Origin of the sequence: Gordonia alkanivorans NBRC 16433 (assembly GCF_000225505.1) — a bacterium.
GTDB classification, from domain to species: Bacteria; Actinomycetota; Actinomycetes; order Mycobacteriales; family Mycobacteriaceae; genus Gordonia; species Gordonia alkanivorans.
The window spans coordinates 115,344-171,642 of the sequence record NZ_BACI01000056.1 but is presented as its reverse complement, the minus strand read 5'-3'; the positions used below and the strand labels follow the sequence as shown (position 1 = coordinate 171,642).

The window sequence follows — 56,299 nt, the reverse complement described above, 5'->3', positions numbered from 1 at the left end:
CATCGGTCTCCAGATCACCATGCTGGTGATCCCCGAGGAGATCCGGACCGAGACCATCAGCGAATGGACCGTCCAGAACTGGGGTTTCGCCCTGTTCATGCTGATCGCGAGCGGATACCTCGCCTATGGTTTCCTGGCCTGCGTCAACAGTGTCCGGAAGTTCTATGCGACGGCCGACGGATACCTACGAGTGTCGCTGGGTCTGCTCATGGCCGGACTCGGGTTCCTGGCGCTCGGTGCGATCGCGCAGATCGTGTTCGTCGCGGTCAGTGCGATGAATGTCGCGAGGTCCCCGTGGCTCGTGACCACCAACCGGGTCCTGGCGACCGTCGGCGTCGTGTCCTTCCTGCTGGGCATCAGCTATCCGATGGTCTACTCCAGGGTGCAGTCCCTCGTGGCCAACCGGCGCCGCCGCCGACTCGACACCGAACTCCTGCCGTTGTGGCGGTTGGTGACCGGTGCGGTACCGGAGGTCGTGCTGCCCGACACGGGTCAGTTGTCGCCGACGACGCGGCTCCACCGGCGCGTGGTCGAGACGCGGGACGCGTTGACCCAGCTCAGTCCGTATCTACCGCCGGTCTTCGAGTATGCCCAGGTCGACGTGCAGGTTCGATTGCTGCGCAGCGCGGTGTCGGAGTTGAGCGCGGTGGCCGACGGGGCCGGAGACAAGATCAGCGGCGCGGTCCGCGACCTCGCCCCCGCCGACGGCGAGGGTCTGGAAGCGGATGCCGCACCGCTGATCAGGTTGTCCGAGGAGCTGCTGCTGACCGAGGACGCCGAGGTGGCGCCCATCGGTCGCCCGGCCGAGGACCAGGAATCGGGACTCTAGCGCGGAGCCATCCGGATCGCGCCGTCCATGCGGATGGTCTCGCCGTTGAGGTAGTTGTGCTCGACGATGAACTCGGCCAGCTGTGCGTACTCGTCGGGCTCACCGAGACGCTGCGGGAACGGGATCGCCTCGGCCAGGGTCTTCTGGAACTCGGGGGTCACACCCGCCAGCATCGGGGTGCTGATGGTGCCGGGGGCGATGGTGCAGACGCGCACACCGATCCGGGCGAGGTCGCGGGCCGCAGAAATGGTCATCGCGTGGACGCCACCCTTCGACGCGGCGTACGCGATCTGACCGATCTGGCCCTCGAAGGCCGCGACCGAAGCGGTGTTGATGATGACGCCGCGCTGGCCGTCGCCGTCGATGGTGGACTCCTCCGACATGCGGTTGGCGGCCAGCCGCATCACGTTGAAGGTGCCGACCAGGTTGATGTCGATGACCTTGCGGAAGAGGTCGAGCTCGTGGGGGCCGTTCTTGCCGAGGATGCGTGCGGCCCAGCCGACGCCGGCGCAGTTGACGGCGACACGCAGCGGTGCGCCCGACTCGGCGATGGTGTCGATGGCGCCCTGGACCTGCGCTTCGTCGGTGACGTCGGCGGCGATCAGGGTGACGCCGTCGGTGGGTGCCGCCTTGTCGATCGAGGCCTGCAGGTCGAGGCCGAAGACCTGCGCGCCTGCGGCGGCGAAGCGACGGGCGGTGGCTGCGCCGAGGCCCGATGCCCCGCCGGTGACCAGAACGGAAGCGCCTGAAACGTCCATGGGTGTAGTAGTCCTTTCGCGGTACCGATTGCCGCCGGACCCGTGTCCCGGTGAAGTGGACGACGTGCACCGGCGCGGGGTGCACGTTCACGATAGTCAGCTGCTGCGTGGCGCCCGCGTTCAGCCCTCGTGTCCACCGAGCGAACGCTCGGGAACGGCTGCTTCGGTATCGGAGTCGGCGCGGAGACGACGGTCGCGGTGGATGAGGAACGTCCCCACTCCGATGATGACGACGATCGCGGTGACCGTCGCGGCGATCATCGGGGTCGACGCCCCGGTCAGGCCGGTCACGGTGAGCCACACCGCGAAACCGAAGAACAGAACGGCCGCACCGATCGCGATGACACGCTCGGGAAGGTGCTTCCCGAGCAGGACACCCACGCCGATCGCCAGGGCGTCGGCGGCGACCATGCCCACGGTGGAACCGATCCACACGCCGAGCCAGTCGTGGTCGGTGGCAAGTGTGATGGTGGCCAGCATGGTCTTGTCGCCGAGCTCGGCGAGGAAGAAGGCCGACATCACGGCGAGGAACACCGAGGCGCCGACTCGCGTCGCGCGGTTCTGCTCCTCGTCGTCGAGGCGATCTCCGTAGATCGTCCACAGGCCGAAGACGAGCATGGCGAGGCCGGCCAGGACCGACATCAGATCGGTCGGCAGCGACATCCCGAGGAAATGACCGAAGAACACCGAGACGGCGTGTACCGCAGTGGTGGCGACGGTGATGGCGAGGAGGACGACCCACCAGCGGTACCGCAGGGCGTAGGTCATCGCCATCAGTTGTGACTTGTCGCCCAGTTCGGCGACGAAGATCACGCCGAAACTGAGGAGCAGGGCAGCAATCACAGACGCCAGGTTAGTGAGCCCTAACTGGCGAATGCAACTCGTCAGTAGCCCGTATCCATGCAGGTCGGGGGCACAAAAACTAAAGTTCGGCCACCCGGATTGCCGCGTGCGGGCAACCGCCTCTGGGCCTTCGCGAGGCCTCGGCGCCCTAAGCTGCGAGGAGCATGGCGAGCACGGCGGTGTCCGGGTCGGCATTGGGGTCGATGCCCACCTCGTTGCGGAGGTTCACCACGGTCCCGTCGGCCTCCGCCTCGGCCCACCCGGCCCGGTGCTCGAGTCCGAGTTCGGGGAGCCCGGGCAGCAGCACACAACCCGAGGCGACCTCGGAACACTCCGGCAACGACGGACGGGTCTGCGACGGCGGGTGCAGCATGACGAGCGCCGGGGGATTGTTCAGGAACCTGCCGGCCTCGACGAAGCTGTCGTCGACGACGTTCCCGATCGCGACCATCATCCCGACGGTGTCCTCACCGCCGTGCGGCGGACGCTGCTCGACGACGCCGAAGATCGTCGTCGTCGGGAGGAAGCCGGGCCGGCATGCGATCCGCACCGACCCGACGAGGGTCTGTGTCCACTCGAGTGTGGATTCCGGCCAGCGGCCCGAGATGAGGATTCCGTTCAGCGTGCCCTCATGCTGGAACGGGGTGAGTCCGATCGGAATCGACTGCATCGTGTCCTACCTCCAATCCGGGTGGGAGACCTGGTCATTGAGACCCAGGACCGCCGAAGATCACCCGTGTGAAAAGAATCCACCGCGGGGACGAAACGGACAACCCGAACCACCGTCTTGTGACGGTTCGTTTACATGCGATCGACCGACGGCTCCGGTGCCCAGGCACACTGGACCGGTGAAGAACTCGCACCCGCTGCGTCCGATGGAGTTCGCGTCCGTCGCGATCTTCGGTGGCCTGACCGTCGCCGCGGTGGTCATCGCCTCGGTCATCCCGCTGGCGCAGGCGGCCGGGCTGCTCGCACCGGTTCCTCTCGCCCTCATCGCAGCCCGCACTCGGCCGCGTGCACTGCTCACCGCCACCGTGGCGACGACAGCGGTCGCGTTCGCGATGGCGGGTACGGGCGCGATGGCCACCGTGCTCGGCTCGGCGCTGATCGGCGGAATCGTCGGCGACCTCAAGCGACGTCGCCGCGGGCTCGGGACGCTCGGACTGGCCACGCTGGTGGCCTCGCCGCTCCTCGGCGGGGTCTCGGTCCTGATCCTCCTTATTTTGGTGCCCTTGCGTGAGCTGACCATCGAGGCGATGACCAACTCCCTCCACGGTGTCGCCAAGTGGTTGCGCGGGTGGGGACCCACCGATGTCGTGGGCAACGCCCTCGACTCGATGAGCCGGAGCATCGCCAGTCACTGGTGGGCGTGGATCTGGATCTCCGGGACCGTCGGCACCGCGATCTCGCTGCTCGCCGCGTGGTGGATTCTCGGTGGCGTCATCGCGCGACTTCGCGACGTCCCCAGCGAGGACACGCTCACCTCCGACGGTCCGGCATCGACGGCAACCGACGTCGCGCCGCTGCCGATCGTCGCCGAACGTGTCGGCTTCGCCTACAGCCCGGACGCGAGACCGGTCCTCCACGACATCGACCTGCGCATCGACCCCGGCGAGTTCGTCGCCGTCGTCGGCGCCAACGGTTCGGGCAAGTCGACGCTCGCGAAGATCCTGGCCGGTCGCGCCCCGACCACCGGTGTCGTGCACCGCCCGGGTCTCGCCGGGCTGGGCGTCCACGGCGGGACCGCGCTCGTCCTGCAACGGCCGGAGATCCAGATGCTCGGTTCCCGCGTCGCCGACGACGTGGTCTGGGGTCTGCCGCCGGATGCCGACGTCGACGTGGAGGCTCTCCTTGCCGAGGTCGGGCTGACCGGTCTCGGCGACCGCGAGACCACCGACCTGTCCGGCGGGCAGCAGCAGCGCCTGGCGATCGCGGCGGCACTCGCCCGCGATCCGCAGCTGCTCATCGCCGACGAGGTCACCTCGATGGTCGACCCGGAGGGCCGCGGGCAGCTCCTGCACCTGCTGGCGTCGCTACCGGCCCGACGCGGGATCGCGGTTGCGCTGATCACCCACCGCGGCAGCGAGGCCGCGGCCGCCGATCGCGTCATCCATCTCGAGGCCGGTCGCGTGGTCCCTCATCCGCCGCACTGGATGCCGGACCCGCACGCCGACCTCGACCACGCTCCTCCGACCGGATCGTCGACGTCCCTCGCGGCGCCGGGCCCGCACATCGGCGGGCCGCTGCTGGTGCTCGACCATGTGGGATATGCGCATCTGCCCGGCTCGCCCTGGGAGGTCGTCGCGCTCACCGACGTCACCTTGACCGTGTACCGCGGGGAGGGGTTGCTCATCGTCGGCGGCAACGGGTCGGGCAAGACGACCCTCGCCTGGATCATGGCGGGCCTCCTGTCGCCGCGCACCGGAACGTGCCACCTGCTCGACACCTCCGTGAAGTCGACTCCGGCAGCCGGTTACGACGCCGGGGAGCCGGTCACCGAGCATGTCGGCGCGGTCGGGCTGGGCTTCCAGCACGCCCGCCTGCAATTGCAGAAGGTCACCGTCGCCGACGAGATCATGGCGGCCGGTGGCGAGAAGGTCGGGACCGCCGAGGTCGCCCGCGTCCTCGAACTCGTCGGCTTGCCCCGGCAGATGGCGGCCACCAAGGTCGATTCACTGTCGGGTGGGCAGATGCGTCGCGTCGTGCTCGCCGGGCTCATCGCCCGCAACCCCGACATGCTGGTGCTCGACGAGCCCCTCGCGGGTCTCGACCCCTTGGCTCGGGAGGAGATCGTCGCGCTCCTCGCGCGTCTGCGTGCCGAGGGCATGACCATCGTGATCATCTCGCACGACTTCGAATCGCTGGACTCGGTGTGTACCCGGCGGGTCCGGCTCGTCGACGGGCGGTTGCTGCCCGACACACATCAGAACGCCGATCAGCCGTCCGGCTGGGACGGAGGTGCCCCATGACCATGCGCACGGTTCCGTTGCGGCAGGTCCCCGGCGATTCCTTCGTCCACCGGTTGTGGGCGGGAACCAAGCTGGTGATCGTGCTGATCCTCGGCATCATGACCTGGGTGCTGCCGTCGTGGCCGGCACTGGGGATGGTGGCCGCGATCGTCATCCTCACCGCCCTGATCGCCGGGATCCCGTTGGGCGCCATCCCCCGTCCGCCGTGGTGGTTCTGGGGACTGATCGGTGTCGGCGTCGCCTTCAACGTCTCGTTCGCCGGCCTGCACGGTGGGCTGGTGTTTCTCCGGGCGGTGACCCTCGCACTCGTCCTCGTGGCGAGTTCGATCCTTGTCATCTGGACCACCCCGATGGCCGACGTCGCACCGGCGATCGCCCGGTTGATGCGACCGCTCCGGCGGCTGCGTCTACCCGTCGACGAGTGGGCCGTCGCAATCGCGTTGTGCCTGAGGGGTCTTCCGCTGCTGATCGAGGAGTTGCGCATGCTGCGCGCCGCGCACAAGCTGCGGCCGACGGCAAAGGGGCGCAGTGATCATCCGTCGGCGGAGATGGGGATCATGGATCTCATCACGGCCGCCATGTCGTCGGCGCTCCGCCGTAGCGCGGAGATGGCCGAGGCGATCACCGCCCGCGGCGGTACCGGTCGGCTCACGGCTCATCCGGCCCGCCCGGGCCGCGCAGATCTGTTGGCGCTCATCGTGATCGCTATCGCCTGCGGTGTGGCCGTCGCCGTGACGCTGATCCTCTGATCTCCCGCTCCCGCGGAACAGGAACGGCGCCGGCCACCCGAAGGTGACCGGCGCCGTTGGTATCTGGCGAAGGGAGGATCAGGCAGGCACGATGAGGCCGTTGCCCTGGGTCTTCGCGCGACCGTAACGCTCACCGGCGTCGGCCCAGTTGACCACGTTCCACCAAGCCTTGACGTAGTCCGGCTTGACGTTCTGGTAGTCGAGGTAGAAGGCGTGCTCCCACATGTCCAGCATGACGACCGGGATGATGGCGGCGGGGATGTTGCCGCTCTGGTCGGTCAGCTGCAGGATGACCAGCTTGCCACCGATGGTGTCGTAGCCCAGGATCGCCCAGCCCGAACCCTGCAGGGTGGTGGCGGCGGCGGTGAAGTGGGCCTTGAACTTGTCGAAGCCACCGAACTGCTCGGTGATCGCAGCCGCGAGGTCACCCTCGGGCTCGCCGCCGCCGTTGGGCGACAGGTTCTTCCAGAAGATCGAGTGGTTGGTGTGGCCGCCCAGGTGGAAGGACAGGGTGGCCGACAGTCCGTAGACCTTTCCGGCGATGCTCTCGTCCTCGCGGGCCGCGGCCAGCTTCTCCAGGGTGTCGTTGGCGCCCTTGACATAGGTCGCGTGGTGCTTGCTGTGGTGGAGCTCCATGATCCTGCCGGAGATGTGCGGCTCCAGTGCCGCGTAGTCGTAATCCAGATCCGGCAAGGTGTATTCAGCCACGATGTTCCTCTCTGAGGTGCTTTCGTATTCCCTGTTCACACGTGGGTCCGCCGATTGTGTCGGCGCCACGCGGATGGTTCCAGCCTTCCCCACACCATGGGTGATTGCAACAAACAGGCCCGAAGAAATATCAAGTGCGGTTGAAGATCACGGGCGGGCGTTCACGCCGGTCCACGCGGGCGAGATGCCGGGATCGGCTCAGATCAGTGCGAGCGCAACGATGACGGCCAGCAGTGCGACGATGCTCATCGCGATGGTGCGGCAGCTTCTCGCCACGTCGTAGTTGGCGCGCGGTGCGCCGCGCGGAGTCCGGAGGGAACCTCGATAGTCTCCGGTCGCGTGCGTCGCCATTGTCGCCTTTCATCAGCGGATCGGCTCGGCATTCCGGCGTCGGCGGCCCGAGGGCCTTCGGCTGTACGTGACAGGTGTCACATGCCGGGATGTGACCGCCATCATAAACAGACTGGGACGGCTGACTCAACTCGGGAAGCAGGACACGGCCGGCGGCGCGCGTAGACTTGGCGCATGTCTTGGCTAGACCAGCTCTTCGCCGCCAGTTCGCACAAGCAGGAACTCATCGCGGCCGACTCCGCACTACCCGGACGCGACACCGAGATCACGGTCCCCGGAGTCCATCTGGTCCTGGAGACCCCCATGCGTGGGCGGCCGGAGGCCGACGGCTCCTTCGGCAACGGCGGTATCGGCTCCTTCGACGACGGTCTGTCCGCGGTGATCCTGGCGGGTGGCTGCTTCTGGGGGATCGAGGAGATCTTCTGGCAGGTCCCGGGCGTGCACACGACCGCGGTCGGTTACGCGGGTGGTCACACGCCCAACCCGACCTACGAGGAGACCTGCACCGCGCGCACCGGCCACACCGAGTCGACGCTCGTCGTCTTCGACCCGACGGTCATCGACCTCGAGGGAATCCTCAAGATCTTCTGGGAGTCGCACGATCCGACCCAGGAGATGCGTCAGGGTAACGACATCGGGACCCAGTACCGGTCGGCGGTCTACACCCTCTCCGACGACGACGCCGCGATCGTCGTGGAGTCGGCGGCGAAGTTCCAGACCGCGCTCGATGCCGCCGGTCTCGGCCCCATCGCCACCGAGATCAAGCCTCTCGCCGCCGCGGGCGACGGACACTTCTATTACGCGGAGGATCACCACCAGCAGTACCTGGCGAAGAACCCGCACGGTTATCGCTGCCACGCGGCGACCGGAATCGGCTACCCCGCCTGAGGTGTCCGAGCCGATCACACTGCGGCAGTGGAACCGCACCCTGCTGTCCCGCCAGCACCTGCTGGAACGCGTCGACGAGGACGCGATCGAGGTGCTGGACCGATGCGTCGGCATGCAATCCCAGGACCCGCGTGCCGCGTTCTTCGGATTGTGGTCCCGCGTCGAGGGATTCGATCCGGCCGAACTCGACGAGTTGCTCACCGAGCGCGAGGTCGTGCGGATCGCGTTGCTGCGCTCCACGGTGTTCCTCATCGACGCCGAGGATGCCCGGTGGATACGGCCGCTCGCCGAGCCGATCCTCCGGCGCGAGATCGCCGAGGCGCACGTCCCGAGGCTGGTGGAGGCCGATCCGTCGCGGGTGATCGCCGATGCCGCCGAACTCCTGACCGGCCGTGAACTCTCCGGCACGGACCTGGGAACGCAACTGGCGCATCGGCATCCGGCGGAGAACCCGTCCACCCTCACCGGGATCGCCCGTTGTGGACTCCCACTCGTGCAGGTACCGCCGCGCGGACTCTGGCGGGGCCGCGGGGCGCCCACCTACCGGTTGTTCGACGAATGGGCCGGTCCGGGTGCACCGGCGGTCGAGGGCGAGGACGCGCGGGCGGACCTGATCCGCCTGTACCTCCGCGGTTTCGGGCCCGCCACCGTCAAGGCCATCCAGACGTGGGCGGGCATGACCGGCCTGAGGTCACTCGTGGAGAAGATGGAGGCCGACTGGGAACTCGTCCGGCTGACCGGTCCGCACGGCGAGACCCTCTACGATCTCGACGGACTCGGCTTCGCCGATCCTGACACTCCCGCCCCGGCCCGACTCGTGGCGCCGTTCGACCATGTCATCGGCGTCTCGGCCGACCGTGTCCGCGTCGCCGACCCGGAGTTGTTCCGGCGGACCGTGACACCCAACGGCCGCTCGCCGGGGTTCGTCTTCGCCGACGGATTCCTCGTCGGCACATGGCATCTCGACGGCGACGGCGGGATACGGATCGAGATGCTGCGGGAGGTCACGAAAACCGAGGAACGGGAGATCGACGCCGAGGTCGAGAGACTGCGCGCGTTCCTCTCTGCTCCCTGAGCTCAGTCGCCCGTCCGCGGATTGCGCGAGGTGATGCAGTACGGGCGTCCCATCGGGTCGACCATCGTCGTCCAGTGCGGGTGGTGCTCGATCGCGCGAGCGCCCCATCCCTCGTGGCGTGCCACCTCGTCGGGGACCGAGTTGGTCGCGAGGTCGAGGTGCCCGGTTGCCGTCGACGAGCCTTCGGGTCCAGGCGTGTCCGGATCGGATTGCCTGCGCTGCAACAGGATTCCGGTGGTGATCGCGGGGTCGCGGCGCAGTGCCACGAGTTCGGGTCGGGATTCGGGTGGCTTGGGCGGCCAGCCGGTCAGCGCCGTCCAGAACTCGACCTCGGCGTCGAAGTCGGCTGCGGGTATGTCGATGCACAACTGGTCGATGATGCTGATGGCGTCACCTGGCCACCGGATCGGCCGGGACCGTTTTGACTCTCCCGCCCACGGCACCAGGCAGAACACGAAACCGGCGGGCGAACGGAGGACGACGTGGGTGCCGGCGTCGTGGTTCAGCGTCGCCCCGAGTCCCACCGCTTCGTCGGCCGCGGCCAGAGGGTCGTCGGTGTGGATGTCGAGGTGGACCCCGCCCGGACCGTCGTCGACCCGTTGCACTCGGAGGTGAGGGTCGCCGTTGAACGGTTCGAGGGAGGCGAACTCGCGGTGTTCGCCGCGCGGCGGCGACACGGTGCTGCCCGCGATCGCACGCCAGAAGGTCACCTCGCTGCCGAACTCGTCGGCGGGGAAATCGAGGAATGCGCTGAGCCACCTGACCTGCACGCGGGAGAGTCTACGGCGCGAGTGCACCCGGTGCGCTGCAGAATGCGTGGGCAGCCCAGCCCGAAACCGGAACCGGTGAACCGCCACTAGACTCGGGCAGATGACTGCAGGACCGCTGGCGGCGGTGGGCAAGAAGTTCGCGAAGTCGCGTGCCGAGCACGTCGCGGTGGTTCGACTCGACGGTCCGATCGGCGCGGCCGGGATGGGCAAACACGGGCTGACCACCGACACGGTCGAGCCGGTACTCAAGCGGGCGTTCGCCACCGAACGGCTCAAGGCCGTCGTCGTCGTGATCAATTCGCCCGGCGGTTCGCCGGCGCAGTCGGAGTACATCGCCGAGCGCATCCGTCAGCTGTCCGCGGAGAAGGGCGTGCCGGTCCTGGCCTTCTGCGAGGACGTCGCGGCGTCCGGCGGCTACTGGGTCGCCTGCGCGGCGGACGAGATCTACGCCGCTCACACGTCGATCGTCGGCTCCATCGGAGTGGTGTCCTCGGGATTCGGCTTCTCGGCACTTCTCGACCGGTTCGGCGTGCAGCGTCGTCTCTACGCGACGGGGGAGAACAAGGCCCGGCTCGACACCTTCTCGCCGGAGGTGGCCGAGGACGTCGAATGGCTGAAGGGCCTCCAGGGGCAGCTGCACGAGGCGTTCATCGCATGGGTGCGGCAGCGTCGGGGCAAGAAGCTGACGGCGTCCGACGAGGAACTCTTCAACGGAGACGTCTGGGTCGGGCACCGGGCCGCCGAACTCGGTCTCGTCGACGGCATCGGCGTCATGCGTTCGGTGGTGGCCGAGCGGTACCCCGATGCGGAGATCACCGTCATCGAGGCACCCAAGCCGCTGCTGGCGCGTCTGGTGGGCAACCAGATGTCCGTCTCCGGGCTGGCCGAGAGCGTCACGACGGGCGTGATGGCTGCGATCGACCGCGCGCCCGCGGTGCGGACGGGGTTTTTACACCGTGACTGAGGGGTAATACCAGACCCGGTTCGGGGGGTTTCCCCAAGGGTTTGTCCCCACGTTATCCACAGGTGTGTGCACTGTAAGAAAATGCACCACCGGTCGACGCCTGCAGTTTCGTGAATTTCCTACGCGCACATTGGCCCAAACGAGTGATGCCAGTCACATAGGGAGGGCCTTTGGCCAGGGTTTTTCCACAGTTTCCACAGCCTCATCCCCAGGTTGACGGTGAGGTGCGGATTATGGACAGCTGTCCATTCGAGGCATGTGGATAAAACTATGATGGTCAGCATAGGCCGCTTCGGGCGGTCTGTACGACATCGAAGGTGATCTTCACCGCACTGCTGAGAACTGGCTCGGGAGATGACGTGACACGCGCTGCGCCTGGACTGTGCCACCATGGAAATCGTGACCATGGGCGACATCACGCAGGTGCCGGTGACCGATTTGCCGGACGACTTCACGCAGACGGCCGACGCGGTGATGCTCGACGTCCGTGAGGACGACGAATGGGCGAACGGACACATCCGCGGCGCTCTCCACATCCCGATGGCCGAGATACCGGGTCGGTTCGGCGAACTCGACCCCGACGCCGACCTCTATGTGGTGTGTCATTCGAGCGGTCGCTCGATGCGGGTGCTGCAATACCTCGCGCAGGTGGGATACGACGGCATCTGTGTGCGCGGCGGGATGCTCGCCTGGCAGGAGCACGGCAAGCCCGTCGAGTTCGGCGTCAGGGACGGCGGGGGCGACGCCCACTGATGATCGACCTCTGTCCGCGGTGCCGCATCCAGGCGCCGCACCGTCCCGGGCGCGAGCACTGTCCTCGCTGTGGTGGCCCGCTGAGCGTCGTCGACGACGTCTCTCGTGCGATGGCGGCACCCGCGCGCCCGGCGACCCACGCGCCGCCCCGTACGGCGCCGACCGGCCGGCTGTACCGGGGCCGTAACGTGCGGTGGGTCGCGCGGCGTCCTCCCGAGGCCATCCCCAGCCGCCGCGGACCGTCGGGCCCGCGCGGTCCGCGTCTCATCCCCCGCTACGTCTACATCCCGACCTGGGGTCTGCGCGACGAGCCGGTGACCGCTGACGCGACGCACGATCGGATCGACGCCTCGCGGGCACGCCTGCTGTTCGCGCTCGTCGTGGCCGGGACGGCACTCGCGGCGTCGGCGGTCATCCACCTGTTGCGCTATATCCTGTTGGCCGTCAACCGCACGCAGCCGCTCCCGAACCCGTTGATCGTGGTCTCCGACTGGATGATCGTGTTCGTGGGGGTCGCTGCTCTCCTGGCCTATGTGTGGGCGACCCTCGCGTTCATCCGCTGGGTGATGGACCTGCGGGCCGGTGCCTATGAGGAAGCCCGACTCCTCGACCCGAGGCGTCCGCTGTGGGTCGGGGTCCTGGTGGGGGTCCCACTGGTGAACCTGGTCGGTGCGCCGCTCGTGCTGGGCGAGGTCGTGGCCCTGCGCGTGGCCCACGATCCGTCCCTCGACGCCGAACGTGTCGGCCGCCGGGTCCGCCGGCTGTGGGTCGCGTGGGTGGTCGTCACCGTCACCGCCGTACTGGCGCTGGTCGCCCGAGTCGTCGCGTTGGGTTCGGACTCGGTGCAGACCGGGGCCAACGCGCTCGCCATGGTGATCATCAGCGCGGCCGTGTCGGCCGCCTTCGCCTTCTGGACGGCGCGCCGTGTGCCGGTGCTGTTCGACGCCGCCACGGCGGTCCCGGTCCCGAAGAGAAGGTGGGTGGCGGTCGGATGAACTCAGGTGTGAACGTGGGTGCGGCCGAGAAGGTGTCGCGTTCGGGTAAGCCCGCGGTGGTCGCGCACCGCGGCGCCTCCGGGGACCGTCCGGAACACACCCTGGCCGCATACGAGCTCGCACTCGCGCAGGGCGCGGACGGACTCGAGTGCGATGTTCGGCTCACCGCCGATCACGAGCTCGTCTGTGTGCACGACCGGACCGTCGACCGCACGTCGGACGGTTCCGGCATCGTCAGCGAGATGACGCTGGCCCAGCTCCGCGAACTCGATTTCGGGAGTTGGCATTCCGCGGGCGACCCCGCGTCGATCCTGACGCTTCGGGAGCTGCTCACGCTCACCCTGGACTGGCGCCGCCCGGTCCGGTTGTTCATCGAGACCAAACATCCCGTTCGGTTCGGCAGTCTCGTCGAGCAGAAGCTCCTCGAGATCCTCCACGAGTTCGGCGTGGCCACCCCGCCGTCGGCCGATCACAGTCGCGCCGTGGTCATCTCGTTCTCCTCCGCCGGCGTCTGGCGCATCCGTCGCCATGCCCCGATGCTCCCGACCATTTTGCTGGGCGACACCGCCCGAGTACTCGGTGGCAGTGCGGCGACCGCCGTCGGGGCCACGGGGATCGGTCCCTCGGTGATGACCCTGCGGCAGTACCCGGATCTCGTCGACCGCGCCGCCGCGGCCGGACGCGTGACATACTGCTGGACCGTCGACGAACTGGTGGACGTCCAGCTCTGCGCCGACCTCGGAGTGCGCTGGCTGGCCACCAACCACCCGGCCAGGGTCCGCGACTGGCTGGTCACCGTCGACTGAGCGGCCTTCTCCTGCCCGGGCTTCTCGGCGCGGTGAGCGGCTCGTGAGAGAGTGGACCGATGGGCAAGAAGAGCAAGCGGGGCAGTGGACCCCGCCCGGGAAGCAATCGCGCCGAGCGGGTCGCCGCTCGTAAGGCTCGGCAGGCGGCGTCGATGGCACCGCCGCCGCGCCCCTTCGCGGGGCTGGCCTCCGAGTGCGACTTCGTCGCACTGCGGACCTTCGTCGCATCGGCGACCGCACGTCTCGAGCTGACGGAGCCTGCCGACACGCGCAACGACGTCTCCATCGTGACGATCCTGCCGGGTGCCGGGCCTGCACTCGCACGTGAATCCGGTGGCGCGACAGAGGGTTTGGTCGGGTTGCAGACAGAGCCCGACCGAATGGCGCTCCCCGTCGAACTGGCGGCCGCGATCGCCTGGGCAGCCCACGCAGACGCCGGTAGCGAGTTCGATCTGGAAGCCGCCGACGAATCCCCCTCGCTCGACGAGGTGCTGAAGGCCGACGCGGTCCTGGACATCACCGTGCACCAGGACTTCTCGTGGTGGTTCCCGGAGGGCACCGAGGTTCCTGCCGAGATCGCCCCGATGTTCGAGCGCGCCAACGATTCCGTGCTGCCGACCGCGCGCCTCGTCGTCGACAGCGGTTCCGGCGCCCCGTGGTGGGTCGATGCCGGCGAGCGGGCACATCTGCGGTGGATTCGTCCCGAGCCCGAGGACGACCTCATGGCCGCGATGGCCCGCCTGCATGCGGCCGGGCGTCTGACGATGGGTGAGGGCTCGCGCTTCGCGGGGTCGTTCCGCACCCACGGGCTGCTGGTCCCGGTGTTCGACCTCGACAGCGAGATGCACCACGAGGAGTGGCAGGCGGGTCTCAATCAGCTCGACCAGTGGCTGGGCGAGGCGCTTGCCGACTCCTCGGAGCTGACCATCGCCGAGCGCAGTTCGCGCGACGGCATCCGCGGCCGCCAGGTCACTCTGCGTTAGACGAGGAAACCCTCGAAAACCGTTTCGGCGGCGCGACTTCGGTGAAGTCGCGCCGCCGAGATCGTCTGCTGGTCGGAGGCTAGATGTTGCCGCCGGCGACGGGAGGTGCGGTCGGGTCGTCGGTCTCGGGGCCGTTGAACTCGCGTTCGACGAAGTTCTCGAGGTCGAACAGGTTGCCCTTGCAGCGGTCGGCGATGGTCTGCAGCGTCGTCATGGTGGCGACCTCCTCGACCTGCTCCTTGAGGAACCACTGCACGAACTGCTCACCGAGGTAGTCGCCGGTGTCACGGGCCGACTTGGCCAGGTCGACGATCTGCTGGGTGACCGTCTTCTCCTGCTCGAGCGCCAACTCGATGGGCGCCTTGTAGTCCTCGAACTTGTTGTTCGGGGCGGAGACCCCGGGGATCTCGACCTCCATGTCGCGGTCGAGGAAGTACTGCACGATGATCATCGCGTGATTGCGCTCTTCGACGGCCTGCCGGTAGAAGAGCTTGGCCAACTGCGGCATGTCGTGGTTGTCGAAGTAGGTGGCGACCGCGATGTACTGCTGCGAGGCGTAGAACTCGTTGCCGATCTGGTCGTGCAGCAGCTGGTGGAACTTCGTGAATTCGGTCATTCGCTCATCGTAGGTGCCGAAAAGCGCCTTCTACCAGCAAGTTCAGGCTAAGTAAGGCAAGTCTGACCTGTCTTTGGGCAACCTGGCCACCCCGGTCACCCGGCGTCGACGAGCAGCTCGTCGGGGATGGGCTGACCTGCACGTAAGAGACCGAAGAACTGCTCGGTCGTCTCTGTGACCGGCAGTGCCAGGCCGTCATCGGTGTAGACGCTCTCACCCGTGGGTGTGGTGGTTGTCACTGGGTCCCGGAGGGCGAACATCAGCGAGGCCAGGTTCCAGATGTGGTCGCGTTCGTCGACGGTGAGGGAGTCGATCGCGCCGCCGATGAAGCCGAACAACCGGAACGGGTTGAGCAGGACGGCCGGGCTCGTCGCGCGGGAGACCAGGGCGGCGAGGAATTTCCGCTGGTTGATGACGCGTTCGAGGTCGGCGCGCGGGAAGGCTCGGGTACGGACGAGACCGAGTGCCTGGCGGCCGTTCAGGTGGTGGCAGCCCTTGGCCAGTTTGAGTCCGGCCTTGGGGTCGTTGAGCGGTTGATCGATGCACATGTCGACACCGCCGACGGCGTCGACGAGGGTGTCGAAACCGCCGAAGCCGATCTCGGCGTAGTGGTCGATGTGGATGCCGGTCAGGTTCTCGACGGTCTGCACCAGCAGTGCCGGACCGCCGATGTTGTACGACGCGTTGACTTTCAGGCTTCCGTGGCCGGGGATCTCGACGAAGAGATCGCGGGGGATGCTGACGACCGTCGCCTTCCCGCTCCCCGGCGGATTGTGGACCAGCATGATCGTGTCGGTGCGGGAGCCGTCGGCGTCACCGGTCGACAGGTTGGTGCGCTGTGCGTCGGACAGATCGGAGCGGGAGTCGGTGCCGACGATGAGCCAGTTGGTTCCGGGGGTGGCCGACGGCCGTCCGGCGTAGGCGGGTAGCGCGTCGATGCGGTCGAGTCGCGAGTCGTAGTAGAAGAGCAGTCCGGCGCTGCCGAGTACGAACACGAGCAGCAGGATCAGCAGGATCCTGCCGACCCGCAGGGTGCGCCGCCGACGACGCCGGGGGCGTGTCGGCTTCGCAGCGGGCGGGGTGCCGACCGGCGGAGCGGGCGGACGTGCCAACGATCGGGCGCGGTCACCTCGACGCTCACCGGCCGGGATCGGTTCGGGTTTCTGGGTGGGGGCGTACTGGCCCGGGGCGGCACCCCTCCCCGGAATCGGGCCGGCTGCCGGGGCAGGGCCGGGCGCCCGACGCGGCGGCGGACCCTGCGCGGGGATTCGAGGCATCGCCTGGGGGTGTGCGGCGGGAGCGGGACCCTGCGGATGGGGTCGGTGGGGTCCACCGGGAGGAGGCCCCTGGCGTGGCGGTATGCCTCCTGCCGGCCGCCCGGACGGTACCTGTGGCCCCGGACGACCGCGCCGAATGATCGGCGGGTCCTGCTCGTTCATCCCAACCAATGTACGCATCCACGGGTGCCCGGCACGGATTCGACGCAGATCACAGGACTCGATCGGCCCGCGACGGGGTATCCGGCTCGCCATGACCGACGACGTGGCCGCCCGGCCAGACACCGAGACCGGTGACGATCGCACTCCGCTCCGGCGCGCGATCTCCGGCAAGATGCTGTTCCTGTTCATCCTCGGCGACGTGCTGGGCGCCGGGATCTATGCGCTCGTGGGCGAGATCGCCGGCGAGGTGGGCGGTGCGATCTGGGTACCGCTCGTGGTGGCTCTCGTCATGGCGCTGTTGACCGCGGGGTCGTATGCCGAGCTGGTCACCAAGTATCCGCAGGCCGGTGGTGCCGCGGTCTTCGCGCGGCAGGCCTACCGGTCGTCGCTGGTCTCGTTCCTGGTCGGGTTCTGCATGCTGGCCGCTGGTGTCACGAGCGCCGCCGGCCTGGCGTTGGCGTTCGCGGGTGACTACTTCAAGACGTTCGTGAACGCGCCCACCACCGTCACCGCCCTCGTCTTTCTGGTCGCGATCGCGGCACTGAACGCACGTGGCATCAGCGAGTCGGTGCGGGCGAACGTCGTGATGACGGTCATCGAGGTGTCGGGTCTGGTGCTGGTCGTCGTCCTGGCGGGCATCGTCCTCGGTCGGGGAGACGGCGAACCGCATCGTGTGTTCGAGTTCGACAGTTCGACGACGCCCGCACTCGCGGTTCTGAGCGGCGCGTTGCTCGCCTACTACTCGTTTGTGGGATTCGAGACGTCGGCCAACGTGGCCGAGGAGGTCCGCGACGTGCGTCGGGTCTACCCGAAGGCGCTGTTCGGCTCGCTGATCACCGCCGGTGTCGTCTACGTACTCGTGGGCCTCGCGGTCTCGACCGTGGTGTCGCCGGATGAGCTCGCCGGCTCGTCGGGTCCGCTGCTCGAGGTGGTCACGATCGCCGACGTCGGTGCCCCGGACCAACTGTTCTCGCTGATCGCCCTCATCGCCGTCGCCAACGGCGCGCTGCTCACGATGATCATGGCCTCACGGTTGACCTTCGGAATGGCCCGCGATGGTCTGCTGCCCACCCCGCTGGCGAAGGTCCTACCCGGTCGACGTACGCCGTGGGCGTCGATCATCGCCACGACCGCCATCGCGATGGTGCTCTCGGCGACCGGCTCGGTGGCGGCGCTGGCCGAGACCGTGGTGCTGCTGTTGCTGTTCGTCTTCCTCAGCACCAACGTCGCGGTCCTGGTGCTGCGGCGCGAACGCGCCGACACCGACCACTTCCGGGCGTGGACGATCGTGCCGGTGCTGGCGATCGTGACGTGCATCGTCCTGCTGACCCAGCAGAACGCGGAGACCTGGCTGCGCGCCGGCCTCCTGATGCTCGTCGGGCTGGCACTCTTCGGGCTGGCCCGTGCCACCGGATCGGGCAAGCACGCCGAGGACCGCGGGTGACCGGTCCGGGTGTCAGCCGACCCAGGAGAGGTGATCGCGTAGCAGCGCGTAGCCGATGAAGGCGACGACGTCGATGACGCCGTGGGCGATGACGAGCGGCCAGGCCCGGCCGGTGACCTGGTAGAACCGGCCGTAGACGACGCCCATCACCACGTTGCCGAGACCGGCGCCGAAGCCTTGATACAGGTGGTAGCCACCGCGGAGCACGGCACTCGCGGCGAGCGACTTGACGTCCGAGACCCCGAGCTGGCGGAGCCGGGTGATGAAGTAGGCGACCACCACGATCTCCTCGGCGGCCGCGTTGCCGATCGCGATGAGGATCAGCACCGGCCATTCCCACCAGGTGTCCGCCTGGCTGGGGACGAGGCTCGCGTTGAGTCCGAAGACGCGGGCGACCGCGACCAGTGCGAGTCCGGGGAGGCCGATGACGGCCGCGAGGACGAGTCCCGCGGGCACGTCGCGTCGCGGGGTCCACCGGCCGAGGCCGACGCGCGACAGTCCGAGCCCGCTCCGCCACAGCAGGTACACGCCGAGCGCGGCGATGGCGAACAGCCTGAGGATGCTCATCATCTGGCGCGCGGCGTCGATGAGGGCGAGGTCGGAGCGGCTGGGGTTGAGGGCGACAGTGGTCCCGCCGATGCCGCCGGCGAGTTGGGCTTCGAGGAGTGCGAGCGCGGCCGAGGCCGCGGAGAACGCAAAGGTCAGTATTCCGACGATGACGAGCTCGGCGATCAGACCGCGACGCTCGACACGGTCGGTGACGACCGGGATGCCGTGGGGCGACGGCCGCAGGTACTCGCGCAGAGGCATGCCGGTCAGCCTAGAACCCCTCGCAGCCGGCGATGCGGGTCAGTCGCGCATCGAGTTCATGAACGGGCAACCGGCGAGGTTGCGCAGTGCCCGGGACAGCTCGAAGACGTCCGAGACCGGGCGGGGGAAGGGCAGCCGGACGTCGGAGTCGCCGTCGGCGCCCTCGATGCGGAAGCGTATGCCGAACCGGTCGAGGCCGAGGGGGCGTACACGGCCCTGGCGCAGGTCCGTGGGCAGCTTGCGGGCCAACTGGCCGACGAGGTCGGCGTGGTCGGCGTCGAGGTGCTCGAGCCAGCCGGCCTCGCACTCCCAGAACGGGTCGGGGGTGGCGTCGGCCAGTTCGGCGGCCGACACCGACGTCGCACCGGAACTGGATGCCAGCACCGCGGAGTCGACCTGGAGGCGGAGCATCGACGCGCCGTGGCCGATGTCGAGCAGGCCGTCGTCGGGGTGCTCGCCGGCGATCTCGATGGCCAGGTCGCGCTCGAGGTCACGGGGCACCTCGTGGAGCGTCCCGTTGAGCCAGATCACCGACCGGACCCGTTCGCGCAGGTCGATGGGCGCCCAGTCGGTGACCTCGAGCATCGCGGGTGTGCCCTCGGCGCCGTCGACGGCAGCCACGGCGTCGCCGTCGGTGGGTACGAGGACGAAGGCCTGGGATTCGAAGAGGTGGACGACGCCGATCGGCGTGGTGTCGGCGCCCTCGATGGCGAGGATGGCGGAGCCGACTCGACGGCAGGCCGTCTGGATCATCTCGGCATCCGTGGGTCGGTCGGTCGTCGTACGCGTCATGTTGTCTCTCCGGTCGGCGCGGGCGGCTGCGGTGCTCGGCGGCTGTTGAAAGGTAACCCTAACCTAAATACGGTTGGCGTGGTCGTCAACGGGTCCTCGGACCGTCGGCTCCCGGGGATTGCGGCCTGAACGGAGTGATCACCGGCGTCCACTAGGCTCGTGTGGTGCCTGTGATCGCCTACTTCGGCCCGCCCGGAACCTTCACCGAGATGGCACTCGACGCGGCCCTCGCCGCCCATGACCCCGCACTCGGGGGTCTCGACCTCTCGAGTGACGTCACCAAGGTCGACGCCTCGAGCCCGGCTGCCACCATCGCGATGGTCCGCAGCGGGGAGGCCGACTACGGCTGTGTGCCCATCGAGAGTTCGCTCGAGGGGTCGGTGCCGGCGACGATGGACGCCCTCGTACCACCGGCGCGGTCCGGTACCGACGGGCGCGTGCAGGTGTTCGCCGAGACCGTCCTCGACATCGCGTTCGCGATCGCCGCGACCGGCCCGCTCGCCCCGGAGGACGTCCGCACCATCGCGGCCTACCCGGTGGCGGCTGCGCAGGTCCGTCAATCCGTGGCCAAGCTCTTCCCGAACGCGGAGTTCGTCACGTCCGGATCGAATGCTGCTGCGGCGCTCGACGTCGCGTCCGGCAAGGCCGACGCCGCGGTGACGACCGGTCTCGCGGCGGGGTTGTCGGATCTGACCGTGATCGCCGACGGTGTCTGCGACGCGAAGGAGGCCACCACGCGGTTCCTCGTCCTCGGACGCCCCGCGGTCCCGACGCGACGGACCGGCACGGACCGCACGTCGGTCATCCTCGACCTGTCCAACGAGCCCGGTAGCCTGATGCACGCGATGAACGAATTCGCCTCGCGGGGAATCGATCTCACTCGCATCGAATCCCGGCCGCAGCGCGACGAGGCGGAGGGGCGGGCCATCGCCGGTCGCTACCGGTTCTTCCTCGACGCCGTCGGCCACATCGACGACGCAGCGGTCGCGGAAGCCCTTGCGGCACTGCATCGCCGGTGTGAACGAGTCGTCTACGTAGGTTCATGGCCCGCGGTACGGACCACGGGATCGGCACCTCCCGACCACGCCGAGTCGCTGGCCTGGATCGACTCGCTGCGACAGGGAGAGGTGTGATGGCGCGCCTGCATCTCGTCCGGCACGGCGAGACCACCGCGAACGTCATGCGCCGGCTCGACACCGCCCTCCCCGGCGCGGCACTCACCGATTTCGGTGCGCGACAAGGCGCCCGGTTCGGGCTGGAGAACCGACCCGAGCGCGAGGCGGTCTTGTTCAGCTCGGAGGCCCGGCGCGCCCGGCAGACCGCCGAACTGATCGGCTCGGTGTGGGACGTCCACACCGAGGCCGTCGACGGCGTGCACGAGGTCCAGGCCGGCGAGCTCGAGGACCGCAGCGACCGCGAGGCCCACCACGTCTTCCACGACGTCATGGAGAAGTGGCACGCCGGTGACCTCGATGTGCGCATCCCCGGCGGCGAGTCGCTCGCGATGGTCTACGACCGCTACATCCCGACCGTCGACGACCTCGCACGCTCGTATCTGACCGGAACCGAACCACGTGATGTGTTCCTGGTCAGCCACGGTGCGGCGATCCGACTCATCGCGGCGCGCCTGGCCGGCATCGACTCCCGCTTCGCCGCGGCGACGCACCTCGGCAACACCGGCTCGATCGAACTCGAGTACGCCGACGGCATCTGGGTCTGCCACCGCTGGGGCGCCGAGACCGCACCGTTCGATCGGGTCGACGAGCCGCTGGTCGACGACCCCATGGGCTAGTTCACTTGATGATCGCGTCGACCGTCTTCTTCAACGCCGACGGCTGCGACGGGCGACGCGGTGCCTTCTCCTTGAGCCGGAGCATCTCTTCGCCGATCTCCTGGAGATCCTTGCGGCCGAGGGCCTCCCGCACCTTCGGGAACCACTCGTCCTCTTCTTCCTGGATGTGGTGCTCGACGTTCTCGATCAGCACGGTCGTCTTGGCGTCGAACCGCTCGGAGTCCGGCTTCAACGCGGCGAGCTCGACGACGAGGACGTCGGCAACGTGGTGTTCCTCGTAGGACTCGAGGATGTCGTCCTCGAGATCGGGTACGCGCTTACGGATCTCGGGGTACATGCACTCGTTCTCGATGTAGGTGTGCACGGTGAGGGCCTCGATGATCTTGTCGACGATCTTGCCCTTGGTCTTGGTGGCGTTCGGGCCCTGGGACTTGAAGTCGCGGAAGAGTTTGCGGATCTCTTTGTGGTCGTCCTTCAGGATGACGATGGCGTCGGTGGACATGGCGGAACTCCTGGATGTGGGCTGGACATCGGAATCTCGGTATTCCGCAATACGCCCGCGCTGAAACATCTCACCTGAGCCGGGGTCCCGGCGGGGTTCCTAGCCCCAGCCGTTGGCGTGCAGCCAGGCGTCGTCGATCCCGAAGTGGTGGGCGATCTCGTGCATGACGGTGACCGCGACCTCGTGCACCACCTCGTCGCGCGAATTGCACATCGCCAGGATCGGGTCCCGGTAGATCGTGATCGTGTCCGGTAGGAATCCGCCGTAGTCGTGGTCGCGCAGGGTCAGCGCCACGCCCTGGTACAGCCCGAGGATGTCGGGCTCCTCGGGGTTGTACGGCTCGACGAGGATGACCACGTTGTTCATCGCGCCGGTGAGTTCCGACGGGATGGTGTCCAGTGCGTCGGAGACCAGCCCGTCGAACTCGTCGTCGGACATCGGGACGGCCATGGGGTCAGCCCGCCGGGGCGGGGGCCTGGTCGGGGTTCGGTGCGATTCCCGGCGGGAGCGGCACCGGCGTCGGGAGAGCGCGACCGGGCGGAGCAGCGGGCGGCGGGACGGGCGCCTTGCCGTTGATCAGCAGTGCCCCGTCCTTGGCGTCGCCGACGAGGGTGGCGAATCCGCCGCGCTTGTCGGGCAGCCCGAGGTAGCAGACCACCTTTCGGCTGCCGGCGAGCCAGCTCGGCTCGCTGAGAACCGACCACTGCACGTTCAGTGTCGTCTTGTCGAGAGCGGCCGCGCCGCCGGCGAATCGTTCGGCCTGCTTCGGGCAGATCGAGCCGAGGTAGTTGTTCTGGGCGCCGGTCGCGGGCCACGGCTTGTTCGACATCCGGTCGCCGAAGCGGACCGCGAGGTCGACGATGCCGGTGGTCTGGAAGGCGTGCGGCTCGGCGCAGTTGACCGGAAATCCGGTGGGGTTGCGGTTCTCGGGGTCGATGCCGATGCACGTTCCCTCGGGCCACACATACGACTGGTTCTGGTCGGCGACGCGGCCGGAGAACTGCACGGGCTGACCGTTGGCCCCGTCTTCCTGGACCCCGCAGCGCAGCTGCCGGGCGCCCTTGTCCCACTGGGCCTGCGACGGGTACATCATGCCGACCGAGAAGCGGCCCTGCGGATCGAGGCGACCGTCGAGGTACTGGTCGACGATCACCGGACACTGCTCGTCGCGGATGGCGGCGAAACGCTCGGGCCCGGGCCACAGCGCGTCCTCACCGAACTCGACGCCGGGGATGAGCGAGGTGTCGATGCCGCCGGCCACCTCGAAGCGGTGCTTCTGCGCGCATTCGACTGCGGTCGGCTGCCCGGGGTTCCCCTCGGGCCAGTCCAGGCAGTCGCCGGCGACGGACTGGGTGAAGGCGTTCTGGACGAGTCGTTCGCCCTCGCCGACCTTGCTGCCGCCGACGCTGCCGGCGTCGTCGAAGACGCCCATCGCCAAGGCGATACCGCCGGCGACGAGTGCGCCGACGACGATCGCGGCCAGGACGACGAAGACGGGATTGCGCGTGGCGTTTCGTGGGGGCCGGCCGACGGCATTGACCGGCTCGTCGTACGGTGCGACCGGGTCGACGGCGGTGAAATCGTCGTCGATGGCGTCGTGCGCGTCGTGGTCGGGCTTGTCGCGATCAGGGTCGGGCTCGTTCATCGGGATCCATCATGCCTGGTCGATCCGGCTGGGCACACCCGCATCAGTCGATGCGGGCACCAGCCACTGCGGCGAGAGCTGCCTACACTCGCGGGAATGCCCGCCGATTCCTCTCCCGTGCCCGGTCCGGACGCGATACCGGACGCCGAGGTGGTCGAACTGGCCACGCGCCTGTTCGAGATGGCCCGCTCCGGCGACGCCGCCACGCTGAGCGGCTACGTCGATGCCGGGGTGCCGGTGAACCTGCGCAACCAGTCCGGCGACTCGCTGCTGATGCTCGCCGCCTATCACGGCCGCGCGTCGGCGGTCTCGGTGCTGCTGTCCCGCGGCGCCGATCCCGACCTCGCCAACGACCGCGGACAGACCCCGCTGGCCGGCGCGGTGTTCAAGGGATTCGACGACGTGGTCCGGCTGCTCGTCGACGCCGGGGCCGATCCGCACGGAGGCACCCCGTCGGCCGCCGACGCCGCCGCGATGTTCGGCCGCGACGATCTCCGGGCGCTCTGGAGCTGACCTGCGGGCGGGCCCGGGTTTCACTTCGGTGGCGTGATCGGGTTCGCATCGCGCGCTCAAGTAGGGTTTGAAGGCGTGATCGACCTGAAGATTGTTCGTGACGACCCGGATCTGGTCCGTACTTCGCAGCGCACTCGCGGCGAGGACCCCGGCCTGGTGGATGCCCTGCTCGATGCCGATGCGGCCCGTCGTGCGGCCATCGTCGACGCCGACACGTTGCGCTCCGAGCAGAAGGCTCTCGGAAAACAGGTCGGCAAGGCGCAGGGCGACGAGAAGCAGGCGCTGCTCGCCAAGGGCAAGGAGCTCGCCGAGCAGGTCAAGGCTGCCGTCGCGCGTCAGTCCGAGGCCGATGAGGCCGCCGCGAAGGCCCACCGCGCGATCTCCAACATCGTCGCGCCGGAGGCCCCCGCGGGTGGCGAGGACGACTACATCGTCCTCGAGCACGTCGGAGAGCCCCGCGAGATCGAGAACCCGAAGGATCATCTCGAACTGGGCGAGTCGCTCGGTCTGCTCGACATGGAGCGCGGCGCCAAGGTGTCGGGTTCGCGGTTCTACTTCCTCACCGGGCAGGGCGCCTTCCTGCAGCTCGGCCTGCTCAACATGGCCGCGCAGAAGGCTGCCGCCAACGGCTTCACGCTGATGGTCCCGCCCGTCCTGGTGCGTCCGGAGGTCATGGAGGGCACCGGCTTCCTCGGCGCCCACGCCGACGAGGTTTACCACCTCGACAAGGACGACGACCTGTACCTGGTCGGCACCTCGGAGGTGCCGCTCGCCGGCTACCACATGGACGAGATCCTGGACCTGTCCGACGGCCCGAAGCGGTACGCCGGCTGGTCGACCTGCTTCCGCCGGGAGGCCGGCAGCTACGGCAAGGACACCCGCGGCATCATCCGCGTGCACCAGTTCGACAAGGTCGAGGGCTTCATCTACTGCAGGCCCGAGGACGCCGAGGCCGAGCACCAGCGTCTGCTGGGCTGGGAGAAGGACATGCTGGCCGCGATCGACGTGCCCTACCGTGTCATCGACGTCGCGGGTGGCGACCTCGGTTCGTCGGCGTCGCGCAAGTTCGACTGCGAGGCTTGGGTTCCCACCCAGAACGCCTACCGCGAGCTCACGTCGACGTCGAACTGCACGACGTTCCAGGCCCGCCGTCTCTCGATCCGCTACCGCGACGAGAACGGGAAGCCGCAGACCGCGGCGACGCTCAACGGCACACTCGCGACCACCCGCTGGCTGGTGGCCATCCTCGAGAACCACCAGCAGCCCGACGGTTCGGTGAAACTGCCGCCCGAGCTTGCGAAGTTCGTCGGCACCGACGTCCTCACGCCTCGTTGATCTGAGCCTGGGTCATGACCAGCGGGATCGTCATCGCGGTGATCGGTGCGCTGGCGTTTGCCGCCGCGGCCGTTCTCCAGGCGCTGGGCGCCGAGCAGGTCTCGCAGCGCGCCGCCATCCGTGAGGAGCGTCGACGATCCGCGGCGGCCCACCCGTCGTTGAAGTCCACCGCGCTGACGATGCTGACGGTGCCGTTCCTGGTCGGGTTCGTGTTCGACATCATCGGGTTCATCGCGACGATCGCGTCGGCCCGTCTGATCCCGCTGTTCCTGTCGCAGACCATCATCTCGGCCCGGTTGGTCGCCACGGCGCTCCTCGCCATGGTCGTGCTGAAAGTCGGCCTCACGATGCGTGATTGGATCGCCGGTGCGGTGGTCGTGGCGTCGCTGATCCTGCTGGCGGTGTCGGCCGGTCGCGAGGGCGGGGACCACACTGCGTGGATGCGGTGGGCCGTCCTGGTCGCCGGTCCCGCGCTGATCTTGCTCGGCCTGATCGTGATGCGGCGCTTGAAGACTCACATCGCCACTGTCACCGGTCTCATCGCCGGCGCCGTGTTCGGTGTGATGGCGGTGGCGTCCCGCATCCTCGACGGCCTGGACCCCCTCGACCTCACCGTGCTGTTCACCGACCCGGCTCTGTATGCGTTGCTGCTCAGCGGGATCGGCGGCTTCTACCTGTTCACCGTGGCACTCCAGACCGGATCGGTGAACGGTGCCGCGGCAGCACTCGTCGTCGGGCAGACGGTTCTCCCGGGCGCGGTGGGCATCGCCTTCCTCGGTGACGTCACGCGCGCGGGCTGGGGACCGGCCGCGATCGTCGCCTTCGTCGCCGCCGTCGGCGGGGGAGTGGTGCTCGCGTCGTCGGGTGCCGTCACCGCCGTCGAGACGGCCGACGCCACAAATGCGCCTCGCGGGTACGGGCATCCGCCGCGGGAGCTGGGCCGACCCCACTAGGCGATCTGGACAGTGGGCAGCACGTGGCTTCGGGCAGGACGGGAACAGGTCGGGGAATGGCAGCCACGAGCGATGCGCGAGCGGGGCTGGTCGGGCGGGACGCCGAACTCGCCGCGCTCCGAGCTTTTCTCGACAGCGCCCGGAACGATGGCGCCGCATTGCTGCTCACCGGCGATCCCGGGGTCGGCAAGACCGCGTTGCCGTCGTTTCGCTCATCTTCCCCGACGAGTTCTGTCCTCCGTGGCCGACGACGCTCAGGGCAATCCGCTGGCTCTGCTCGAGTTCGCGGGAACCACGGGCGCATCAGGTGACCGCGCCGGCTGGGTGGGCGGACCGGCCCGAGATGTCAGCGCGCTCTTCAGCGCTCGGATCGGTCGACTACCCGAGCGGACCCGCGACCTGCTCCTGTTGGCCGCCCTCGAGGGCTCCGGCGATGTCATGATCCTCCAATCAGCTGGTGCGCCAGCAGGATTCGACGATCTGGCCCCGGCCGAACGTGATCACCTGGTGGTCGTCGCGGAGGATGACCACATCATTCGGTTCCGGCATCCGCTGGTCAGGTCGGCGGTGGTCGACGGTTCCACCGCGGAGCAGCGGCGCGCGGCGCACCGACGGCTCGCGGACGTGCTGGTCAACCAGCCCGACCGTCGTGGTGTCCACTTGGCGAAGTCGACGACCACGCCTGACGAGTCAGTTGCCTCAGTGGTCGAGGTGGCGGCCCAGACCAGCTTGCGCCGAGGCGATCCCGGCGGGGCGGTCGCGATGTTGCGACGGGCGGCGGAGCTGAGCCCGGAGGCCGAAAAGGGGAGGCGGCGGTTGTCGCAGGCCGCCTATGTCGCCGCCTGGATCGCCGGTGAACTCGACACGTCTCATGAACTGTTGCACGCGCTCAAGGGGATTCCCGGAGGTCAACCGATCGGAGCCACTGCGGCGGCTGCGCTTCTCGTCCTCGTCACCGAGGGTGACGGAGACACCGCGTACACCATGTTGATGCCGGCTCTCGAGGCCGCGACGTCCGTCGACGGTCCGCGCACCGGCGACGTCGAAGACGCTCTCTTCACTCTCACCCTCGCAGCGGACTATCTCGGCGGCCGTGAGTACTGGCAGCCGTTGATGGACCTCGTCGCGCGGTTCCCCGACCCGTCGCCGGCGTCCGCAGCCACGCTGGCCCGGGTCCACCACGACCTCGGCTCGATGGACCGTGAGGAGTTGCGGCGCCTCGACGAGGCGATCGACCGTCTGCACGATCAGACCGACACCGACATCGTGATCCGCACCGCGCTGGTCGCCTCCTACGTCGATCGCCTACCCGAATGTCGGGAGTCCGTCACGCGGGTCGTCCGCGACGGCGGAGCGGTCGGTTCGAGCATGCCCGGCCTCATCTACCTGGCCCTCGACGATCTCTACGCTGCGCGGTTCTCGGCGGCGTCAGACGCCGCAGCGGAGCTCGTCGAACTGTCCGAGAAGACCGGGTACCCGCTGTGGGCCCAGGTGGGCCACTATGCCGCGGCGATGGCTGCCGCGGAGCGCGGCGACCTCGACGAGTCCATCGAACACTGCGAGCGGATCTGGGACTGGTCCGGTCCGCGCCGAGTGCAGCGGCTCGTGAAGTGCGCCCACTTCGCGAGGGCCAGAGGAGCGCTCGGAGTCGCCGACTTCGAGACGGCTTACCGCCACGCGGTCGAAGTGTGTGCGCCTGGCGAGGTCGCCCGGTTCAACCCCGAGGCAGTCTGGGCTGCACCGGATCTCATCGAGGCCGCAGTGCGCACCGGGCGGATCGACGAGGCCCGTGCCCACGCCGAAGCCTTCCGCTCGGCCGGCCTCGAACACATCTCGTCGCGGTTGGCTCTCATCTCCGGGTTGTGTATCGCGATGGCGTCAGAACCCGACGAGGTCGTACGGATACACGAGGAGACACTGACGATCCCGGGCCTCGAACAGTGGCCCTTCGAGGTCGGTCGAGTGCACCTCGCATACGGTGAAGTTCTTCGTCGTCAGGGTCGGGCGCGTGATGCTCGACGGCAGTTGGACGCTGCGCGAAAGTTGTTCGCCGACATCGGAGCGCGTACATGGGAGAACCGTGCGAACACCGAGCTGCGGGCCACGGGGATGAGTCGTGCGCAGTCGGGGTCGGAACTCACCCCGCAGGAACTCGAGGTCGCGAGACTTGCGGCGTCGGGTCTGTCGAACCCGCAGATCGCCGAGCGGTTGTTTCTGTCGCCACGCACCGTCTCGTCGCATCTGTATCGGGTGTTCCCAAACTCGGAGTCACCTCGCGGGCAGCGCTTCGTGATGCGCTCGACGCCTGGCAGGTACCGACTGAGGTCGATGGAACCGACTGGCGCACAACGTGTTGGTTACCGGGACCTTGTGGAGGAGGATCCGCGTTTGTCGGTGGGTTGATCTAGATTGGTTGGTAACAGATTCAGCCATCCAGGTTGGGCTGTAGACGTTGTGGGGGCAGCGTGAGCAAGTGGATCGATCTTCCGGGCGGGTTCCTCGCCGGGGTCGATCCTGCCCACCCCGAATTGTCTGACACCGCAACCCATATGGAACGGTTCGGTTCGATCCGCCATGGTGAGGCTTATCTGGCATGGTGCCGGTATGAGTCGATCGTCACCGTCTACGACCAGCTCGTGGTCAACACTCAGGGCGGGTTCTTCATCGACCGCTACACCGAGATGGTGACCCGGGTCTGCCGCGAAGCCGCCATCACCCGCTACCAGGCTGATCAGTGGGTCGGTGAAGCGCTCGCCCTGCGGGACCGGTTACCGAAAGTGCTGACCACCCTGCGCGACGGCATCCTGTCGCGGCAGTTGATCCAGACGGTCATCTCCCGCACCGACCTCATCTCCGACGCCGCGGCCATCGCGGACCTCGATACCGAGATCGAAACCATCCTGCGCACCAGGAAGGGCGCCTGGACCACACCGAAGCTGCGTGACATGGTCGACCGCCTCGTCTTCCGTCACGATCCTGACGCGGTGCGGGAGCGGCGTCGTGAAGCGTTGGACAAGCGCGGTATGTGGACCGAGAACTTCACCGACGGCACCGGTGAGATCACCGGCGTGATGGCCGCGGAGAACATTCGCATCGCGGCACAAGCGGTGAAAGCGTTGGCCGACACCGTCTGCGCCCACGACGGCCGGAACCGTAACCAGCGCAACTCCGATGCCATGTTCGCGCTGCTGACCGGCACCGTCTTCGACTGCCAATGCCAGCGTGAGGATTGTGACGCCGAGATCCCCGACCCCGCCGAGGTGGTCCGGTCGGTGAGCACCGAGGTCGTCATCCACGTCGTCACCGACGCCGCCACCCTCGCCGGGGCACCAGGGATCGGTTGGGTCGACGGCGCCGGCGTCATCTCCGACGACCACGTCCGCGATCTCGCCGAACGGTCGGACTCCACCATCACACCCGTCACCCCGGTCCGCACACCCCCGGCCCGCGTTGTTGTCGAGGACGTCCCGTCGAAAGACGTCGTGATCGTCTACCCGGGTGCGCAAGCCGCCGACCCGTACCGGCCCACCACCGCGTGTGCCGATTTCGTGCGGGTGCGTGATGGGTATTGCACCGAACCGGGCTGCGGGTGTTCGGCTTTCGACTCTGATCTGGACCACGTGACCGAGTACGACCACACCGATCCCGCCCAGGGTGGGGCGACGGCGAGTGAGAACTTGAACGCCAAGTGCCGGTTCGGGCATCTGCACAAGACGTTCGGCGACTGGGTCGACGTCCAGTACCGCGACGACGACGGCCACCTGGTCACCGAGTACCGCACCCCGGAAGGCGTCGTCATTCCCGGTGACGCCGAGAACCTCGAGGACTCCTTCCCGAACCTGCGTCGTATCCGCTACGACCAGCCACCCCAAGCCCCACCGACACCACGGGTCATCACCGGGGACGACACCCCGCCCACCAGCAACCGGCTCGCGCACAAGCACGCACGCCGGCGGGCCGAACGTGCCCGCAACCAGCGGGAACGTGAGAGGCGTCAGCACATGGACGGACCTCCGCCCTTCTGAAGTCCCACCGGCCTGAGTCGGTGCAGGAATCGGAATGCAGTCACTTGACGGAGGCTACGAGCCGTCGCCGCGAGCGACGCTTGAGCGGTCGTCGACCAACGCCCTCACCGGCACGACCGTTGTTCCACCACGGCTGGCCCCTCAGCTTCTTCAAGAACTGAGCCACCACTCCGAACGAAAGACATGATCGTGAACTCATCCCTCCCTCTTCCCGGCGGCACCTGGGCCCTGGGTGACACAACAGTCACCAGATTCGGTTACGGCGCAATGCAACTCGACGGTCCTTGGGTGATGGGTCCGCCCGCCGACCCCGTCGCGGCCCGGGCCGTGCTCCGCGACGTCATCGAACTGGGCATCACCCACATCGACACCAGCGACGCCTATGGACCTCGCGTCACCAACGAACTGATCCGCGAGACGCTCCACCCATATCCCGAGTCGCTGTTCATCGCGACGAAGGTCGGCGCCACCCGGGACGCCGAGGCACGTTCCGTCGCCCCGATCGTCTGCGTCCAGAACATGTACAACCTCGCCCATCGCGCCGACGACGCCCTTATCGACGAACTCGCCGCCGACGGCATCGCGTACGTGCCGTTCTTTCCGCTCGGCGGCTTCTCGCCGCTGCAGTCCGAAGCGCTGTCCCGGGTCGCCGGCCGCCTGGGCGCCACACCCATGTCCGTCGCACTGGCCTGGCTGCTTCAGCGTTCACCGAACATCCTGCTCATCCCCGGGACGTCGTCGGCGGCACACCTCCGCGAGAACATCGCGGGCGCCGGCCTCGCGCTGACCGCCGATGACCTGGCCGAACTCGACACCATCGGACGCTGACAGCGGTAGCGCGTGGTCGTCGTGGTGGTTGGCAGCAAGCCGAACTGCCCGACGCCGGGGATGCCGCCGCGTGGTTCGCCGGCCGACTGCCCGACGCCTGGTTCACCGGACCCGTAGAGGTCACCGTCGACCGCGACGAGATCACGGTGATCGGAACCCTGGAGCCGCCCGAGACCAGCGACGACGCCGACGCACGGGCCGCAGCGCAGGGGCGGGCGTCGAGGTTCCGCGAGGACACCCGCGCGGAACGGATGTCGATCGCCGACGAGGCGCAGGCCCGCTACGCCCGAAAGGTGTCATGGGGTGTCGCCGTCGGCGACGAGCGAATCCTCTTCACCCACCTTGCGGTACCGGTCATGACGCGGCTCCGGCAGCCGGAACGGCGCGTTCTCGACACCCTCGTCGATGCCGGGGTCGCCCGGTCGAGGGCCGACGCGTTGGCCTGGTCGGTCAAGCTGGTCGGCGCGCACACCGAGGAGTGGCTGGGCAAATTGCGTGCCGCAATGGACGAGGTGGACAACTTGCGTGCCGAAGGTCCCGGTCTCTGACCGATTTTCGGGCCGAAGCGGGGATACTGATCCGATGCTGATCGGAATCCTCGCGGCCGTCTTCGCGGCGCTCGCCTACGGTACGGCCTCGGTGCTGCAGGCACGAGGCGCGCAGAGCGTCGCCGACACGGGTGCCGGGCCCGGTGAGGCGCCGTCGTTGCGGTCGACCATCGCGGCCATGCTGACGGTGGCGTTCATCGCGGGAATGGCGTTGGACGGCATCGGGTTTCTCGGCAACCTCGTGGCGGCGCGGATGATCCCGCTGTTCCTCGCGCAGCCCATCGTCAGCGCCAATCTGGTCGTGACGGTGGTGCTGGCGACCATCGTGCTGAAAGCAAAGCTGTCCCAGCGTGATTGGATCGCGATCGGCGTCGTCGTGGTGGCGTTGGTGCTGCTCGGGTTCGCCGCGGGCGACGAGGGACGCAAACACGAGTGGTGGCTGCACTGGGCCGTTCTCATCGCGGCGGTGGTCATCCTCGGTCTCGGAGCAGCGATCCTGCCGCGGATGCAGAGTCGGGTCGCGGTGCTGGCAGGTTTGTCCGGCGGTGTGCTGTTCGGCGTTCTCGCCGTGGCGGTCCGAATCCTCGACGGCCTGGACCCCTTCGATCTCGGTGAACTCTTCACCGACCCCGCCCTGTACGCGATCATCCTGGCCGGACCGGGTGGGTTCTACATGTTCACGGTGGCCCTGCAGAAGGGCGCGGTGAGTGCGGCGTCGGCGTCGCTGGTGGTCGGCGAGACCGTGGTGCCCGGCGTTATCGGGATCGTGGTCCTCGGCGACACCGTCCGGGAAGGCTGGGGACCGGTCGCGGTGATCGCGTTCATCGCCGCCGTCATCGGCGCGGTGGTCGTCGCGATGTCGCCGGTCATCGAAGAGGTCGAACGCGCGGGGGAGAGCACGCCGGTCGGCTGAACTGTGCCGTCTATACCGTGTAACCCGTCCAAAATCCGACAACACCGGCATCATTACTGCTCATGCGCCTGACATTGCGGTTCCTGGTGACGCTGACCTCCGTGATCGGCATGGGGGTCTCCCTGTGCCTGGTGGCCCAACCGGTCACCGCCGCGCCGCTGCCGAACCCGGTCGCGGCGCCGAGCCAGCTGCCGTCGCAGGACCCCTTCTATGTCCCGCCCCGCGGCTACGAGAACCGGGTGCCGGGTGCGGTACTGCGGACACGACAGGTTCAACTCGGTTGGCGCGCAACGAATGTGCCGATATCTGCGACACAGATCCTCTACCGCAGCACCAACAACTTCGGCAACCCGACGTCGACGGTCACCACCGTGATCTCACCGCCGGGTGTGGGACCGGGGGCACCGCGTCGTCTGGTGTCCTACCACTCGTTCTACGACGCGCTGGGCTCTCAGTGCGACCCGTCGTACACGCTGCGCGGCGGCAACATGTCCGAGCGGCCGATCGACATCAGCCTGGTCACCGGCCTGATGGCCGCCGGGTACACGGTGTCGGTGCCCGACTACGAAGGGCGTGGCCTGCGCTGGACGATTGCGCGGGAATCCGGCTACGCCGCACTCGACGGTCTCCGGGCGAGCCTGCGTCAGCTTCGTGCTCCGGCACGCACTCCGATCGGACTGTTCGGCTACTCCGGCGGATCGGTGCCGACGGGCTTCGGTGCGGAACTGGCGCCGAAGTACGCGCCGGAGCTGAACATCGTCGGGGCAGCCGCCGGCGGAGTGGTCGTCGATCCCATCCACAACCTGGGCTACGTCAACGGCAAGAAGGACTGGACCGGAGTCATCCCGGCGCTGATGGCGGTCTACGACGAGACCTACGGCCTGAACCTGGCCGACTACCTGTCCCCGAAGGGCACGCGCATCCTGCGTCAGGTGGCCGGGCAGTGCATAGAACAATTCGCCGACGCATACCCGGGGCTCACCGACCGTCAGCTCCTGAAGCCCGGGGTCGGTGGCATCCTCGACGTTCCCGGTGCACGCCGGGCACTTTCGGCCAACATCATGGGGACGCTCGGTACCCCGCGGGCGCCGATGATGTTGGGAGTCGGGAACTCCGACGGCGTCGGCGACGGCGTGATGATCGCCGGTGACGTCGCGCGCCTGGCCGGGAGTTTTTGTCGTCGCGGAGTGCCCACGACGTTCACCGAGTACCGCGGCCAGTCACATACGGCGGCGTTCATCCCCTGGAGCGTCGAGGCTCTTGCATTTCTGGACAATCGGTTCGCCGGACGACCGACGGGAGGCTGCTGAAGCAACCGCCCGCCGGCCTCGGACGTCAGTCTGCGTCGGCTGAGGGGTGCTTGTTGGTGCCGCCGTCGGACACCTCGAAGTTCTTCCATTCGCCGTTGTCGTGGACCTGCATGACGGTCCCGAGGCTGTCGTCGGGCGCGGCGACGGTCTTGAACCAGTCGTAAGCACTGGTGGCGTCGTCGAAATCCTTCTCCTCGATGACCTTTTCGTCGGAATCCACGACGCGGTACTGAGCCATGATCTTCTCTCCTCACTGTCGGGTTCGACATCGCGCCTCGGTCGAGGCGCCTCTTGCGACGGTATCCACCCGCCTACCCACCGGAGTTCGACGGCAATCATCGACGTCGGATCGTGCCCGGCCGACAACACGTGCATAACGAACGACTACTGCGCGTTTACGCCGAGATCAGCCGAGCACGAGCAGCAGGGCGCGGCAAGCCTCCTCGCACTGTCGGCAGACGTCGGCACAGATCCGGCAATGCTGATGAAGGTCGGCGTGCTTCGCGCACTCGTCAGCGCAGGTTGCACATGCGACGGCACACGCTTCCAGGGTCTTCCGCACAACCGCGATGCCGGCCTCGGTGCGCCGGAGCAGCACTCGCTCGGTGATGGAACACAGGTCGGCGCAGTCGAGGTCGGCGCGGATGCACTCGACGAGGTGCTCGACGCCGCTCTCGCCGAGGCATGCGTCCGCGCACGAGGTGCAGGCCTGCGTACATTCGGCGCACGCCTGGATACAGGCCGCGAGCACGGCGTCGTCGATGTCGTCGCGGACCGGATGTGCCTCGAGTATCTCGGTCACAGTTGTCATGTGGGGTGGAATACCCCCCATTTCAGGGCTGAAACCGCCCGAGTTCCTGGTCGCCGACCGGCCTTCCGGCGTAGGTCCGTTCGGACGCCGTCATCGCGTCAGTCGAGCTTGCTCGCGCGCAGCTCGTGGCCCTTCGACGTCAGGCAGCGGCCCGACGCCAGGTCCCACTGCCAGCCGTGGAGATTGCAGGTCAGCTTCTCGCCCTCGATGACACCGAACTTGCCGAGATCGGCCTTCAGGTGCGGGCAGCGGCGCTGGATCTCCCAGCCGTCCTTGGTGATCGACGCAGAATCGTCGTGTGCCTCGGCGAACCAGCCGTCGGCGTAGGCGATGCGCTCGTCGGTCAGGCACTTGAAGAAGGTGTACAGGAACTCGTTGTATCCGCCGATGCGCCACGTGGTGAAACGCGTGGACAGGAAGATGGTGTTCACCCAGTCCGGCTCGTTGTCCCGGAGAACCGTGCGCACGAGTTCGGTGGCGATTCGGAAACCGTAGCGGTACTTGCCTTCTCCCTCCTTCGGCTCACGCACGATGCGGTTGGGGAAGTCGAGTACGACGGTCTCGGTGGCGTCGTTCGCCGGACCGCCGCCCGGGGTCATCACCAGGCCGACGGGGTAACCGATGCCGTCGCAGATCAGATCCGACTGGGCCATGATCGGCTCGAAGAGTTCGCGGAGGGCGCCGATCAGCGGTTCCCCCTCGGCGGGCGCCCAGGTGGCCTTGTCCGCGGCGATCACCGGTGCGAACTTCTCCTTCATCCGCTCGAGGTAGGCGCGCTTGTTCTCGCCGAACACGTCGCCCGGCGCGTACGGGTGGCTGACCTCGTTCAGCGTCGAACCGGTGAAGTCGGCGACCGATCCGGAGACCATCATCAGGCCGCGATGCTTCTCGCCGTCGTCGGTGCCGTGGATGCGCATCTGCTCCAGGAAGGTCTCCTGATCGGGGAAGATCGAGGTGTCGTCCGCGGTGTCGGCGGAACCGAAGTCGTTGAGGTGGAAAAGATCTTCGTCGAGGAACATCGGCGGACCGGCCGACGGCACGACCCAGGTCGCACCGACCTGCTCGATGTACGATCGCGCGCGGTCCATTCCGCGCTGACGCTTCTGAGATGCGAAGTTGGCCTTCGACTTCCGCGGGATGTCGTAGACCATCGGGTACCAGATGGCGCCTGAGTACTGCAGCAGGTGCACGTCGACGTGGCCGAACGCGTCATCGATGACGTCGAGGTCGATCGGGCGGGCGTCGTTCATGTTGAAGCAGACGGTCTCGCCGTCGGAGACGACCAGGCCGCTGTCGCCGATCGGCCCGTCGGCCGGGGCGCGCAGCGCGATGATCATGACGTCGAGCGAACCCTTGTCGTTGGTCACCGTCGTCTTCACCGAGTCGGTGGTCTCGACGAACTTGGTGAAGCCGAGCTTCTCGAGTTCACCACGCAGGTCCGGCACCGGGTAGTCGGGGAGCAGGACCGTCGCGTCCTTGTTGACGTTCTCGCGAAGGTTCTTCTCGTCGAAGTGGTCACGGTGGAGGTGCGAGACGTAGAGGTAGTCGCAGTCGCCGAGCGTCTTCCAGTCGAGCTCGGAATTGTCCGGGAACGGCACCCACGAGGCGAAGTAGGTGGGGTTGACCCAGGGGTCGCAGAGGATCGATCCGGCGTTGGTCTGGATGTGGAAACCGGCGTGACCGATGCTGGTGATCTGCACGAAGGGGGCCTTTCCTGGTGTGCGCGGGGCTGCGCGTCAAAGCACTACAGTCCACCAATGTATCGAGCCGCGCGGACCGCCCGCGTGGGCCATGAGTCCCGCCGCGCGCAGATGCGACGATGAACACATGAGTTCTCCCAAGCTGTGGCGCGGGCAGACGCTCGAGGACCGGTCCACCGACCGGCGCGAGCAGATGCTCGCCGTCGCCGAGACCCTGCTGGGCACCGGCGGTACCGCTGCGGTGACGATGCGGGCCGTCGTGCGCGAGGCCGGCCTCAGCCCCCGCTACTTCTACGAGAGCTTCTCCTCGACCGAGGAGCTGGTCACCGCGGTGTACGACCGCGTCACCGAACAACTCCTCGCTCGGATCGCCGTCATCGAGCGGCCCGCCGACCGGCGGGGAAACGTCCGTGCGCTGCTCGAGGGCTTTCGCGAGTTCTTCCAGGACGAGCCGGGGCGGGCTCGCATCCTGTTGCGCGAACCGCTCGCCGACGACGTCCTCCGCGCCCATCGTGCCGCCACCGTGCCCGGATTCGTCCAGGCCGTCCTGGCCATGGTCACCGACGAGAACTCACTCGCCCCCGAACGCGTCGCGGTGATCTCCTCGGCGCTCACCGGGGCACTCGTGGCGCTCTACCTCGACCACATCGACGGCCGACTCGCCCTCACGCCCGAACAGCTCTCCGACGCCGCCGTCGACCTCGTGTTCGCCGTCACCCGCATCGGTGCCGACCAGGCCTGACCTGCCGCGTCCGATCACTGGTTAAGCTTTCCGGCATGGAACCCGTCTACGACACCGTGATCACCGCCGCCCGCCTGCTGTGGCTGGCCGAAGGTCTCAAGTTCAAGGTGTCGGGCGTCGAGCATGTACCGGCCGAGGGCCCCGGCGTCGTCGCGATCAACCACACCGGCTACCTCGACTTCACCTACGCCGGCATCCCCGCCCATCTGCAGGGACGTCGCAAGGTGCGGTTCATGGCGAAGAAAGAGGTCTTCGACAACAAGATCTCCGGCCCGATCATGCGCTCGCTCAAGCACATCCCCGTCGACCGTACCGCCGGTGCGGACAGCTACCGGGCCGCGGTCGAGTACCTCAAGCGCGGCGAGCTCGTCGGCGTCTACCCGGAGGCGACGATCAGCCGCAGCTTCGAGCTGAAGGCGTTCAAGTCGGGTGCGGCACGCATGGCGATCGAGTCCGGTGCGCCGATCATCCCGACCGTGATCTGGGGTGCCCAGCGCGTGTGGACCAAGGGACATCCGAAGCAGCTCGGCCGCACCGGCTACCCGATCTCGATCGGGGTCTGCGAAGCGCTCGAGCCCACCGGCGATCCCGACGCCCTCACCGCGAAGCTGCACGAGGTCATGAGCGCGAAGTTGCTCGAACTGCAGGACGCCTACGGCGAGCACCCCAAGGGTGAGTTCTGGGTTCCCGCACGCCTCGGCGGGTCGGCACCGACGCTCGAGGAGGCGAACCGCATGGACGCCGAGGAGCAGGCCGAACGCGCCGCCAAGCGCGCTCAGCGTGACAACCGCTGACCGTTAACCTTGGAGGAATGAGCAGCGGGCCGCGTCGAGGACGGGAGCCGGTCTACCGGACCCTGGAGATCATCGCGAACACGCTCGTCCGCGCCCAGGCGCTCGACCTGCACTTCACCGGGGTCCAGAACATCCCGGAGGTCGGCGGCGCGGTGCTGTGCATCAACCACACGGGCTACGTCGACTTCATCCCGGCCGCGTGGATTCCATGCTCCACGAGGTCCAGGACGCCTACGGCCCGCACCCGGCGGGCGAGTTCTGGGTACCGGCACGGCTCGGCGGATCGGCCCCGACACCACCGGAGGCCGCGGTCATCGAGGCCGACGAAGCGCTCCGCAAAGCCGAGGCCCGCGCCCGCAAGGCGGCCGAGAAACAACGTGAGGCCTACCAGGCTCGAGACAGAGGAAACAGATGACATTCGGTCCACCCACCCTCATCGCCAGCGACGTGGACGGGACACTGATCGACGACGACAACCGGGTGTCGTCGCGAACCGTGGCCGCGTTGTCGGCGGCCCGTGCGGCGGGCGTCGAGTTCGTGCTCGCGACCGGTCGCCCGCCCCGGTGGATCGCCGAGATCACCGACCAGTTCGCCGACACCGATGCCTTCGTCCGGTACGCGGTGTGCGCCAACGGCGCCATCATCTACGACGCCGAGCACGACCAGGTCCTGTGGTCGGCCAATCTCGAACCCGACGCCCTCGTGAAGTTGGGTGAGATCGCCTACCAGGAGATCCCGGGGTGTGGCATCGCCGCCGAGCGTGCCGGCCGGTCGGCGCACGACGCGGCGACGCCGCCGTTCGTCGCGAGCGCCGGTTACGAACACGCCTGGCTGAACCCGGATCACGTCGAGGTCGGCGACGACGAGGTGTTCAGCGAACCGGCGGTGAAGCTGCTCGTGCGCAAACCGGACATGCCGAGCGGCGAGATGGCCGCGCGGCTGCAGCCGTTCGTCGGCGACCTCGCCCAGGTGACGTTCTCCACCGACAACGGGCTCGTCGAACTGTCGGTGCCCGGTACGCACAAGGCGTCCGGACTCGCGCGTCTCTGTGAGGCCACCGGTCTCCCCGGCGACGGCCTGATCGCCTTCGGCGACATGCCCAACGACGTCGAGATGCTCACGTGGGCATCCCATGGCGTGGCCATGGGACACGGTCATCAGGCCGCGCTCGACGCCGCCGACGAGATCACCGTCGGCAACAACGACGACGGCGTCGCGAAAGTTCTCGAGCGCTGGTTCGGCTGACGCCCGCTCAGGCGGCGGGTGGGGCGGCTTCCGGTGCCGGTGCCGGTGCGGGTGCTCCCGGCTCGGCGGGAGGTGCTCCTTCCGGTGTCGCTTCGGGCGTCGCCTCCGGGGCCGGCGCAGCGCCACCTGCCAGCGCCCGGACCTGCTCCAGCGCCGAGTAGCCGTGCACGCCGGGGCAGCTGGTGCTGTTGTAGTCGCGGTGGCCGGAGATCATCGGCAGGTTGGATTGAGTCCCGGCCGCGAACTTGGTGCCCGCGAAACCCTCTGACCTGAGGTTCGCGGTGCCCGCAGGGTTCAGACCGGCCTTGCCGAGCCGCCAGCGCAGGAACCGTCCGGCCGCGGCCACTGCCGCCGCGGTGGGCGGCACCTCTTCCAGGTTGCCGATGAACGACAGGCCGACCGTGTCCTTGTTGAATCCGCCGGTGTGGGTGCCCTCCACGTTGCGGTCGAGTCCGCCGAACGCGCCTTCGAAGATCTGTCCGTACTTGTCGACGAGCACGTTGTAGCCGATGTCGCACCAGTTCAGGCTCTGTGCGTGGTACGCGTAGATGCCCCGCACGATCTCGATCGACTGTTGCGGTGTGTAGTCGTTGCTGCCCGCGGTGTGATGCACGATCGCGCCCTTGAGTTGCGGCGAGTACACCGGCTGCGAGCAGCGGATTCCCTCGTCCGCACCCCACTGCTGGCGTGCGACCACCTGCGGTCCGCCGGTCAGCGGGGACAGCAGCGACGAGCCCAGCGACAGCAGCCCCTCGGGGCTGATCAGGGTCGCCTTGAGGGTGTTGAGAGCCGTCTCGGCCAGCTTCGTCACGATCTCGCTCGCGGAGCCGACGGCCAGCTGCGCGAGGTCGCCGCCCTGGGTCTCGGCGGCCGGGATCGCCAGACCGTCCTTCGACGCGGCGACCTGCACCTCACGTGCATCGCCGACCCACACCGGTTCGGTGCCCGCCGGCTTCTCGGCACTCGGGGCGCCGCCCTTCGAGATCTGCTCCAAGACCGTCCACGGACTCCACTTCCCGTCGGGCTGTTTCGCGCGCAGCTTCAGGTCGACGTCGACGGGGCGGTCCCAGGTGAAGGCGACCATCTTGATGGGGTCCTCGCGCACGATGTGCGTCACCGCGGCACCCACCTCGCGCCCGTCACGCATCGTCGTCACGGGAGGGGGAGTGGTGCTCGTCGGTGCGGAAGCCGGATCCGATTCGGTTGTCGGCACGGGCGCCTCGGCGGAAGTGGTCTCCGGGGAGCTCGACTCGGTGGTGCTCGACTCGGTGGTGCTCGAATCGCGGGAAGCGCTCGGCACGATCCCCTTCGGCAGCGGGACCGTCAGATCGGGGAGGGGAACGCATCGGGATCGATCTCCGGCAGCGTGACGCCGGCGGCGGCGAGGCCCGAGGACGCGACATCGAGGATGGCGGCGGGCAGCTCACGCATCGGTACCTGTTCGATCTCGGTGTTGGAGATCTTCTGCTTGTTGTCGACGAGCCGGGTGTCGCCGGCCTGCGGGCCTGAGGTGCTCGCGATCACCGCGAACGGACTCGCGACGACCGCCGCGGCGATGGCCGCGAGAGCGATCGAATGCTTCGGTCGGGGGTAACGCACTGGGGTCTCCTCGCCGGAGGGGGGATCCGGTCATCGATGCGATGTGTGCAGCCTCGCGCGCCGGGCGGGCGTCGAGGCGTGCTCGGTGTCGGCCGCCATCGTGATGCGGATCGGCGCTTCGTGGACATGACACACGCCGACGTCTGACCACTCGTGACTCTCTTGTTACTTATGAGGCCTGTGTTACTGGTGATATTCATGAGGTCACGATCCGGGAGACAACTCGTGATCCGGTTGTGATCTGCTCGACTTGGTGAACGCGAATGAGGTTCACTAATGTCACTTAAGTCCCAATCGTCACATCGGCCACGATTGAGTGAAAGTTGCAGCTTGCTGGAACTTCTGAGGCTGGTGTCGTCGCGACCGAAGGATGTGTTCTGTAGTGAACGAAGCCCGACCCAGACGGCTCCTGCCGGGGAGGCCGGCGACCGGCTCCCGGCCCGCACGGACTCGCGGAAAGTTGCTGACCTGGGCCGCGGCCGGGCTCGCGCCCGCACTGCTGGCCGGAGGACTCGTTGCCGCGAGTTCGACGGAATCGACCCCCGGGGTCGAGCTTTCGGTCGGGTCGACGGTGACGCTGATCGGGCACGGTCATGGCCACGGCCGCGGAATGGGGCAATGGGGTGCGTACGGCTACGCCCGTAAGGGCTGGTCGGCACAGCAGATCCTGCGTCACTTCTACGGTGGAACCACCGCGGGGAAGGTGGACAGGCCCGAGATCATCGTGGCCCTCACGGGTCAGAACTCGGTGAATGTGCATGCGGACGCCGGAATGCGCGTCGGAGGTCAGACGGTGGCTCCCGGACAGGCGGTCAGCCTGTCCGGGGGCACGGCCGCCATTCGCAGCGGCTGCGGCGGTAACGTGCTCCGCTCCGTCCCGGCCACGTTCGTCGAACCGCTGAGCATGGCGCCGAACCGGCCCGCGGCCGAGTTCCTCAAGTTCTGTGGTTCCGAGAAGGCCTACCGAGGCGCATTGGGCCTCGAAGGTGGACGCGTGGTCAACCGCATCCACATCGACGACTACGTCAAGGGCGTCATCCCGCGTGAGAGCCTGCCCGCCTGGGCCGACTCCGGCGGCGCGGCGGCACTGCAGGCGCAAGCCGTCGCCGCCCGCACCTATGCACTCGCCGCGATCGCCGGCGGCAAGAAGATCGACGACACCCAGAACTCCCAGGTGTACGGCGGCGTCTCCGGCGAGGATCGTCGGACCAATGTGGCGGCCGACGCGACCGCAGGCCAGATCCTGCTGCAGAACGGCCAGCCCGCGTTCACCGAGTTCTCCGCCTCGACGGGTGGCTTCTCGGCCGGCGGCCGCTTCCCGGCCGTACCCGACGAGGGTGACACGGTCTCGCCCAATCACAACTGGACCGTGACCGTCTCGGCCGGCACCATCGGCTCGGCCTTCGGTGTGGGTGCTCTCCGGAGCTTCGAAGTGGTCGAGGCCAACGGCCTCGGAGCCGAACACGGCCGCGCTGTCAAGGTCCGTGCCGTGGGTTCCGGCGGAACCTCCGAGGTCTCTGGCGAAGAGGCACGCACCAAACTGAAGCTGAAGTCGTCGTGGTTCACCGTGCAGGGCCAGCCGGCGCCGCGCATCGTCAAGCCGCCCACCGGACCGTCCGGGCCCTCACTGGGACTCGACTTCGGTAGCTTCGGGCAGTTCGTCGACCAGATCATTCCCGGCGGCGCGAAGTTCCTGGAGATCGCCGCGTCGGCCATGGACGGCAAGTTCGCCGACCTAGGCGGGCTCTCCGGCCCCCTCGGAGAGGCGATGGGGCTCCCGTCGCTGACCCCGGACGCCGCGGGCGTCACGCAGGTCTACGAGAAGGGGATGATGTTCTTCACCCCTGCCACGGGACCGCGCGTGCTGGTCGGCAAGAGTCTCGAGCAGTTCCAGGAACGCGGCGGCATCCCGGCGCTGGGGTTCCCCAAGGACGACGGGCTCGGCTAGGAGCTCTCCGGCCCGGCTACGACGATCTGCGCCGCGACATCGACCAGCTTGGTGTTGGTGTCCTGTGACAGACGGGCGAGCAGCGCGAACGCGCCGTTGGCGTCGAGCTTGTAGCGCTCCATAATCATGCCCTTGGCCTGACCGATGATGTCGCGCGAGCTGAGCGCCGCCCGGAGCTGCTGCTTCTCCTGGATGGCGCCGAACGCGGTCGCGGCATGTGCGGCGAACAATTCGCCCAGCAGGCGCGCCTCGGATGGGAATGCGTGGGGACGGGTGCTGTGCAGGTTCAGCGCGCCGAAGTCGTCGCCGTCGATGTAGAGGAAGAAGCATGCCATCGAGCGGATGCCGATGTCGGCGGCCTCCGCGGCGAACCGCGGCCAGCGTTCGTCGACCAGCATGTCGTCGATCCACACGGTCACGTCGTTGACCGCGGCACGGATGCACGGCCCCTCGCCGAGCTCACGCTGCAGTTCGTCGGCCTCGCCGCCCAGGTCGCCGATGATCACCGGGGTCTCGACGACGCCGTTGGTCACGAGGGTCACCGATGCGTACTCCGCGCCCGGGATGGCGTCGACCGCATACTTGGTCATCGCCCGCACCGCAGTCTCGGTGTCGTCGCTCTGTTTGCGCATCTCGCCGGCGATGCGCGTCATCTGCGCCGAGAAATCCGTCACCTCGGTCACTCCTGCCTCCTCGAGAGACCGCGTTCCACGCGTCTCAGCCGGACCGACAGCTGAGCGCAGGAAACGAAACACTCGTTTGTCGAGGATCTATTATGCCGGATCGTATAACCCCTAGGAACTGACGAGTCCCTCTCGTTGCGCAACCGACCGTTCAGGTGACAAATGGAGAACATCGAGTCGGAAATCGGTGTCGGAGTACGACGTCGAGGCCACCATCGGAGACTCGGCCAGAGCGGCGTGGACGTCGTCACCCGACTGGGGATATTCGTCGACGGGCCAGCGCCAGTGGACGGCGACGACCTCCCCACCCGGAGCGAGGGCCGCGGGTAACCGGGCGATCAGTTCGGCGAGGGCGGTCCTGTCCAGGTAGTACAGCACCTCGCTGAGAACGATGAGGTCGAAGCGCTTCGACGGCCAGTCGGCCACGATGTCGCCGACCCGGACATCGACGTGCGGGTGCCCGGTGAGCCGCTGGCGGGCGAGGTCGACGGCGCGCGGGCTCACGTCCGTGCACATCAGCCGATCGCACCGCGTGGCCAGCCCCCCGCTGAGCACACCGATCGAGCATCCGGGTTCGAAGGCCGATCGGTAACGCGGCTTGGTCAGTGCGGCGAGCGTGAGTGCGTACTTGCGCTGTTCGTACCACCGCGAGGTGAATCCCCACGGATCGTCGTTCCCCGCGTACATGTCGTGAAAGTAGCTGTCCGGCAGTCTCATACGAACACGAACTCCCGATGGCGGAGCAATCTGGCCAGGATGTGCGGACCGAGGACGACGGCGTCCTCGGGTGCGTCCGACAGTGCATCGACCTGGGTGACGAAGGCCTCGACCGCCGCACGTTTGCGCTCGAGTGCCTCGTCGTCGAGGTCGAAGGTCTGCACCCGATGCCACGGGACGGCCGGGTCGTCGGGAGTTGCCCAGTGCCACATCCAGATCGGGTACATCCACAACGGCACACCGAACCGGTCGCCGACCCGTCGGGCGCAGCGGCCCACCGTCTCGTGGTCGGGGTGGCCGTCGTGCGCCCACACGGCCAGCAGGCCGGTGGCGACGTCCGGTTTCTCGGCGAGCACCCGGGACACGATCGCCTCGACCTCCTCCTCGTGTTCGGCGAGGGTGCCGTCGGGGAGGCCGCACCATCGCGATGGGGATAGGCCCAATAGTGCTGTCGCCGAATCGAGTTCGGTGCGCCGTCGACCGGCGAGCTGTTCCGGTGTGAGTGTCGGCGAGCCCGGGTGCGACGCCGCTCCGTCGGACAGGCACACCGTCACCACCTCGATCCCGCGGCGCGCGGCTGCGGAGATCAGTGCCCCGACCCCGAGCACCTCGTCGTCGGGATGCGCGGACAGCACGACGAGACGCTCCACCGACAGGTCGACGCCCGGCCACCGCCCCCGGGTGGCGAACCAGCGTTGCCACTCCGCCTCCGGGGTTCCCGTCTCTGCCACCGGGGTCGCGGCGAAACGTTCCGACATGCTGCCGGCATCCGAGGTCATGAATCCTCCTCCGACGAATCCGCGAGGGGGCCCGGGATGTTCTCGTCGACGAGTGACCCGAGAACCGCGAGGTCGGCGTCGGCGTGTGACTGCCGGATGTAGACGGTGAGGTCGGCGACCGCCTGTGCGTGATCGGGATCGGCGACCAGCGGCCCGGGGCCGAGCGCACGACCGACCCGGTCGATGACGGCGGTGGCGATCTGTTCGATCGACCACCGCAGGGCGAATGCCTCGCGCTGCGACGGAGCGGTGGGATCGGCGTCGATGTGCCGGGCAGCGGCTTCGATCGCGGCCCACCCGGTCGCGAGCTGTGCATCCACCGCACCCGCGTGCATCCGCAGGAGAGGGTCGTCGGAACGGCTCACCGCGCGGTACAGCGGTCGGGCGACGCGCCGAGCTCCGCCGAACCAGCACGCCGCGACTCCCATCCCGCCGTGCCAGAAGCCGGGACGGGCGAGATACGCCCCGACCCGACCGACTGCCGTAGCGGGCACCGAGTCGAAGGTGACGGTCCCGGTGTCGGTGGCGCGCATGCCGGCGGCGTGCCAGGACGAGAAGTCGGTGGACACGCCGGGGTGCCGCAGGTCGACTGCGAACAGGCGATTGCCGTCGGCCGTCGCGGCCGTGACGAGCGCATGGGTGCACGCCCCCGCGCCCGAGCACCACTCCTTGACGCCGACGAGCTCGAATCCGTCCGCGACCGACCGGGCGTCGACCCCCGTCCCAGGCGGCTGAGCAGCCCAGACACCCCAGAACTCGCCCGGACGGACCCCGCCGCCGACGATCTCGCCGAGAATGGCGTCGGCGTCGGCGTGCGCCTCGACGAGCCGCCCGGTGCTGATGTCGTCGGAGCAGAGGCGGGTGAGCGCAGCGAAGCGCCCGAGCGTCGTACCGGTGCCGGGCCGCGGCAGGCCGAACCCGGCGGAGTCGACGATCCCGCGGGCGGCTTCGGTGCTCATCGGGACGCCTCGGGAGCTTGATCGGTGAGTTCACGAAGATAAGAGGCGAAACCATCGACGGTCCGGCCGATCCGTCGCGTCGACGTACGAACCGGGGCATCGGCGCCCCACACGATCGGCACGGCGGAATCCTCGAGCCGCCGGACGAGGTCGACGTCCTCGTGCGCGTCGAGCTCCCGGAATCCGCCCGCTGCGGCATACGCGGTCGCTCGTATGCCCAGATTTGCCCCGTGCACGTGACGGTGACCGGGTCGGGCGTCGTAGCGGGCGTCGAACATCGACCCGATTCCCCGCGGCCATCCGTCGAAGCCGTCCGGAGTGACTATCCCCACGAAAGCGTCCGCACCGGAGTCCGCCGCCTCCACGTGGGTGAGCAGCCAGTCGGGCGGCACCGCCGAGTCGGCATCGGTCGTCGCGAACCAGGTGGTGTCGGCCGGTGTCGGTGATGCCGCGGCGAAGCCCGCCCGCCGCGCGGCACCGACACACCTGGCGGTCACGTGCAGTGTCGTCACGTGGTCGGGTACCGCACCGGCGGAGTCGTCGTCGCAGGAGTCGAGCACCACGATCACCTGCACCGATTGCCGAAGTCCCGCGACCGCGGCGTCGAGTGCGGCGAGACAGGAGGGGAGTAGGACCTGCTCGTTGTGGGCGGGCACGACGACCACGATGTCCGTGATGGCGGACGCCACCGCGGGAGGTGGCATTGCAGCCACGGGTGCCGACAACTCAGGCGATGACGTCACGGTGCCCCGAACTACTCGAGAAGCAGAGGAACCGGCCCGATGGCTGCAGACCGACGATCGAACATTACCCGGCGACCACCGTGGCTCGGAGAATCATCAGGAAGGGTCCGTTACCCTGAGGACCCGTGGCAACCACTAGCAGCTTTGACCTGATCGTCGTCGGCTCCGGATTCTTCGGTCTCACCGTCGCCGAGCGGGCGGCCACCCAGCTGGGCAAGCGGGTCCTCGTGATCGAACGGCGCAACCATCTCGGTGGCAACGCCTACTCCGAGGCCGAGCCGACGACCGGTATCGAGGTCCACAAGTACGGCGCCCACCTGTTCCACACCTCCAACGACCGGGTGTGGGAGTACGTGAACCAGTTCACCGACTTCACGAACTACCAGCACCGCGTCTTCGCGCTGCACAACGGGCAGGCCTACCAGTTCCCGATGGGTCTCGGCCTCATCAGCCAGTTCTTCGGTCGCTATTTCTCGCCCGACGAGGCGCGCAAGCTGATCGCCGAGCAGGCCGGCGAGATCGACACCGCCGATGCCAAGAACCTCGAAGAGAAGGCGATCAGCCTCATCGGGCGGCCGCTCTACGAGGCGTTCATCAAGCACTACACCGCCAAGCAGTGGCAGACCGATCCCACCGAGCTGCCCGCGGGCAACATCACCCGGCTCCCGGTCCGGTACACCTTCGACAACCGGTACTTCAACGACAAGTACGAGGGCTTGCCGGTCGACGGTTACACCGCCTGGCTGGAGAACATGGCCGCCGACGAGCGCATCGAGGTCCGCCTGTCGACCGACTGGTTCGCCGTCCGCGACGAGCTGCGGGAGCAGAACCCGGACGCACCGGTCGTCTACACCGGCCCGCTGGACCGCTACTTCGAGTACTCGGCCGGCCGACTCGGCTGGCGCACACTCGATTTCGAGACCGAGGTACTCGACACCGGCGATTTCCAGGGCACCCCGGTGATGAACTACAACGACGCCGACGTGCCGTACACGCGGATTCACGAGTTCCGTCACTTCCATCCGGAGCGGGACTCCTACCCCGCGGACAAGACCGTCATCATGCGCGAGTTCAGCCGCTTCGCCAACGACGACGACGAGCCGTACTACCCGATCAACACCGCCGACGACCGGGCCAAGCTCTCGGCCTACCGTGAACTCGCCCGGACCGAGACCGCCAGTGCGAACGTGTTGTTCGGTGGTCGTCTCGGCACCTACCAGTACCTCGACATGCACATGGCGATCGCCAGCGCGCTCACCATGTTCGACAACACCCTGGCGCCGCATCTGCGTGACGGTGCGCCGCTGGTGTCCGACCCCGCAGGAGCCGAATAGATGACGGTGACCCCCGTGAACCAGGCCGAGATCCCCGATGCGGGCATCGGGCCGTCGAAGGCGAAATCCCTTCTGCAGCGCGTCATCTTCCCGCGCGCGGGTGAGCCGCTCGACGTGCGGTCGCTGTACCTGCTCGAGTCGGACTCCAACAACCGGCGGGCGCATGCGCCGAGCCGGACCTCGGTGCTGCTCGGCGGCGAATCGGAGGTCAGCTTCGAGACCTACTTCAACGGCTTCGCGGCCGCCTACTGGCGCCGCTGGAGCATCCTGGACTCGGTCGTGCTGCGCATCGAGGTGGTCGGCACCGCTCGAGTCGACCTGTATCGCTCCAAGATCGACGGCTCGCGCATCGGCATCGGCGGCGACCTGATCGCCACCGACGAACATGGCCGCGGTGTGGTCGAATTCGAACTCGACCTCGGCCCGTTCGAGGACGGTGGCTGGATCTGGTTCGACATCACCACTGACACCGACACCGAGATCGTCTCCGCCGGTTGGTATTCGCCGATCGACGCGCCGACCTCCGACGCCGACACCAAGCGCGTCACCGTCGGCATCCCGACCTTCAACCGGCCCACCGACGCGGTGAACGCGTTGGCCGCGTTGACCTCCGACCCGATGGTCGACGAGGTCATCGACGCGGTCATGATGCCCGACCAGGGCACCAAGAAGGTCGTCGACGAGCCGGGGTACGCCGAGGCCGCCGCGGCTCTCGGGGACCGGCTCCGCATCTTCGACCAGGGCAACCTCGGCGGCTCGGGCGGCTACGCGCGCATCATGTACGAGGCGCTGCGACTCACCGATTCGCCGTACATCCTCTACATGGACGACGACATCGCCATCGAGCCCGACTCGATCCTGCGCGCGCTCGCCATGTCGCGATTCGCCAAGTCCCCCATGCTCGTCGGCGGGCAGATGCTCAACCTGCAGGACCGCAGTCACCTGCACTGCATGGGCGAGGTCATCCGCCGCGACACCTTCATGTGGACCGCTGCGCCGTTCGTCGAATACGACCACAACTTCTCCGAATACCCGCTGCGGGATCGTGAGAACTCGAAGAACCTGCACCGCCGGATCGATGTCGAGGGCAACGGCTGGTGGATGTGCATGATCCCCCGCGAATGCGCCGAGACCATCGGCCTGCCGATGCCGCTGTTCATCAAGTGGGACGACTGGGAATTCGCGCTGCGTGCGGCCAAGGCCGGGTACCCGACGGCCACCATCCCGGGCATCGCGATCTGGCACATGGCGTGGAGCGACAAGGACGACGCCATCGACTGGCAGGCGTACTTCCACCTGCGCAACCGGCTCGTCGTCGCGTCCATCCACCATGACGGTCCGATCAAGGGCATCATCCGCTCGATGACCAAGGCGACCGCGAAACACCTTCTGTGCCTCGAGTATTCGACGGTCGCCATCCAGAACGAGGCGATCCGCGACTTCCTCGCCGGGCCCGAGCACATCCGCAGCCTGCTGCCGACCGCGCTGCCCAAGGTCGCGGCGATGCGCAAGGAGTTCCCGGACGCCGTCGTGCTGCCGTCGGCCACCGAGCTGCCCCGAACCTCCGGTGAGGCAACGCATCTGGGTACCTCGATCCCGCTGAACCCGATCAGCAAGGTCAAGGCGCTGGCCGCTGCCGTCGTCAACAACGCGCGCCCCGCCGACCCGCGGCATCACGAGGTCCCGCAGGCGAACTACCCGCCGATCGAGGCGCGCTGGTTCTCCCTCGGCCGCGTCGACGGTGTCACCGTCACCACGGCCGACGGTCGGGGAGTGGTGTACCGGCAGCGTGATCGCGAGAAGATGATCGCGCTCGCGCGTGAGCATTTCGCTCTGATCAAAGAACTTCAGGACAAGTTCGGCGACATGAAGCAGCAGTACCGCGCCGCACATCGTGAGTTGACCAGTAAGGAGAGCTGGGCGGGTGTCTTCGGAATCGAGTAGTCCCGACGTGCAGGCTGAGGAGTCGACAAAGCTCCCGGCCGACGACGCCCCCAGGCCCCTCGCGGGTGAGGAGAAGGTCCTCGTCGCCATCCAGACGGGCATCGGTTCCCGCCCGGGTGTGCGGTCGGCGGCGCGCGGTCTGTCGCACTTCGGCGAGCACGCCCTGGGCTGGCTGGCGATCTCGGGCGCCGGCTGGACGCTGGCGCGTGCCCGTGGCGATGTGCGATCGCAGCAGTTGTGGATCGAAGCCGGTGTGGGTGCCTTCGGCGCACACGCGGCCTCGGTGATCATCAAGCGCATCGTGCGCCGGCCCCGGCCGGCCCACCCGGCCATCGACATCGGGGTGTCCACGCCGAGCAAGCTGAGCTTCCCGTCGTCGCACGCCACCTCGACCACGGCAGCGGCGATCCTCATCGGGCGGGCGGCCGGCTGGGACGCCAGGGTGCTGCCCGCCGCGTTGGTGCCGCCGATGCTCCTGTCGCGTCTCGTACTCGGCGTTCACTATCCGACAGACGTCACCGCGGGTGCCGCGATCGGTGCCGCGAGCGCAGCGGCGGTCATCGCGGGCGATAAGGTGCTGCTCGAACCCACCCGGAATGCTCCGGCTTCAGGACGTGCCCGTCGCGCGGCGCGCGTCCTGACCCGGCTCGGCCTCACGGCCGCGGTGCCCGGCGGGCCGCTGCGACTCGCCGCGTCCCCCGTCATCGCACGGGTGACACGACACAGGGAGAGTGCATGAGCGAGGAGCCGATCGAGCACGGGAAGGTCGCCGGGCCCCCGAAGAACCTGACCGCCGGGCTGATCAAGGCGATCCGCCCGCGGCAATGGGTGAAGAACGTCCTGGTGCTCGCCGCGCCGCTGGCCGCGGGCAACATCACCGACGCCTCGGTGCTGGCCTCCGCGGGCATCGCCTTCGTCGCGTTCTGCCTCGCCGCGTCGAGCATCTACCTGGTCAACGACGCGATGGACGTCGAGTCCGACCGTAATCACCCGACCAAGCGGTTCCGTCCGATCGCCGCCGGCGTGGTCCCGGTGCCGCTGGCCTACGGCCTCGCAGCGGTGCTGCTGGCCGCGTCGATCGGCATCTCCTTCCTGGCGAACTGGCAGACCGCGGTGGTCATCGCGATCTACCTGGTCATCCAGCTCGGTTACTGCTTCGGCCTCAAGAACCAGGCCGTCATCGACATCTGCATCGTGTCGTCGGGATTCCTGCTGCGCGCGATCGCCGGCGGTGTCGCCGCCGAGATCGTGCTGTCGCAGTGGTTCCTGCTCGTCATGGCCTTCGGCTCGCTGTTCATGGCGGCCGGCAAGCGGTACGCCGAGCTGCAGCTCGCCGAGCGCACCGGCGCCAAGATCCGCAAGGCGCTCGAGTACTACACGACCACCTACCTGCGTTTCGTGTGGACGCTGTCGGCCACGGGCGTCGTCGTCTTCTACGGACTCTGGGCCTTCGACAAGGGCTCCGACCATGACACCAACGTCGCGTACGCGATCTCGATGGTGCCGTTCACGGTCGCGATCCTTCGCTATGCGGTCGACGTCGACGGCGGTGCGGCGGGCGAACCCGAGGAGATCGCCCTCGGCGACCGTGTACTGCAGCTGCTGGCCGTGGCCTGGTTAGTATGCGTGGGTGTCGCGGTCTATGCAGTCAATTGACGGTCTGCAGTCCACCGACGGTGTCGGTATCGATTCCGTCGACGAACCCGAGGTAGAAGGCACCCGGGCGTCTGGCACGCCCGTCATCGACAAGGCGCGCCGACGTCTCGCCGCGGTCAGTTTCCTGATCGGCGCAGTCGCCGTCAGCACGTTCTTCGCGATCGGGGCCTGGCAGCGGCGGTGGATCGCCGACGACGGTCTGATCGTGCTGCGCACGCTGCGGAACCTCTTCGCGGGCAACGGACCGGTGTTCAACGCGGGCGAACGCGTCGAGGCCAACACCTCGACCGCCTGGACCTACCTGCTGTGGTTCTGGGCGTGGGTCACCGACGGCCAGCTCGAGTACGTCGCCCTCTGGGTGGCCCTGGTGTGCTCGGTCGCCGCGATCCCGATCGCCATGTACGGCAGCGCACGTCTCTACGGCAACCGCCTGGGCGGCATCACCGGTGACGGCTGGACGCTGCTGCTCCCGTTCGGCGCCATCATCTACATCGCCATCCCCCCGGCCCGCGACTTCGCGACGAGCGGACTGGAGAACGGCCTCTGTATCTTCTGGGCCGCCGTCCTGTGGTGTCAGCTCGTCGCCTGGGCTCGACGCGGTCCTCAGTCCACGCGCAAGGCCTCGGCGGCGACGCTCGCGCTCGCGTTCACCGCGGGTCTCGCACCATTGATCCGGCCCGAGCTCACCGTGTTCGGCGGACTGGTGCTGGTGCTGGTCTTCTTCGCGCCGCTCGGCTGGAAGATGCGCCTCGGCGTGGCCGTCGTCGCCGGTGCCCTGCCGGTGGGTTACCAGATCTTCCGGATGGGCTACTACGCCCTCCTGGTCCCCAACCCGGCGGTCGCCAAGGACGCCAGCGGTGCCAAGTGGGAGCAGGGTTTCGCCTATCTGACCAACCTGTTCGGTCCGTACATTCTGGTGCTGCCGGTCGTGCTGGCCGTCGTCGCCGGTGTGATCCTCATCGTCGGCGCACGTCTACGCGCGGATGCCGGTGCGAGCACGGCCGATACCGACCGCTCCCGGCCGGCCGCGCTGTCGGCCCGGCTCCAGTCGTCGACCGCCGTGGTGACCGTGGTCGCCGTCGCCGGTCTCGTCCTGATCGTCTACTGGATCCGCCAGGGCGGCGACTTCATGCACGGCCGCGTGCTGCTCGTGCCGCTGTTCGTGACGCTGCTGCCGCTCATGGTCGTGCCGCTGACGGTCCCCGCGCACCTCGGTGCCGCCTTCGGCCGGCGTCGTGCCGTGGAGAAGTCCGTCATCGACGACGATCCGGAACCCGTCGAGGTGTCCCCGGCCGAACGTCGCCGGACCCGCGTCGGACTGGCCGGTGCGGTCGCCATGGCCGGACTGTGGATCACCGTCCTGGTCTGGGGGATCAGCACCCACGCGAACGTGCTTCCCAATGCCGGCATCGACATCGGACGCAGCGGCATCGTCGACGAGCGTCGCTTCTACGTGACGAACATGGGCAACGAGAACCCGGTGACCGCCGAGGACTACCTCGCCTACCCGCGCATGAGCGCGATGGTCGAGAAGATCGACAAGTATCGCGAGGACGGCGGCGTCATCCTGCCGTCGTTCAACTACGACGAGTGGTACGTCGCGCAGCTGCCCGCGGTGATGCCCCGTGGGGCCGAGCGCAAGGTGACGGTCTACTTCCTCAATCTCGGCATGACGAGCATGAACGCGCCTCTCGACGTGCGCGTCATCGACCAGATGGGTCTGGCGTACCCGCTCGCCGCTCACACCGAGCGGCTCGAGGACGGCCGTATCGGGCACGACAAGATCCTGCCCAGCGAATGGGTCGTCGCCGAGGCCGGGGCCTACCCGCGCAAGCCGGTCCTGCCGGGGTACCTCGACGAGGACCTCGTCCGCCAGGCGCAGGTGGCCCTGCAATGCCCCGAGACGAAGGACCGGTTCGCCTCCTTCGAGGGACCGTGGTCGTTCACCCGCTTCAAGCACAACCTGAAGCAGGCGTTCACGTTCAACAGCTATCGGATCCAGCGGGAACCGGAGTACGAGATCGCCCGGTGCGGACTCGAGATGCCGCCGCCCGTGAATCCGGACTAGTCGGACATCCGAGGGTCACGCGGGTGCGCGCGACTCTCACATACGAACCCAAACAAACCCGCAGAAAACCCGTACTCTGCCCTGAGGACTTGCCCCGGAACATCTCGGATCGGTAACGTCCCGGCGTCAGAGGTCGATAATCCGGTCGTGACCGAGGTGTCGTGGCAAGTGCCGGGGCACGCTCGGTGGCGGGGGTTGTGATCGCTATCACAAGGTTTGTCACGCTCGGGGGCATCGAATAGGCTCGCCGACGGCGAATCGCATGCGAGATCGGCTCGGAACCATCGTCGCGCCGCGCACAGCGCCGGGCGACGAGAGATGTGAGACGCACAAGAACCGGTCGGGTTCTGCGGGAGGCGAGACCTCCCCGATCCGATCGGCCGAAGAGGGAGATTCTGTACATGCGTGAAGCTGCCACTCAGGCGAACAAGCCTGCGCGCGGCCGGACGGGTAACCGGCTGGTCGCCGCACTCGTAGCCGTGCTGACAGTTGTGGGTCTCACCGGCGTGGTCGCCGGACAGGCCACCGCCCGTATCGGCGGAACGCAGGTCGGCAAGCAGGAATTCTTCATCAACGGCTGCGGAATGCCCGATGTGAAGGTCCGCGCCTGGAAGCGACCGGGCAACTACAAGACCGTCATCCTGCTCGACGGCATGCGCGCCCAGTACGACTACAGCGGCTGGGAGATCAACACCAACGTCCAGGAGATGGTGAAATCCGGCGTCAACGTCGTCGAGCCCATCGGTGGACCGGCCAGCTTCTACACCGACTGGGATGCACCCAGTAACTTCAACGGCCAGAAGTACCGGTACCGCTGGAACTGCGCCATCACCAGGTCGCTGGTCGGCGCCCTCGACAAGCGCGGTTTCCGCGTCGGGCCGTCGAACCGCTACGCGATCATGGGCCTGTCGATGGGCGGTAACGCGGCCCTCGTCATCGGCGCGCAGAACCGCCAGCACTTCGACCGTGCCGGCTCGCTGTCGGGCTACAACTTCCTCAGCGCTCCGGGTATGCGCACCGCACTGCGCCTGGCGATGTTCGACGTCGATCCCAAGCCGTGGAACATCGACGCCATGTGGGGCCCGCCGTGGAGCATCCGCTGGTTCCAGAACGATCCCTTCTGGAACATCGGCAACATGCGCGGCATGAAGCTCTTCGTGGGCTCGGGCAACGGTCTCTTCGGCCGGTACAACGCACTGCCCAACGTCTTCGACGACCTGTTCAAGGGTTCGACGCTGGAGCTGCTGGCGTTCACGCAGTCGAAGGCCTTCGAGGCAGCCGCGTTCGTCCAGGGCGTGCCGCTCATGACGTACTACGCCAATGGCACGCACGCTTGGGGCTACTGGCAGGACATGGTCTGGAACGCCAAGAACCGCGGATTCTTCCGCTGATCGGCAACAGACCGGCCTGACACGGCCTTCACGGCGCCCCGTCCGGGATTCCCGGGCGGGGCGTCGTCGTGTTCCCGGGACGAACTGCCACCGGCCCCTCTTGGTATCAACTGTCACACAAATCCCACGAGTCACAGCGTGGCGTTCGGACACCGGGGCCGGATTCCGTGTAAGAAACTCCTGAGGCGTTTGGTAATGATGATGCAGTTGTGACTGACGGGGAATCGGTCAGGACGTGCGGACGCCGTTGTACTGGGTCGAAGGAGTTCTGGAGAGTGATGCGGCGAAACAGTGGTACACGACCGTTCGGTGCCCGAGTGGCCTGGCGAACGGTGATGGCCGCCGTGGTGGCGATGATGGCCGTGATGACACTTGTCGTGGGTCAGGGCCTTGCGGGCGCCGAACCCGCGCCGGCACCTGCCCCGGCCTCGCCGGCTGCCCCGGCACCGGCGTCCCCGGCACCGGCATCTCCGGCTGCGCCCCCGTCATCGGCGGCGCCGGCAGCCGCACCGGCCCCGGTTCCGCCGGGCAAGGTGACCAACACGTACTGGTACACCGATCGCCGGGTCGCCCTCTGGGTGTACTCGCCGTCGATGAACACCAACATCCAGGTGCAGATCCTCCTGGCGCGCGACTGGCACGCCAAGCCCAAGGAGAAGTTCCCGCAGCTGACGATGCTCGACGGCCTGCGTGCGCAGGACGATCAGAGCGGTTGGGTTCTCAACACCAAGATCGTCGACTTCTACAAGGACAAGAACGTCAACGTCATCCTGCCGATCGGTGGCGAGTCGAGCTTCTACACCGACTGGAAGGAACCCGACCGCGGCAAGAACTACAAGTGGGAGACGTTCCTCATGCGGGAACTGCCGCCCATCCTCGAGAACGACTGGCGTTCGACGGACGTCCGTGGCATCGAGGGTCTGTCGATGGGTGGTTCGGCCGCGATGATGCTGGCCGCGCGCAACCCCGGCTTCTACAAGTTCGCTGCGTCGTTCTCCGGCATCCTGCAGTTCAGCTCCTTCGGTATGCCGCAGGCCATCCAGTTCGCCGTCCGTGACGGCGGCGGCTACGACTCGATGAAGATGTTCGGCCCGCCCTCCGACCCGGCCTGGAAGGAACACGATCCGTACGTCCTGGCCGACAAGCTGCAGGGCACGAGTCTCTACATCTCCTCCGGCAACGGCATGGTCGGCGCGCACGACAAGCCGTCCGACATCCCGCTGCTCGCGACGAACTACTCCGGCGTGGGTCTGGAGATGCTCAGCCGCGTCACGTCCCAG

Annotated in this window: 55 protein-coding genes and 2 pseudogenes (2 of these 57 only partly in view); 35 read left to right on the top strand and 22 right to left on the bottom strand. The window is 67.9% G+C overall.

The features are described from left to right. Positions 1-829, top strand: the 3' portion of a protein-coding gene (locus GOALK_RS10835; protein ID WP_035754201.1) for an MAB_1171c family putative transporter. 392 nt of this gene lie to the left of the window's left edge; the window shows 829 of its 1,221 coding nt (coding positions 393-1,221); its start codon lies off the left edge, out of view; the stop codon is at positions 827-829. Here the strand turns inward: GOALK_RS10835 and GOALK_RS10830 are convergent. The 3 genes from GOALK_RS10830 to GOALK_RS10820 form a co-directional block, all read right to left on the bottom strand. Then, on the bottom strand, positions 826-1,587 hold the full coding sequence (locus GOALK_RS10830) for an SDR family NAD(P)-dependent oxidoreductase (protein WP_006358859.1): 762 nt from the start codon (positions 1,585-1,587) through the stop codon (positions 826-828). The genes GOALK_RS10835 and GOALK_RS10830 overlap by 4 nt on opposite strands. A 120-nt stretch (positions 1,588-1,707) precedes the next feature. Beyond that, entirely contained in the window at positions 1,708-2,430 is a 723-nt protein-coding gene (locus GOALK_RS10825; RefSeq protein ID WP_035754202.1) for a TMEM165/GDT1 family protein, read from the bottom strand. A gap of 148 nt (positions 2,431-2,578) precedes the next feature. Continuing rightward, a complete protein-coding gene (locus GOALK_RS10820) occupies positions 2,579-3,100 on the bottom strand; it encodes a hypothetical protein (RefSeq protein ID WP_006358857.1) in 522 nt (173 codons plus the stop codon). A gap of 178 nt (positions 3,101-3,278) precedes the next feature. On the opposite strand from GOALK_RS10820, the gene GOALK_RS10815 reads away from it, so the two are divergent. After that, positions 3,279-5,399 carry an ABC transporter ATP-binding protein gene (locus GOALK_RS10815; protein ID WP_157139149.1) on the top strand — a complete coding sequence of 707 codons (2,121 nt, stop codon included), beginning with the start codon at positions 3,279-3,281 and terminating at the stop codon, positions 5,397-5,399. Then, positions 5,396-6,148 (top strand): energy-coupling factor transporter transmembrane component T family protein, encoded by a 753-nt coding sequence (locus GOALK_RS10810; RefSeq protein ID WP_006358855.1) that lies wholly within the window; start codon positions 5,396-5,398, stop codon positions 6,146-6,148. Before GOALK_RS10815 ends, GOALK_RS10810 begins: the two co-directional genes overlap by 4 nt. Before the next feature lie 78 nt (positions 6,149-6,226). Here GOALK_RS10810 and GOALK_RS10805 read toward each other — a convergent pair whose 3' ends face one another. Next, a complete protein-coding gene (locus tag GOALK_RS10805; RefSeq protein WP_006358854.1) occupies positions 6,227-6,856 on the bottom strand; it encodes a superoxide dismutase in 630 nt (209 codons plus the stop codon). Positions 6,857-7,054: 198 nt separating this feature from the next. Then, positions 7,055-7,207, bottom strand: a complete 153-nt coding sequence (locus GOALK_RS24035; RefSeq protein ID WP_006358853.1) for a hypothetical protein — start codon at positions 7,205-7,207, stop codon at positions 7,055-7,057. Between the two features lie 174 nt (positions 7,208-7,381). On the opposite strand from GOALK_RS24035, the gene msrA reads away from it, so the two are divergent. Both msrA and GOALK_RS10795 read left to right on the top strand, forming a co-directional pair. Further along, entirely contained in the window at positions 7,382-8,095 is a 714-nt protein-coding gene (msrA, locus tag GOALK_RS10800; protein ID WP_006358852.1) for a peptide-methionine (S)-S-oxide reductase MsrA, read from the top strand. Position 8,096: 1 nt separating this feature from the next. After that, positions 8,097-9,170 carry a winged helix DNA-binding domain-containing protein gene (locus tag GOALK_RS10795; protein WP_006358851.1) on the top strand — a complete coding sequence of 358 codons (1,074 nt, stop codon included), beginning with the start codon at positions 8,097-8,099 and terminating at the stop codon, positions 9,168-9,170. A 2-nt stretch (positions 9,171-9,172) separates the two neighbouring features. On the opposite strand, the gene GOALK_RS10790 is transcribed toward GOALK_RS10795, so the two are convergent. Beyond that, positions 9,173-9,940 carry a VOC family protein gene (locus tag GOALK_RS10790; RefSeq protein ID WP_035754207.1) on the bottom strand — a complete coding sequence of 256 codons (768 nt, stop codon included), beginning with the start codon at positions 9,938-9,940 and terminating at the stop codon, positions 9,173-9,175. A 100-nt stretch (positions 9,941-10,040) separates the two neighbouring features. Here GOALK_RS10790 and GOALK_RS10785 point away from each other — a divergent pair, with 100 nt between their 5' ends. The 5 genes from GOALK_RS10785 to GOALK_RS10765 all read left to right on the top strand — a co-directional run bounded on the left by GOALK_RS10785 (position 10,041) and on the right by GOALK_RS10765 (position 14,441). Continuing rightward, a complete protein-coding gene (locus tag GOALK_RS10785; protein ID WP_006358849.1) occupies positions 10,041-10,904 on the top strand; it encodes a S49 family peptidase in 864 nt (287 codons plus the stop codon). Between the two features lie 390 nt (positions 10,905-11,294). Beyond that, the gene (locus GOALK_RS10780; RefSeq protein ID WP_006358848.1) at positions 11,295-11,657 is read left to right on the top strand and encodes a rhodanese-like domain-containing protein; all 363 of its coding nucleotides are present in this window, start codon (positions 11,295-11,297) and stop codon (positions 11,655-11,657) included. Positions 11,658-11,767: 110 nt separating this feature from the next. After that, positions 11,768-12,652, top strand: a complete 885-nt coding sequence (locus GOALK_RS10775; protein ID WP_006358847.1) for a DUF4328 domain-containing protein — start codon at positions 11,768-11,770, stop codon at positions 12,650-12,652. Next, positions 12,649-13,458, top strand: a complete 810-nt coding sequence (locus GOALK_RS10770) for a glycerophosphodiester phosphodiesterase (RefSeq protein WP_006358846.1) — start codon at positions 12,649-12,651, stop codon at positions 13,456-13,458. Before GOALK_RS10775 ends, GOALK_RS10770 begins: the two co-directional genes overlap by 4 nt. A 59-nt stretch (positions 13,459-13,517) precedes the next feature. Further along, positions 13,518-14,441, top strand: coding sequence for a DUF5926 family protein (locus GOALK_RS10765; RefSeq protein ID WP_006358845.1), 924 nt, complete (start codon positions 13,518-13,520; stop codon positions 14,439-14,441). A 79-nt stretch (positions 14,442-14,520) separates the two neighbouring features. Here GOALK_RS10765 and GOALK_RS10760 read toward each other — a convergent pair whose 3' ends face one another. Together GOALK_RS10760 and GOALK_RS10755 are read right to left on the bottom strand one after the other, a co-directional pair. Next, positions 14,521-15,057, bottom strand: coding sequence for a ferritin (locus tag GOALK_RS10760; RefSeq protein WP_006358844.1), 537 nt, complete (start codon positions 15,055-15,057; stop codon positions 14,521-14,523). A 95-nt stretch (positions 15,058-15,152) separates the two neighbouring features. Beyond that, complete coding sequence (locus tag GOALK_RS10755; RefSeq protein ID WP_232283162.1) at positions 15,153-16,334, bottom strand: LCP family protein; 1,182 nt, start codon at positions 16,332-16,334, stop codon at positions 15,153-15,155. Positions 16,335-16,587: 253 nt separating this feature from the next. Between GOALK_RS10755 and GOALK_RS10750 the strand changes: the two genes are divergently transcribed. Then, positions 16,588-17,940 carry an APC family permease gene (locus GOALK_RS10750; protein WP_006358842.1) on the top strand — a complete coding sequence of 451 codons (1,353 nt, stop codon included), beginning with the start codon at positions 16,588-16,590 and terminating at the stop codon, positions 17,938-17,940. A 12-nt stretch (positions 17,941-17,952) separates the two neighbouring features. Here GOALK_RS10750 and GOALK_RS10745 read toward each other — a convergent pair whose 3' ends face one another. After that, positions 17,953-18,750, bottom strand: coding sequence for a CPBP family intramembrane glutamic endopeptidase (locus tag GOALK_RS10745; RefSeq protein WP_006358841.1), 798 nt, complete (start codon positions 18,748-18,750; stop codon positions 17,953-17,955). Between the two features lie 39 nt (positions 18,751-18,789). Further along, the gene (locus tag GOALK_RS10740) at positions 18,790-19,542 is read right to left on the bottom strand and encodes a DUF2470 domain-containing protein (protein WP_035754214.1); all 753 of its coding nucleotides are present in this window, start codon (positions 19,540-19,542) and stop codon (positions 18,790-18,792) included. 161 nt (positions 19,543-19,703) lie between these two features. On the opposite strand from GOALK_RS10740, the gene pheA reads away from it, so the two are divergent. After that, positions 19,704-20,675, top strand: coding sequence for a prephenate dehydratase (gene pheA / locus GOALK_RS10735; protein WP_040004122.1), 972 nt, complete (start codon positions 19,704-19,706; stop codon positions 20,673-20,675). Further along, the gene (locus tag GOALK_RS10730) at positions 20,675-21,334 is read left to right on the top strand and encodes a histidine phosphatase family protein (protein ID WP_006358838.1); all 660 of its coding nucleotides are present in this window, start codon (positions 20,675-20,677) and stop codon (positions 21,332-21,334) included. Before pheA ends, GOALK_RS10730 begins: the two co-directional genes overlap by 1 nt. A gap of 1 nt (position 21,335) precedes the next feature. On the opposite strand, the gene GOALK_RS10725 is transcribed toward GOALK_RS10730, so the two are convergent. The 3 genes from GOALK_RS10725 to GOALK_RS10715 form a co-directional block, all read right to left on the bottom strand. Beyond that, on the bottom strand, positions 21,336-21,836 hold the full coding sequence (locus GOALK_RS10725; protein ID WP_006358837.1) for a hemerythrin domain-containing protein: 501 nt from the start codon (positions 21,834-21,836) through the stop codon (positions 21,336-21,338). A gap of 99 nt (positions 21,837-21,935) precedes the next feature. Further along, positions 21,936-22,286 carry a metallopeptidase family protein gene (locus GOALK_RS10720; protein WP_005199266.1) on the bottom strand — a complete coding sequence of 117 codons (351 nt, stop codon included), beginning with the start codon at positions 22,284-22,286 and terminating at the stop codon, positions 21,936-21,938. Between the two features lie 4 nt (positions 22,287-22,290). Further along, a complete protein-coding gene (locus GOALK_RS10715) occupies positions 22,291-23,481 on the bottom strand; it encodes a septum formation family protein (RefSeq protein ID WP_006358836.1) in 1,191 nt (396 codons plus the stop codon). A 96-nt stretch (positions 23,482-23,577) separates the two neighbouring features. On the opposite strand from GOALK_RS10715, the gene GOALK_RS10710 reads away from it, so the two are divergent. From GOALK_RS10710 to GOALK_RS10670, 10 genes are all read left to right on the top strand, one after another. After that, positions 23,578-23,994 (top strand): ankyrin repeat domain-containing protein, encoded by a 417-nt coding sequence (locus GOALK_RS10710; protein ID WP_006358835.1) that lies wholly within the window; start codon positions 23,578-23,580, stop codon positions 23,992-23,994. Between the two features lie 75 nt (positions 23,995-24,069). Next, positions 24,070-25,329, top strand: coding sequence for a serine--tRNA ligase (gene serS, locus GOALK_RS10705; protein ID WP_006358834.1), 1,260 nt, complete (start codon positions 24,070-24,072; stop codon positions 25,327-25,329). Positions 25,330-25,343: 14 nt separating this feature from the next. Further along, on the top strand, positions 25,344-26,282 hold the full coding sequence (locus GOALK_RS10700) for a DMT family transporter (RefSeq protein WP_006358833.1): 939 nt from the start codon (positions 25,344-25,346) through the stop codon (positions 26,280-26,282). Positions 26,283-26,338: 56 nt separating this feature from the next. Then, positions 26,339-26,593, top strand: coding sequence for an ATP-binding protein (locus GOALK_RS24220; RefSeq protein WP_231380945.1), 255 nt, complete (start codon positions 26,339-26,341; stop codon positions 26,591-26,593). Further along, a complete protein-coding gene (locus GOALK_RS10695; RefSeq protein WP_006358832.1) occupies positions 26,523-28,685 on the top strand; it encodes a helix-turn-helix transcriptional regulator in 2,163 nt (720 codons plus the stop codon). The genes GOALK_RS24220 and GOALK_RS10695 overlap by 71 nt, the downstream gene beginning before the upstream one ends. A gap of 62 nt (positions 28,686-28,747) precedes the next feature. Then, entirely contained in the window at positions 28,748-30,307 is a 1,560-nt protein-coding gene (locus tag GOALK_RS10690; protein WP_006358831.1) for an HNH endonuclease signature motif containing protein, read from the top strand. 183 nt (positions 30,308-30,490) lie between these two features. Then, the gene (locus tag GOALK_RS10685; protein ID WP_040004121.1) at positions 30,491-31,135 is read left to right on the top strand and encodes an aldo/keto reductase; all 645 of its coding nucleotides are present in this window, start codon (positions 30,491-30,493) and stop codon (positions 31,133-31,135) included. Next, complete coding sequence (gene abmR / locus GOALK_RS10680; RefSeq protein ID WP_040004120.1) at positions 31,132-31,683, top strand: ATP-binding transcription factor AbmR; 552 nt, start codon at positions 31,132-31,134, stop codon at positions 31,681-31,683. The genes GOALK_RS10685 and abmR overlap by 4 nt, the downstream gene beginning before the upstream one ends. Positions 31,684-31,717: 34 nt before the next feature. Continuing rightward, complete coding sequence (locus GOALK_RS10675) at positions 31,718-32,596, top strand: DMT family transporter (protein WP_006358828.1); 879 nt, start codon at positions 31,718-31,720, stop codon at positions 32,594-32,596. Positions 32,597-32,658: 62 nt separating this feature from the next. After that, positions 32,659-33,906: a lipase family protein gene (locus tag GOALK_RS10670; protein ID WP_006358827.1), complete on the top strand. Its 1,248-nt coding sequence runs from the start codon at positions 32,659-32,661 to the stop codon at positions 33,904-33,906. Between the two features lie 25 nt (positions 33,907-33,931). On the opposite strand, the gene GOALK_RS10665 is transcribed toward GOALK_RS10670, so the two are convergent. The 3 genes from GOALK_RS10665 to GOALK_RS10655 form a co-directional block, all read right to left on the bottom strand. After that, a complete protein-coding gene (locus GOALK_RS10665) occupies positions 33,932-34,144 on the bottom strand; it encodes a hypothetical protein (protein ID WP_006358826.1) in 213 nt (70 codons plus the stop codon). Between the two features lie 168 nt (positions 34,145-34,312). Beyond that, positions 34,313-34,717 (bottom strand): four-helix bundle copper-binding protein, encoded by a 405-nt coding sequence (locus GOALK_RS10660; RefSeq protein WP_035754237.1) that lies wholly within the window; start codon positions 34,715-34,717, stop codon positions 34,313-34,315. Positions 34,718-34,815: 98 nt separating this feature from the next. After that, positions 34,816-36,417 carry a Rieske 2Fe-2S domain-containing protein gene (locus GOALK_RS10655; RefSeq protein ID WP_006358824.1) on the bottom strand — a complete coding sequence of 534 codons (1,602 nt, stop codon included), beginning with the start codon at positions 36,415-36,417 and terminating at the stop codon, positions 34,816-34,818. A 127-nt stretch (positions 36,418-36,544) separates the two neighbouring features. On the opposite strand from GOALK_RS10655, the gene GOALK_RS10650 reads away from it, so the two are divergent. The 4 genes and pseudogenes from GOALK_RS10650 to GOALK_RS10635 all read left to right on the top strand — a co-directional run bounded on the left by GOALK_RS10650 (position 36,545) and on the right by GOALK_RS10635 (position 39,198). Continuing rightward, complete coding sequence (locus GOALK_RS10650) at positions 36,545-37,159, top strand: TetR/AcrR family transcriptional regulator (protein WP_006358823.1); 615 nt, start codon at positions 36,545-36,547, stop codon at positions 37,157-37,159. Positions 37,160-37,194: 35 nt separating this feature from the next. Next, positions 37,195-37,953, top strand: coding sequence for a lysophospholipid acyltransferase family protein (locus GOALK_RS10645; protein ID WP_006358822.1), 759 nt, complete (start codon positions 37,195-37,197; stop codon positions 37,951-37,953). Positions 37,954-37,970: 17 nt separating this feature from the next. Further along, positions 37,971-38,368, top strand: a pseudogene (locus GOALK_RS23445) (hypothetical protein). Then, positions 38,365-39,198, top strand: coding sequence for a Cof-type HAD-IIB family hydrolase (locus GOALK_RS10635; protein WP_006358820.1), 834 nt, complete (start codon positions 38,365-38,367; stop codon positions 39,196-39,198). Before GOALK_RS23445 ends, GOALK_RS10635 begins: the two are co-directional and overlap by 4 nt. Before the next feature lie 7 nt (positions 39,199-39,205). On the opposite strand, the pseudogene GOALK_RS10630 reads toward GOALK_RS10635, so the two are convergent. Beyond that, positions 39,206-40,797 (bottom strand): annotated as a pseudogene (locus tag GOALK_RS10630) (peptidoglycan recognition protein family protein). 460 nt (positions 40,798-41,257) lie between these two features. On the opposite strand from GOALK_RS10630, the gene GOALK_RS10625 reads away from it, so the two are divergent. Then, the gene (locus tag GOALK_RS10625; protein ID WP_006358816.1) at positions 41,258-42,745 is read left to right on the top strand and encodes a SpoIID/LytB domain-containing protein; all 1,488 of its coding nucleotides are present in this window, start codon (positions 41,258-41,260) and stop codon (positions 42,743-42,745) included. Here the strand turns inward: GOALK_RS10625 and GOALK_RS10620 are convergent. The 5 genes from GOALK_RS10620 to GOALK_RS10600 all read right to left on the bottom strand — a co-directional run bounded on the left by GOALK_RS10620 (position 42,742) and on the right by GOALK_RS10600 (position 46,587). After that, on the bottom strand, positions 42,742-43,428 hold the full coding sequence (locus tag GOALK_RS10620) for a GAF and ANTAR domain-containing protein (protein ID WP_006358815.1): 687 nt from the start codon (positions 43,426-43,428) through the stop codon (positions 42,742-42,744). The genes GOALK_RS10625 and GOALK_RS10620 overlap by 4 nt on opposite strands. A gap of 111 nt (positions 43,429-43,539) precedes the next feature. Continuing rightward, positions 43,540-44,145, bottom strand: coding sequence for a class I SAM-dependent DNA methyltransferase (locus GOALK_RS10615; protein ID WP_006358814.1), 606 nt, complete (start codon positions 44,143-44,145; stop codon positions 43,540-43,542). Next, positions 44,142-44,924 carry a PIG-L deacetylase family protein gene (locus tag GOALK_RS10610; protein ID WP_006358813.1) on the bottom strand — a complete coding sequence of 261 codons (783 nt, stop codon included), beginning with the start codon at positions 44,922-44,924 and terminating at the stop codon, positions 44,142-44,144. The genes GOALK_RS10615 and GOALK_RS10610 overlap by 4 nt, the downstream gene beginning before the upstream one ends. Continuing rightward, on the bottom strand, positions 44,921-45,883 hold the full coding sequence (locus tag GOALK_RS10605; protein ID WP_006358812.1) for an acyl-CoA dehydrogenase family protein: 963 nt from the start codon (positions 45,881-45,883) through the stop codon (positions 44,921-44,923). Before GOALK_RS10605 ends, GOALK_RS10610 begins: the two co-directional genes overlap by 4 nt. Beyond that, positions 45,880-46,587 (bottom strand): glycosyltransferase family 2 protein, encoded by a 708-nt coding sequence (locus tag GOALK_RS10600; RefSeq protein WP_006358811.1) that lies wholly within the window; start codon positions 46,585-46,587, stop codon positions 45,880-45,882. Before GOALK_RS10600 ends, GOALK_RS10605 begins: the two co-directional genes overlap by 4 nt. Before the next feature lie 164 nt (positions 46,588-46,751). On the opposite strand from GOALK_RS10600, the gene glf reads away from it, so the two are divergent. The 7 genes from glf to GOALK_RS10565 form a co-directional block, all read left to right on the top strand. Then, positions 46,752-47,960: a UDP-galactopyranose mutase gene (gene glf, locus GOALK_RS10595; protein ID WP_006358810.1), complete on the top strand. Its 1,209-nt coding sequence runs from the start codon at positions 46,752-46,754 to the stop codon at positions 47,958-47,960. Further along, positions 47,961-49,904 carry a glycosyltransferase gene (locus tag GOALK_RS10590; RefSeq protein ID WP_006358809.1) on the top strand — a complete coding sequence of 648 codons (1,944 nt, stop codon included), beginning with the start codon at positions 47,961-47,963 and terminating at the stop codon, positions 49,902-49,904. It abuts the gene before it with no gap. After that, the gene (locus GOALK_RS10585) at positions 49,885-50,643 is read left to right on the top strand and encodes a phosphatase PAP2 family protein (RefSeq protein WP_040004119.1); all 759 of its coding nucleotides are present in this window, start codon (positions 49,885-49,887) and stop codon (positions 50,641-50,643) included. Before GOALK_RS10590 ends, GOALK_RS10585 begins: the two co-directional genes overlap by 20 nt. Next, on the top strand, positions 50,640-51,560 hold the full coding sequence (locus GOALK_RS10580) for a decaprenyl-phosphate phosphoribosyltransferase (RefSeq protein WP_006358807.1): 921 nt from the start codon (positions 50,640-50,642) through the stop codon (positions 51,558-51,560). The genes GOALK_RS10585 and GOALK_RS10580 overlap by 4 nt, the downstream gene beginning before the upstream one ends. Next, positions 51,547-53,628 (top strand): arabinofuranosyltransferase AftB family protein, encoded by a 2,082-nt coding sequence (locus tag GOALK_RS10575; protein WP_006358806.1) that lies wholly within the window; start codon positions 51,547-51,549, stop codon positions 53,626-53,628. Before GOALK_RS10580 ends, GOALK_RS10575 begins: the two co-directional genes overlap by 14 nt. Positions 53,629-54,029: 401 nt before the next feature. Then, the gene (locus GOALK_RS10570) at positions 54,030-55,019 is read left to right on the top strand and encodes an alpha/beta hydrolase (RefSeq protein WP_006358805.1); all 990 of its coding nucleotides are present in this window, start codon (positions 54,030-54,032) and stop codon (positions 55,017-55,019) included. A gap of 278 nt (positions 55,020-55,297) precedes the next feature. Then, positions 55,298-56,299, top strand: partial view of an alpha/beta hydrolase-fold protein gene (locus tag GOALK_RS10565; protein ID WP_081474333.1) — the 5' portion only. It continues 474 nt past the right edge of the window; the window shows 1,002 of its 1,476 coding nt (coding positions 1-1,002); the start codon lies at positions 55,298-55,300; the stop codon falls past the right edge of the window.

What these genes read in the sequence shown, in the direction of transcription:
- GOALK_RS10830 (WP_006358859.1), bottom strand. Translation starts at nt 1,587, where the DNA reads ATGGACGTTTCAGGCGCTTCCGTTCTGGTCACCGGCGGGGCATCGGGC.
- GOALK_RS10820 (WP_006358857.1), bottom strand. Translation starts at nt 3,100, where the DNA reads ATGCAGTCGATTCCGATCGGACTCACCCCGTTCCAGCATGAGGGCACG.
- GOALK_RS10810 (WP_006358855.1), top strand. Translation starts at nt 5,396, where the DNA reads ATGACCATGCGCACGGTTCCGTTGCGGCAGGTCCCCGGCGATTCCTTC.
- GOALK_RS24035 (WP_006358853.1), bottom strand. Translation starts at nt 7,207, where the DNA reads ATGGCGACGCACGCGACCGGAGACTATCGAGGTTCCCTCCGGACTCCG.
- msrA (WP_006358852.1), top strand. Translation starts at nt 7,382, where the DNA reads ATGTCTTGGCTAGACCAGCTCTTCGCCGCCAGTTCGCACAAGCAGGAA.
- GOALK_RS10785 (WP_006358849.1), top strand. Translation starts at nt 10,041, where the DNA reads ATGACTGCAGGACCGCTGGCGGCGGTGGGCAAGAAGTTCGCGAAGTCG.
- GOALK_RS10780 (WP_006358848.1), top strand. Translation starts at nt 11,295, where the DNA reads ATGGAAATCGTGACCATGGGCGACATCACGCAGGTGCCGGTGACCGAT.
- GOALK_RS10775 (WP_006358847.1), top strand. Translation starts at nt 11,768, where the DNA reads ATGGCGGCACCCGCGCGCCCGGCGACCCACGCGCCGCCCCGTACGGCG.
- GOALK_RS10770 (WP_006358846.1), top strand. Translation starts at nt 12,649, where the DNA reads ATGAACTCAGGTGTGAACGTGGGTGCGGCCGAGAAGGTGTCGCGTTCG.
- GOALK_RS10765 (WP_006358845.1), top strand. Translation starts at nt 13,518, where the DNA reads ATGGGCAAGAAGAGCAAGCGGGGCAGTGGACCCCGCCCGGGAAGCAAT.
- GOALK_RS10760 (WP_006358844.1), bottom strand. Translation starts at nt 15,057, where the DNA reads ATGACCGAATTCACGAAGTTCCACCAGCTGCTGCACGACCAGATCGGC.
- GOALK_RS10755 (WP_232283162.1), bottom strand. Translation starts at nt 16,334, where the DNA reads ATGCCTCGAATCCCCGCGCAGGGTCCGCCGCCGCGTCGGGCGCCCGGC.
- GOALK_RS10750 (WP_006358842.1), top strand. Translation starts at nt 16,588, where the DNA reads ATGACCGACGACGTGGCCGCCCGGCCAGACACCGAGACCGGTGACGAT.
- GOALK_RS10745 (WP_006358841.1), bottom strand. Translation starts at nt 18,750, where the DNA reads ATGCCTCTGCGCGAGTACCTGCGGCCGTCGCCCCACGGCATCCCGGTC.
- GOALK_RS10740 (WP_035754214.1), bottom strand. Translation starts at nt 19,542, where the DNA reads ATGACGCGTACGACGACCGACCGACCCACGGATGCCGAGATGATCCAG.
- GOALK_RS10730 (WP_006358838.1), top strand. Translation starts at nt 20,675, where the DNA reads ATGGCGCGCCTGCATCTCGTCCGGCACGGCGAGACCACCGCGAACGTC.
- GOALK_RS10725 (WP_006358837.1), bottom strand. Translation starts at nt 21,836, where the DNA reads ATGTCCACCGACGCCATCGTCATCCTGAAGGACGACCACAAAGAGATC.
- GOALK_RS10720 (WP_005199266.1), bottom strand. Translation starts at nt 22,286, where the DNA reads ATGGCCGTCCCGATGTCCGACGACGAGTTCGACGGGCTGGTCTCCGAC.
- GOALK_RS10715 (WP_006358836.1), bottom strand. Translation starts at nt 23,481, where the DNA reads ATGAACGAGCCCGACCCTGATCGCGACAAGCCCGACCACGACGCGCAC.
- GOALK_RS10710 (WP_006358835.1), top strand. Translation starts at nt 23,578, where the DNA reads ATGCCCGCCGATTCCTCTCCCGTGCCCGGTCCGGACGCGATACCGGAC.
- GOALK_RS10700 (WP_006358833.1), top strand. Translation starts at nt 25,344, where the DNA reads ATGACCAGCGGGATCGTCATCGCGGTGATCGGTGCGCTGGCGTTTGCC.
- GOALK_RS24220 (WP_231380945.1), top strand. Translation starts at nt 26,339, where the DNA reads ATGGCAGCCACGAGCGATGCGCGAGCGGGGCTGGTCGGGCGGGACGCC.
- GOALK_RS10685 (WP_040004121.1), top strand. Translation starts at nt 30,491, where the DNA reads ATGATCGTGAACTCATCCCTCCCTCTTCCCGGCGGCACCTGGGCCCTG.
- GOALK_RS10675 (WP_006358828.1), top strand. Translation starts at nt 31,718, where the DNA reads ATGCTGATCGGAATCCTCGCGGCCGTCTTCGCGGCGCTCGCCTACGGT.
- GOALK_RS10670 (WP_006358827.1), top strand. Translation starts at nt 32,659, where the DNA reads ATGCGCCTGACATTGCGGTTCCTGGTGACGCTGACCTCCGTGATCGGC.
- GOALK_RS10665 (WP_006358826.1), bottom strand. Translation starts at nt 34,144, where the DNA reads ATGGCTCAGTACCGCGTCGTGGATTCCGACGAAAAGGTCATCGAGGAG.
- GOALK_RS10660 (WP_035754237.1), bottom strand. Translation starts at nt 34,717, where the DNA reads ATGACAACTGTGACCGAGATACTCGAGGCACATCCGGTCCGCGACGAC.
- GOALK_RS10650 (WP_006358823.1), top strand. Translation starts at nt 36,545, where the DNA reads ATGAGTTCTCCCAAGCTGTGGCGCGGGCAGACGCTCGAGGACCGGTCC.
- GOALK_RS10645 (WP_006358822.1), top strand. Translation starts at nt 37,195, where the DNA reads ATGGAACCCGTCTACGACACCGTGATCACCGCCGCCCGCCTGCTGTGG.
- GOALK_RS10635 (WP_006358820.1), top strand. Translation starts at nt 38,365, where the DNA reads ATGACATTCGGTCCACCCACCCTCATCGCCAGCGACGTGGACGGGACA.
- GOALK_RS10615 (WP_006358814.1), bottom strand. Translation starts at nt 44,145, where the DNA reads ATGAGACTGCCGGACAGCTACTTTCACGACATGTACGCGGGGAACGAC.
- GOALK_RS10610 (WP_006358813.1), bottom strand. Translation starts at nt 44,924, where the DNA reads ATGACCTCGGATGCCGGCAGCATGTCGGAACGTTTCGCCGCGACCCCG.
- GOALK_RS10605 (WP_006358812.1), bottom strand. Translation starts at nt 45,883, where the DNA reads ATGAGCACCGAAGCCGCCCGCGGGATCGTCGACTCCGCCGGGTTCGGC.
- GOALK_RS10600 (WP_006358811.1), bottom strand. Translation starts at nt 46,587, where the DNA reads ATGCCACCTCCCGCGGTGGCGTCCGCCATCACGGACATCGTGGTCGTC.
- GOALK_RS10590 (WP_006358809.1), top strand. Translation starts at nt 47,961, where the DNA reads ATGACGGTGACCCCCGTGAACCAGGCCGAGATCCCCGATGCGGGCATC.
- GOALK_RS10580 (WP_006358807.1), top strand. Translation starts at nt 50,640, where the DNA reads ATGAGCGAGGAGCCGATCGAGCACGGGAAGGTCGCCGGGCCCCCGAAG.
- GOALK_RS10575 (WP_006358806.1), top strand. Translation starts at nt 51,547, where the DNA reads ATGCAGTCAATTGACGGTCTGCAGTCCACCGACGGTGTCGGTATCGAT.
- GOALK_RS10570 (WP_006358805.1), top strand. Translation starts at nt 54,030, where the DNA reads ATGCGTGAAGCTGCCACTCAGGCGAACAAGCCTGCGCGCGGCCGGACG.